The organism is Sphingobacterium sp. SYP-B4668, from assembly GCF_027627455.1.
Lineage (GTDB): Bacteria > Bacteroidota > Bacteroidia > Sphingobacteriales > Sphingobacteriaceae > Sphingobacterium.
Map to the genome: position 1 here is coordinate 3,517,959 of NZ_CP115483.1, position 57,671 is coordinate 3,575,629.

Here is a 57,671-nt window from a genome sequence, read left to right on the forward strand (position 1 = left end):
TGTTTCGCATTAGCTTTGATTTCTTTCTGCTTTTTCTTCTGCTCGTAAATGAATTTACTGTAGTCAATTATCTTACAAACCGGAGGAACAGCATTTGGCGAAATCTCCACTAAATCAAGTTCCAATTCATCAGCCAATTCTAGAGCTTTACGTGTAGGAAAAACTCCCTGCTCCACATTCTCTCCTACCAAGCGCACTTCGGGCACACGGATAAGTTCGTTAATGCGGTGATCTGGTTCTTTCTTTCTCATTGGTGGACGAGGTCCACTGGGTCTTTTTAATGCCAAATGTTTAAAAATTAAACGGTTATTTCTTTAATTAATACTTCTCTAAACTCTTGTGGTGTCATGATACCTACGTCTCCTGACCCGTGCTTACGAACAGAAACTGTGCCATTTTCGGCTTCTTTCTCCCCTACGATTAACATATAGGGTAATTTTTTCACCTCGGCGTCACGAATCTTCCGTCCAACCTTCTCATCACGAAGGTCAATCAGACCGCGAATATCGGAATTATTTAACGATTCTAAAAGTTTTTGTGCATATTCTTCATATTTTTCTGACACAGGCAAGACGATAAATTGCTCAGGAGCAAGCCATAATGGAAAGCGTCCAGCACAATGCTCAATCAATACGGCCACAAAACGCTCCAATGAACCAAAAGGTGCTCGGTGGATCATGACAGGTCTATGCTTCGCATTATCGCTACCTGTATATTCCAATTCAAAGCGCTCAGGCAAGTTATAATCTACCTGGATGGTCCCCAATTGCCACTTACGTCCTAACGCATCCTTCACCATAAAGTCCAGCTTTGGACCATAAAATGCTGCTTCTCCGTACTCCACAACTGATGGAAGCCCTTTCTCTTCTGCTGCTTCGATAATAGCACGCTCAGCCAAAGCCCAGTTTTCATCCGACCCAATATACTTCGTTCTATTCTCAGGATCACGTAAAGACACTTGTGCTGTAAAGTTTTCGAAACCTAAGGCTCCAAATACATAGAGGACCAAGTCAATAACCTTCTTGAACTCCTCCTTTACTTGATCAGGACGACAAAATAAATGTGCATCGTCCTGTGTAAATCCACGAACGCGAGTCAACCCATGTAATTCACCAGACTGCTCATATCTGTATACTGTTCCAAACTCCGCAAATCGGACAGGTAAATCCTTGTACGAGCGAGGTTTCGTTTTATAAATCTCACAGTGATGCGGACAGTTCATCGGCTTTAAAAAAAATTCTTCTCCTTCTACAGGAGTTTTTATCGGTTGAAAAGCATCTTCACCATATTTCTCGTAATGACCTGAAGTCACATACAACTGCTTGTGTCCAATATGTGGTGTAACCACCGGTTCGTAGCCAGCTTTCAGCTGTGCCCTCTGCAAGAAGTCCATTAACTTTTGACGCAATGCGGCACCCTTAGGCAACCACAAAGGCAAACCCATCCCAACCTTTTCAGAGAAAGCAAATAGCTCTAATTCCTTCCCTAATTTACGATGATCTCTCTTTTTTGCCTCTTCTATAAATTTTAGATAATCAGCTAATTCAGATGCTTTAGGAAAAGTAACACCATAGATACGCGTCAACTGCTTTCTAGACTCGTCTCCACGCCAGTATGCTCCAGCAACATTGGTTAGCTTAATCGCTTTTACAAATCCTGTATTCGGAATATGAGGTCCGCGACACAAGTCTGTAAAATCACCCTGCGAATAAAACGTGATTTTGCCATCTTCTAAATCCTTGATCAAATCAAGTTTATACTCGTCTGCTTTTTCGGTAAAATAGGCCAAAGCGTCTGCTTTAGAAACAGCCTTACGCTCGAACACTTCCTTACGTTTAGCCAGCTCTAGCATCTTATCTTCAATCTGTTTAAATTCATCCGAAGAGAACTCTCTATCACCAAAATCCACATCATAGTAAAATCCGGTTTCTATAGCTGGACCAATCCCCAATTTAACCCCTGGATATAACGCTTCTAGGGCTTCAGCCATTAAATGTGCTGAAGAATGCCAAAAGGTAGATTTACCTTTCTCATCGTTCCAAGTCAGTAATTTAAGAGTGGAATCCTGTTCAATGGGACGGGAAGCATCCCATACTTCGCCATTAACTTCGGCGGCTAATACATTTCTGGCTAACCCCTCAGAAATGGACAACGCTACTTGAGCGGCTGATGTTCCTTTTTCATATTCTCTAACGGAACCATCAGGTAATGTAATTTTAATCATTTACAAGCATGATTATATGTTTAATAAAATGTAGAAGTTGACAGGACAACATATACGACTATGTAGTTTCACCCCAACACCCTTCAATGAATTATCACAAAGATACCTAAACTTCAGCAACAAAAAAAGTCTTTCGACCAAAAGCCAATTACCTTAACAATCGGATCATCTAGATACGCTAGGCCTTAGCCTCCTTCACTTTCATGCTCACCTTTTTTTCGTTCTTCGTCGTTCCACGCATTCTGTAGGGTACGATTATCATTTAACATGTCATCCAATATTTCACTCTCGAGCTCCCGTATAGTTTCCTGCACGATCTGAATATATTCTGACCCTTCATTTCTCGCTCTCGCTAATTTATAAAGTGATTTATCCTCCAATTTTGAAAATTTTTGTGCGGCCCTAAACACAGAATATTTCCGATAACCAAGATCCGTCATCACATCCACCCCCATACGGAGTGCGATATCGGTGCCGACACGATACACACGATCCACATCACTCTCAATCAGATCATACGCGATATTTCGAGTATTCGCGATAGCGACAATCTTAAGGTGGCTGAAATGCTTCTTAACCATATTCACCAATTTCATGTGATCCTCGTCATTATCGAACGCACTGACGATTACCTTCGCATTTGCTGCACCGGCCGACTTCAATAAATCTATCCGTGTAGGGTCACCGTAATACACGTTAAAACCGTATTTACGAAGCATATCTACGCGATCTCCATTATAATCCAAAATGGTAGTCTCTACTTTATTCAAGTGCAAAAATCTGGCAACTATGGTCCCTACCTGACCAAATCCAGCAATAATAACCTTGTTATTTTCATTTACTTCATCAAAGTCATCGTCCTTCTCTTCAACTGGATTAGCAAGTCTATCAATCTTAGGCAGTAAAAATCGATCAGCTATCAAAAGTAATACGGGTGAAATTGCCATACTTACAGCAACGACAGCCACCATGATATTGATTGTTTCCGCGCTAAGTAACTTCAACTGGCCGAGGATACTGAACAATACAAAAGCAAACTCCCCCATCTGCGCTAACGAAACCGCAAAAATAATGCGTTGGTCCAGCTTCAATTTGAAAACAACCGCAAGAAAATAAAGTACCATAATCTTGGCCAACATAAATATCGTGACCCAAAGAGAAATAGCATGGGCTTCCTGCCATACAAAATACACATTGATTGAGGCTCCTACAGAGATGAAAAATATTCCAAGCAACAACCCCTTGAAAGGTTCAAGATCACTTTCCAGCTCATGCTTGAACTCACTATTGGCTAATACTACACCTGCAAGAAAAGCTCCTAAAGCTGGACTAAGGCCCACCTTCTGCATAATAAATGCGATTAGCACAACCAACAGTAACGCCCCTACCAAAAACAATTCACGCATTCCAGTGCGCGTCACAACGCGCAATATAGGACCTACGATATACTTCCCTATAAAGACAACCGCGGCCACCGCTCCAATCAAAGATACAGCCTTTGCTAAACCACTAATATCTGTCAACCAAGTATCCTCATGCGTGACCACTCCAGCATCTATGGCCAAGAGAGGCAAAATGGCTAAAATAGGTATTACAGCGATATCTTGAAATAATAGTACAGAAAACGAACTCTTACCAGCCACAGTTTGCAACCATCCTTTCTCACCAAGAGATTGCATAACAATTGCTGTGGAAGAAAGTGCTAACGTCATCCCCAAAACTATCCCCTCTTTGAATGTGAATCCCATCATAACACAAATAGCCCCAATAATCACTGCCGATAATAGCACCTGCAACCCTCCCATACCTAATATAGGTATCCGCAATTTCCATAACGTTGAGGGATCCAGCTCTAATCCAATCAAAAATAACATCATAACAACGCCAAACTCCGCAACATGCATAACATCCTTGGCGCCACTGCCTACCCACTGCAATACCGAAGGCCCAATAATCACACCGGCGATAAGGTACCCCAACACCGACCCCAACCCTAAACGTTTAGCAATAGGGACAAAGACAATAGCCGAACCCAAATAGGCAATGATTTGGAATAAAAAAGTTGAATCCATTAGCGATGATCGGATAAGTAGTTTGAATAAAGCATTTCTTTTAGAAGAGAGAGATCATACAGGCCAAGTTGTAACAACCGAATATGTTCTACAGCTCGCTCAATATCCCCCTTCAACGTATCTATATCATGTGTAAAGGCTCCATCTATCACATACGGTGGAAGGTATTCCATCTGACACAATAGAGCAGTCTGCTTATAGGGCAGCAAGAAATCGGGCAATGGATGTCCATGATGTCCATCGGTTTGATAGGATGCAATGGTAGCACCTGTTGTGACCATGTTAAAGATTAATTTTCCTTTTAGCGCCACCCCTTTTATTCCATATGCCCAATCGTGCAAAAGTACCAGATCAATCCATTGCTTGATAATTGGTGGGGCAGAGTACCAATAAATAGGATGCAACCAAATGATAATATCGTGACGCTCCAAAGCCGCTTGTTCCACCTTCACAGGGATGTCAAAATCCGGATAGAGTTCGTACAAATCTCGAACGGAAACTCCATCCAGCTCCCGCAAACGCTTAACCAATCTTTTATTGACAACCGATTGTTCTAATGTAGGATGTGCAAATAGCACCAAGACCTTCAGCATAAATGACACAAATTGTTTGATACAAAAGTGTAAAAATTTACGCTTTAATCATGGTTAGAAAATAAATAAAGCTTCATGACTTAAACATATCAATTTTGTCCCCCTAAAGGCACCTTTTATTTCGATATTCTTCTCGATATTAAAATATACCCTGATTTTACGACATTTTTCTCCCCGCTTTTATAAGCGCTCACCGTATAGAAATAAGTCATATCTTCAACACCTTCGGCCTGCCAATCATTTCGGTAATCTCCAGAGGAAAACACTTCCTTGCCCGCCCTTGTCCAGACAGTCAGTGAAATTCGGTCATAATAACCGGTCCCCATAACGACAAATTCATCGTTCATTCCATCGTCATTCGGTGTAAAGACATTGGGGACAAAAAAGCCCGAAACAGTTATGTTCACTACAGCTTCGTTCGTCCAATTACCCAATACATCCCTAACTTGATAGACAAAACTGTCCTTGCCTGAAAACCGATCTTGGGGGCGGTAAATTACATGCCCATTCTCTAACCGTAACATGCCATCCTTAGGCCCAGCGACGATTCGGATGGAATGAATATCCAGTTCGGCATCCCCATCCGACTTATCATTATTCAGTATCGGGATGGACAAATCGGACCCCACCTGACCTACAATGTAATCATCATAGGCCGTAGGTGTTCTCTTAATGACCTTTATAGTCACTAGCGTCGGAGCGACTTGCCCCCCCTTTTCATCTTTTACAGTATAAGTCAACTCGTCTACGCCATCGAAATCCGCTTCAGGTTGATAAACCAGGTTACCATTTACATCAAACCAAGCTTCTCCATATTTTGGAAGCCTTTCAAGTTTCAATGTAGACAGCACTACAGCCGCGCCATCAAACTTATCATTGAAGAGCACATCTACTGTCGCCTTTACTCGCTGTTTGGTCACTACTAAATCGGAGACCCCCATAGGAAGGCTAGAAATAGCTTCGGCCCACCTCATACCACTGTGCACAGCAATATTGTTACACCCCACACTACACTCCTGCTCTGCGCCCTGAGGGGCCTTTATGCGAACGTCTTCAGAAGTGGCATCAGGATCAATTACATCGGCGCTGCGCACAATTGTAGCCCTTGCCACTATCCGATCTGAAGCAGGGGCACCCTGGGGCACTATAGCCTTTATTTCAAGCAACAAATCCTGGTTACTCAACAAGTCCAACAAACAACTGTAGTAATTTCCCGTTCCTGACGCACGTCCACTATCGTATTGGTAGCCTCCACCAGTCAAGCCTACAATTTCAAATCCTACAGGAAGTAAAAAGTCAAATGTCGCATGCCCAACCTTCGAGGGTCCATTGTTTCTCACCTTGACCATATAAGTGACCTCATCTCCCGCGGCCGCAAATCCAACTAGATGGTCAATAGAGACAATTTCCAGATCGGCCACCTTTACAGTCAGCGATATATCTACGATATAAGTCGACTGTATAGCGTAAGACCAAGTATCCATTGATTTCTCATTACCAAAGCTATAATTGCCATAATCTGTGTTCGTATTACGATTAGCTGTTTGATTTCTATACGTGCCCCATATGTGTCCATTCACACGACTGCTCACCCCGGAAAGGTTTATAGATGGTTTACTATTTTCAGACTCCTTCCCCAACTGTAAGTCTCGATCATCCCAATACACTAAATCTGACTCCACCTCATCCATATCTATTGCCAACCGTTCTAAAAGGATCCCATTTGGATTAATCTCCATATCAAGATATGGAAAATGCACTTCCCCCTCTAGAAGCGAAATTTTCACGCTCACATCCTGTTGCTCACTCGGTGGGAGTCGATTTCCTTCGTCATCTTTTCCATCCCAATATATTTCGTTAAAACCTGAAGTCGCCCGATAGGTATAAACCACAATTGGTTTTCCCTCTTCTCCTAGTCTCTCTACGGAGACACGATACATCCCTGCGTGATTTGTATAAAAACGTAGATATGCCCCTTTAGCGCCAATATACCCCACAGTACCTTCTGCCCCTACAATGCTCACTCGTTCGATAACTGGCCGCGGTCGTTGATTTATAAGCCAAGTACGATGATCGGGCATAGCTCCAATAGCTTCTGCAGGCATATCAAAATTGGGCTTCACGTACCAGATTTTATGCGTAACTACTCCACCCCCATCTGCTTCTCTCGGGTCATGAACCACTGGGCTACCAACTTGTGGCACATAATCCAAACTCTTGTAAAGCGCTCCGCCTTTCAAATTCAAAAACCCACTATTATTGACAAACGAGGTAAATGCAATGCCATTGCTTCCATTTGCATCGACACGGTAGGTGTAACCATCATTTGTCAACACATAATATCTGCCATAGAAAGCTCCCGCCTGATTGGCCATCTGTCCGCTATTTAGATGTAAGTTTAAAACATTAGTATAAACTCTTCCGCCGACCCATGCATTGTCTTCCCGATTTCGAACGGAAACATCCCACGCAGCTATACAAGCATCCCCCGTCTGCATCCAGTTATCATCTGCTGCTATTGCAGGTATATTGGGATCACCATATCTTTCAGTATGCTCACCTATGGGTGAAATAAATTCGACCTTCCACACACCTGTCTCCATGACTTGAACTTCAAACGGTGTATAGCCTAACCTTGGCCCATCGAGCTCAGCGTTACGTGTTCCATCGCCACGGTTCATGATTCGCCCAACATTGCTACGATTGCTAAGATACTGCTTACCTGAAGGACTTGTAAGTCGTATTCTACCATCGTCAATATTTTGTGCACTGGAAGCGGTCGCAATTATCTCCCCCTCTACGGCATAAACATAGTGGGTTCCTAACGTAAAAAAAGGAAAACTGGAACTTCCCTGCTCCTTTTCATTTCGTGAGATTAAGTACGCGCGATTGCCTTTCACCCCATTGGGGTAAAGATCCTTTGACCCATCTGCCCACAAAAATATAGGCCAAAGGGTCATAAGCACGTGCAAAAACAATGGAAAATATCCTTTGCTTTTCATATACAGGTAGATTTTAGTAATGGGTACTAACTAGGTTAAATATAAGATTTAATAAATTAAGTTAATCATGAAAAAATATTATATTCTCTAATTAACCGTATCTATCTGTCTATCATTTGTAAATATTTTCATCACTCTCACATAGCAATTCAAGAGAGGCGGATAAGTAGGAAAAAATCCCTACCTTTGCAGTCTTAATTGAAAAAGATGTCACGACAAGTTCCCGAAGACGGCCGACTTCTACCGTTAATGGAAGAATTTTACACAATCCAAGGAGAAGGATATCACACTGGAAAAGCAGCTTATTTCATACGTTTAGGTGGTTGTGATGTAGGATGCCATTGGTGTGATGTAAAAGAAAGCTGGGATGCGGATATTCACCCCCTGACAACGTCAGATACCATTGTGGAGCACGCACAAGCTCATCCTGCCAGGACAGTAGTAGTAACTGGCGGCGAACCTCTTATTTACAACCTAGACTATCTGACCCAGCAACTTAAGGAACAAGGAATTAGCACATTTCTTGAAACATCGGGAGCTTATCCTCTAACTGGAGATTGGGATTGGATATGCCTTTCTCCAAAAAAATTCAAAGCCCCCCGTCCGGATGTACTGGCGGCAGCTGGCGAACTCAAAGTCATCATTTTTAACAACAGTGATTTTAAATGGGCGGAAGAGCATGCGGCACTTGTGGGAAGCTCTTGCAAACTCTACCTCCAACCGGAATGGTCTAAGGTAGCAGAGGTTACCCCTCTCATTGTGGAATACGTAAAGAAAAATCCTCGATGGGAAATTTCGCTCCAAACTCACAAATACCTCAACATTCCATAATCTTCTTTTTTATTTAAATAAAAGCACATTGGAGCTTCATTTATTTGGACACGCTTTGTCTTCAAACAGATTTTTTTATTTCTTAGAAAAATTGTAGCTCCACTATTACGAAGAGCGGGACTTCCTTCTCAATAACAAGGAGCTATAATCTTCAGATTTCAACACAAAAAAAAGCCCTTCGATAAAATATCGAAGGGCTTTTTATAGCTTTTTACAGCTTATGCTTTATCTTCCACAGGAATCACAGAAACATAAGATTTATTATTTGCTTTTTTACGGAAAACAACTTTTCCATCTACTAAAGCAAATAACGTATGATCTCTACCGATACCTACGTTTAAATCTGGGTTGTGCTGAGTACCACGTTGGCGAACGATAATGTTACCAGCGATTGCTTCCTGACCACCGAAAATTTTAACGCCTAGACGTTTGCTATGTGACTCACGACCGTTCTTCGAACTACCCGCTCCTTTTTTATGTGCCATTTTTTATCTTAATTTAAGACGATTGTCTGATTAAAAATTCAATTATAATGTAATACCAGTAATCTGGATTTTAGTGAACTGCTGACGGTGTCCGTTTTTCTTTTTATAACCCTTACGGCGTTTTTTCTTGAAAACAATCACTTTATCACCTTTCAAATGAGACAAAATTTTAGCTGAAACCTTAGCGCCTTCTACACTTGGAGTACCAATTGAGAATTTACCACCATTTTCTGCTAACAATACATTGTCAAATTCAATACTAGCGCCTTCATCTCCTTGTAAACGGTGCACAAAAAGATATTGGTCTTTTGCAACCTTGAATTGCTGTCCTGCTATATTTACTATTGCGTACATTGTTAATAAATTAATTTACTTGTTTCTATTTAATGAACCGCAAAATTATAAACTTTTTATCAATATTCAAAATACTATTCGTAATTTTTCACTACCACACACCGACCCGATTTACAGGGGCTATATATTTTTTTGCAGAAGGCTGAATATTAAACGCTTGATAAAATGACTCCATATTATACAACGGGCCATTGACCCTAAATTCTTCCGGGCTATGCGGGTCGGTCTTCAACCTTAGGAGCATAGTTTCATCGCGAGTCTTGATTCGCCAAACTTGAGCAAAGCTCAGAAAAAAACGTTGGTCAGGAGTAAATCCATCAATCCTATCATTTGCCTTCCCTTGCGTGGTCAATTTAAATGCATCATAAGCTATACTAAGCCCACCTATGTCAGCCAAATTTTCACCCAAGGTCAATTCCCCGTTTACATGTTGATTGTCCAATAGTGTAAACCCATCATATAAATCCACTACCTTTTTAGCTTTCAGGTTGAATTGCCTCGCGTCCACAGCGGTCCACCAATCGCTCAAATTCCCTTCCTTATCGTACTGTCTGCCTTGATCGTCAAATCCGTGGGTCATCTCATGTCCAATGACCGCCCCTATTGCTCCGTAATTGATTGCGTCATCGGCATTAAAGTCAAAAAAGGGAAACTGCAGTATCCCCGCCGGAAACACAATTTCATTATAGGGTGGATTATAGTAGGCATTGACAGTCGGTGGCGTCATCAACCACTCGGCTTTATCTACCGGTTTTCCCATTTTATTCACCATTTCCTTATAGGCATGACGCGAAGCAGATTGAAGATTCGCGTAATAGGTATCTCGACCAATAACCACATCATCATAATTTTTCCACTTATCTGGATATCCAATCTTTTTAGTAAAGGCTTCTAACTTCTCGACTGCCTTCTTTTTAGTTTCGGGGGTCATCCAATCCAATTGTCCTATGCGCAACTTATATGTTTTTTGCAAATTGTCAACCAATACCATCATCCTTTCTTTCGCCTCTGCCTTAAAATATTTCTCGGCATATAATTTACCAAGCAATTCGCCTAGATTATCATCAACCGCATTCACCATCAATTTCCACCGTTCTTTCTGCGATTGTTGACCATTCAGGGTGCGACCATAAAAATCAAATCTCGCCCTCCTAAAATCCTTTGACAGCGCACTAGCCGCCCCATTCAAAACATCCAACTTCAACTTCTTTTTCCAGATATCAAGCGACTCAGAGATAAGCATATGATCTAGTGCCATATAATATTTGGGCTGTTGAACCAAAATCGTATCGGTCGTCACTAGTAGTTTCTCCAAGATATCTTTCCAATTCAAGTTAATCGTCTTTGTTTGGAATTCAGCAATAGAATATTTATTATAGTTCTTAATAGGGTCACGAAGTTCAACAGGGCTAAGATGTGACTTAGCTATTGTGGTCTCTAATTGGATAATTTGGTCAGCAGACTCTTTTGCCAACACCCCCTCCCCATTTAAGGTAAAAAGCTGGACTATATAATCACGATAAGCCGAGCGTATTTTTTTTGACTTTTCATCATTTTCTAAATAGTAACCTGCATCGGGTAAATTTAGCCCCCCTTGAATGAAAGTTAACGCGTTTTTTGTAGATATCCGATCATCTGAGGCTATATAGAAATGAAATAAATCTCCATGCCCTTCCTTAAATCCACCAGCACAGAAAGCGATAAGTTCCTGCACATTCTTTAGGGCATCAATTTTTTCAATCTGGGATTTTATAGGCGTTATTCCCAATTTTTCGATTGTCAGGGTATCCATACCGCTAGCATAAAAATCTCCCACCTTCTGTTCATCAGATTTATCCTTGTAACGCTCTTTTGCCGCCTCAATAAGAATTCCGTGTAGTTTGGTCGTGTTTTCATCCTGCAAGAGATAGAACGACCCCCAACCAGTCTCGGAAGCGGGAATATCCGTTTCTTTTAACCATTTCCCGTTTGCATACCGGAAGAAATCGTCACCAGGGCTAATAGTAGTATCCATACCACTTAAATCCAAAAAAGAAATCCGCGCATCCGAAGAAGAATCGTTGCTATTGGACTGACAGCTCCCTAGCACAACAAGTGCAGGTAGCATTGCCCACCATGTATATTTTGTCATCATAATTAGTGATTTGATAAATTAAAGTTAGTGATTATTAACGATTTGCTTAACAAGTAGACTTTCCGCCATAGTCAAAATGCGATAAAGTGGATAAAAGTTTTGCAATTCCGCTAGAAGATGCTATTTTTGTGACTCCAAAACGGAGAGGTGTCAGAGTGGTCGATCGAGCACGCTTGGAAAGCGTGTGTACTTAACGGTACCGCGGGTTCGAATCCCGCCCTCTCCGCAGGAAAGAAACTCCTTCAAATAATATTAAAGGGGTTTTATTAAAGGGGTTTCTTTTTATTTTAATAACCATATTATACCCTCCTACAAATAATGATAAAATATAGAATCGATTGCAGGCAATGTACTGAGGTTGTTTAATATCTAAAAACCTCCCTTATACTATGCTCCGCATAACCTGCGCTCGCCGTCATTCCCTTACCTCCAATGCATGTCCGGATATGGATCCTATCATCGATATCGTATTCTAATATATGATCTTTGTGCTGCGAATAAAATCCGGCCCAACTGGTTGCAATCTTTCGAACGTCAAATGAAACAATCCGTTCTGCTTCCTGCAGCATTAACTCGTTGATATAAGAATCTAAAGAAAATCCTAAGTGGTCGAAATTTGTCCCAGCAGCATATTCGTGTGAATCTCCAATAATGATACTGCCGTCGGGCGCCATCTTAAACAAGATATGAATTCCGTATTTACGAAGTTCTTCGTAATAGGCCGGGGTCTTCAGCTTTTCAAATGACGGGCAGTTGTCCTCAAAACTCTCATATCTACGTATCGTCAAGCCAGTCAATATATTTCCTTCAAGGCCAATGTTTTTGAGTGGCACAGTTCGCATCATCTGCAACTTACTGATCGCCTGACCACTGGTCTCAAACAGCTCCTTAAAAAGTAATTTAAACTCATATCCATTACAGACCACAGCTTTGTCCGCCTCAAAGCGCCGGCCATTACTCACGACGACTTCTACTCCAGCATCTTTGCTCGTACAATCTATGACCGGAGAGTCGTAAAACAAGCTATATCCTTTAAATTTAAATTTCAAATACTCTTGAAGTCGGCGGATCATGACTCCTGGCTCGACACTGACTTCCTGCCCAAAAAATAAAGCTTCTTTGGCATAAGAGCCCCTCACTGCTGTATACTTTTGCTGGATCTGCGCAGCCGTCAACAGCTCTTGCTTATAACCTACTTGATCATAATGATGCTTCAACTCATGTAGCAGCTGGACTTCGTCGTCATCCGAAGCGATGTAAACACTTCCATTTTGGCGCACCGAAATATCGAATTCACGCTGGATGGCACTGTATATCTCCAATCCTCTCACACCATATTCAAACCATTGTCCGGACATGCCCGAAGGCACCACCTGACCAAAATTCCGAATGGTAGACCCGACCGGAAAGTTGTCTTTCTCTAACTGCAGGACTTCTTTGCCCAATTTTAACGCATGGTAGGCATGGAAAGTACCGAGTATCCCTCCGCCAATGATTACCAAGTCATATTTGTGTTGTTTCATTTTTTTATTTAATTATTTGTTGTGGATTTTAGGCTCCAGAGGCCTGCAATTGTCCTCTTGAATCCAGTGCATCCGAAGGCCTGACTGTGTTTCTATTACGTCTTGATATCGTTTTATTTACAAAATACATCAGGGAAGCAACAGCACATACAGCCCCTAGTATAGATATGATATACACCAACTGACTAAAATAAATAGCCCAGCTTATGTTAATAGGTCCGGTTTCTTTAAGCATTAAAAGAGAAAAACTCCCTAAATAACCAATGGAGTCTGCTAAATACATCACAAATCCGACATTCCCTTTCACATTGAAATTAGCGATCATACGTTCAAAGAAAATAGCATTGTAAGGGATGTAGGCCATATAGAGCCCCAGTCCCACCAAGGTCATCCAAGTAACACCGTCAATCATATTTCTATCGAAACTATATGTCGCAATGCCACAGGTAACAAATCCAATTAAGATCATAACATGTATCCATGAAAATGCCCTTAAGTTGTCCTTCACCAAAATCAACAGACTCATCAGTGCTAGAATTACGACAGCAATAATTGCGTCGACTTTCGTATAAATATGGTTGTCCTTCACGTGTAGATGCTGCCAAATCTCGACTTCAAAATTATCACGCACATCCCGCAGCACCGTCAACATGACGTATATGAATATCGTTATTATAATTCCTGGCAAAAACTGTATCATAAAGCTTCTCCGCTGGATTCGATTCATAGGGATTCGTAGGGTCCTCAATCGCTGATCTTCTGCACTTGGCGGTGGGATCATCTCAAGACATAAGACACTGATTAAAAACGGCACGAGGAACACCAATCCTGTAAAAAAGGGCATCCAAAACTCACTGATATGAAAAACATCAATCAATGTTCGACCTACTGTCTTTACAAAACCTGATGCAAATATCAAACTAACGGACATTACTGCGCCCATGAACTCGGTACCCTTTCTCCCCTCTAGATAACTAAAAACTAGTCCCCAGACCATCCCAAGAGGAAATCCATTGATGACCAGGCACACCATATTATAGGGTGCCGGAATAACGGCAAAGCCCAGCAGTCCCAACCATGATATCCCGATTAAAACGAGGAGATACTTGGCCCTACTCTGACTTTTGGACTCTGATATAAACCGAATACCATAAAACTTGCTACACATATACCCAACCATCTGCAACATCACCAACCAGACCTTATAGTCAATTCCCCAAAGCTCCGATTCCTCAAAAACACCTGCTGCAAAGGATTTGCGGAAGGCGTACATACTCGTATAGCAGCAGAACGCTGCTAGCGCTGCAAAAATTGAAACTTGCGCACAGCGCCAACCTGCAGCCTTAGTCCGTAATGAAACCAACGATATCATCTTCGGGCGCTTAGCGAATGATGGTTAACACATCTTCGATGTGATCCACGATATGCGTGGGGCCATAGGTGGCAAGCTCGTCCCTGGTAAAGGCTCCGGTGGTCACTCCTATTATGTATTTACACTGCGCACGATGTCCTTCGTTGATATCGACCTCGGTATCCCCTACCTTAGCTACCTCGCTAGCATCGGTAATACCCAATTGGCGCATCATCTTCTCTATCATGTAGGGATATGGCCGCCCCGCCTCTACCTCATCGCTGGCAACCAATATATCTATCTTGTCATTCCAGTCCAACCGATCAACAATCAACTGCGCGATATCCCGCGAAAATCCCGTATCAAGACCAATGAACACTCCCCTCTCTCGAAGCAATCCGAATGTACCCTCTACACCGTCTAAGGGAACAATATCGGTAGATTCACGGTAGAATGTGAGCATCTCCTCCACAAAAGAAGTATGAATACGATCGATCAACGCTGGGGTAATTGCATCACTGTCACGTTCCAGTTTTTCCAATATCATACGAATCGCGACCGGCTTCTGATATCCCATTATCGGGCTGACATCTTCAAGCCGCGCCTGATAACCATACAACTGCATAGCGTTTACAAACGCGGCTCCTACATAATTTTCATCTTTAACCGTCGTGCCGGCCATATCGAATACAACTAACTTAATGGACATCTTTCTTTTTTTTAAGGTTTCATTACACTTATAGCCCCCACTATTTCTATTGAAATAGAAGTTTCTACATTTCAAAAATAAAACCCTAACATTAAGTTAACAGCAAGCAAATATTAAGCATTTGTAAACAAATGAAAAAGATAAACAGCAACAACTAAAAACCAAAAATCAGTTAGTTATTAAGTATTTAAAGATAAAAAACGTTTTAGATATTCTTAAAAAAAGTTAAATAAATCTATAAAAGTTAATAAAAATTAAACAAAAAAAAGCATCGTTCATCCTGTGAACGATGCTTTTTGCATTCCGTATTAGATATTTAGTCCTTCACGCTGAAACAATACACATTGCCTGCAAAATCGGCAATATATACATGCCTATCATCGAGGGCAGTCTCCGCGAGAATAGGTGCGCCAACATTGACCTTATCGAGTAGCTTCCCTTCCAAATTCAACACGTACAGATAGCCATCCGAAGCGCCAAAAAATAGCTTCTGTCCCTGCTGCACAACTCCAGATTCGACGGTACCGACCAACTTATGCAAATCCGGTGTCGTATAAGAAGAGGTGTAGATCAATGCTTCTCCTGTTTCAAAAACCCAACGCTCTTCAAACGTATTTTTGTCATAACTCTTCACTCCACCCAGAGAGCTGGGCATAATCAGCTGATTGCCGCTCAGTAATGGAGCAGCCATCACCTTGAAATCATCTTCGTATATTCTTTTGCGGATGACTTGTCCCGACTTCTCATTCAACAAAAATAGTCCATTCAGTCCAGCAACATATAGTCCGTTATCGTCAGCGCTCGCTCCGCTGCTCCTGAACCTCACGCCATCGTCATTCTTCTTCCAACGCAGTTGGCCCGTTTTGCGGTCGTGTACAAATAAGGCATTCCAGTTGGCCCCGGTTATAAGATGGTCTGCTGTAGCTAGCATTTCGCCTGGCATCCCCTCGCCTCCATTCCAATCCTTATTTTGCCATAAAAGCTCTCCATCCACCACACGTAGAGCAGATAAATAATTGCCAGCGCCTGTGTAGTAATAACCATCGCGCACGACACCAGCGGTGACATAAGCTGGCAACTTACCTCCGCTAAGCGCTTTACTCCAGATGAGCTTACCGTCAGTCTCATTAAGTGCATATACCACTCCTCCTACATCTGTAGCCAAGACGACTCCGTCACTATAACGCAATTTTTGTTTGACTGAATTCTTCGTTTTAAATTCCCAAAGAACCTGACCATCAGCCTTAGCTAAAGCGGCTATCTTTCCCTTCTCACTGCCGCTATCATCTATAGTCGCGACAAACACACGGTTCCCTTGCACTAATGGAGATACTTTCCAGATATTCGCTCCTATATTGGTAGACCAAGATAGACGAAGATTAGCTTCTGGCGATGCCTGGGCTTTAAATTGACTTTTCTTCAATGCTTGATGGCCGTCCTTGTAGTTGACTTCCAATATAAGCTCAAAGTCACGCTTTACATCCGAGGACACGGCTGCTGTACCTCTCCAGTTCCAATCGCTCGCTTGAGACATTTCACAGACCTCCGTCCACTTTCCTTTTCCATCAAAAAGTATAGCCTTCACTGACGCTACTTCCCGCTCACTGTCGTAGATATTTGCACTGATATTTAGCTTTTTATTCTCGATAAGACATATGTCACTATTCTTTGGGTAGATCAATTCGATATGATCATTCAAATTGGGGTACTTAGGTGCCACCTGTCTAACACCATTCTTATCGACATCAATCACCATAAACTGGCCCACAGAATGATCGATTCCACCTTTATTGGGTGCATTTGTCGAAATGACCAATACATCTGATGATTGTCCAAATACGTAATTATTATGCCAATGGCCATACAAATATGCTTTTAGATTGTACTGTCTCAAATCAATGGACTGCGTCTTACCTTTCATGATGAAATCTTTACCTACAATCAGATCATGATTGATAAAGATCAGTGGTTTGTCCTTCTCCTTTAAAGCGAGGTCTTTTTTGAGCCAAGAGATTACCTGATCTTGTGTATAACGGGGAGCATAGTCCCCACTCGGCATTGGTGTCACCACGAAATGGACAGGCCCTGCATTAAATGAATAATAAACTGGTCCAAAAAGATCTTCAAATAATTTCTCCCCATATTCACCTTTGACCAAATCATGATTTCCAACGGTGTAGTAAGTAGATCGCCCCATCAAATCCGAATTGACCTGCCGTGCATGGAATTGCATACCTGGTTCATAACAGATATCACCTGTATGCATAATCAGAGAAGCCTCCTGATGCTGGGCATAATTGCGAATATTATCAATCCAACTTCCGTACAAAGGCGTCTCGGTATCAGTCACTTGAATAAAACGTAGAAAGTCTGGTCGCTGGCTTTCGTCCTTGACCATACCAAAATCGAAAACTTCCTGTTTATGATCTATTTTTAGATAATGTGTGGTGCTGCTTTTGTATCCAGAGGGTACGGTCACAAATAAAAACCGGGCATCTGGATTGGTCGGGATACTAAATTGCCCTTTGGCATCTGTCTGCACGACCTCATACCCGTCAGAAACAACAACACCTGGCAAGCCGACCTCCTGGGAGTCGATCTTCTTGTTGCCATTGCCATCGAGGTATACTTGCCCTTTATGCTGTGCGAAGGCACTGTTACAAAGCAGTAATGCACCGAAAAATAGCAGTCTTTTCATATATAAGTTTAATATTTATTAACAATGTATATCAAAATACAGGTATTGGGAGAATTTAAAAACAATAATCCTATCGTATCCAAAAAGATACTTAAATAGGAAATGGCCTGACATCATGAGCGTCCGGCCATTTCCAACAAAATAATCTTCGTGACTACCAGTAAATGGTCTGGACCAGATGACTTCCATCTAAGACCAATTCGCTATTAGCTACAGGATAGTAATAGTGCTTAGGGTTATCAAATCTTCTAACTTTATCTCGTGCGGCTGTAAACATGATATGACCGCTATTCCCGTTCTGCAGATAGATGGATGTATTATTACCATTATCATCTTTCAGATAGTATAGCGAGATAGCCTTTAATTCCTCAGGGGTGAGGTGCTTAATGGGGTCGGTAGCTTTAGAGGACTCCAGAATGGCAATATCGACTTTACCGTCACCGGTCACATCCATGAGCCCTAGTGCTTTGACATATATCCCCTGTTGAAGATCGGCAAGATGCTCCCCAACTTCCCATCTAAATACATCAGATTGACGTTGTCCTTCACATGCTAGTTCGACACGTCGCTCCCTCCGTATTTCTAAAATCAACCCGAGATTACTTCCGGTCGCATTGTTATAGTAGGCCTGTAAAGTTGCATCAACAGCAGTACCCAACTCCATCTTTGGCATGCCTACACGTCCGCGCAATAGATTGACAGACTTATCCAAATCGGCTTGACTGATCAAAGTCCCAAGCTCTGCCTTGGCTTCGGCAAAGATCAGGAGTATCTCCGCATATCGAAATACAAAAGCATCCGTGTATGCAGACTCCCATGCGATCATGTCTGAGACTTCGGGATAAAATTTGATCTGATTGTACCCTCCGAGAGTCGGCTTCAGACGGTGGGGAGCAGCGGTACCAACAGCTTGAAAACCAGGTTTCATAAACGTTTGTGCGAAACGCGGATCACGATTCACAAACACCTCATCAATATTTTTGGTCTTAAAATTCGGTTGATCGGTAAATCGACTTCCATCCTTCATCAGATAGCTCTCCATCAAATTCTGACTTAACGCCCACTCGTAATCCAGCACGGTATGTGCATTGCGCATCCTACCTAAGTCTTTGTCGTAGTCAATAAATAAGATTGTCTCTGGATTGGCCTGAAGATTCTGACTGATAAATAATTCGCGATAGGCTCTATCTACACCACCGGCTGTACTAATTTGAAATCCACCTTCCTTTATTATTTTCTCGGATGCAGATACCGCTTTCTCTAAAAACCCATTAGCACTTGCTTTCAGGCCTAAATAATCGTGATATTTACGGTAGGTGCCCTCTTGCAGTGCAAATTGAGCCAATTGTGCTAATGCAGCCCATTTTGTAACAGTAGACTTATGTCCCGCTGCTTTTACATGCTCGACCGCATACTCCAGATCCGCCATGATAGAATCGACGACCAATGCACGGCTATCCTGCTTCTTATGCAAAAGCTCGGTATCCGATGTTTCCATAGTACCACTATACCACGGGACATCGCTGTACTTATTGACTTTGTCGATATAAAAACGAGCCCTGAAAAATTTCGCAATACCTACATAATGATTGACATCTTCCGCTTTCGCACCTTTCACCCGGCCATAGTTCTCCAGAAAGAAATTGATATTCCGAAGGGTCGTCCAACTCCATACCTTGGCATTTTGCGAAGTGACTCCACCTCCCATTATCTCTAAAATCTCACTCCCGGAATTGTGATGAGCCAAATTATCCGATCCGAGATCGGCAATAGGAGCGCTTAGTAATGAGTAGAAGCTATTCGTGTATGTCTGCAGATCTTCCACGTTGTTGAAAAAAACTTCAGGCGAAATAGTGGTCGTCGGATACCGATCCATAAAGTCATCATTACAGCCGGTCATGATAGCCACTAAACCTAGTACAGCTATACCGGCTTTCCATTTTCTATTTATATTTTGCATGATCATGTTCATGTTCATCATATTAAAAATTAAAATTCAACCCAAACGAATAAGTCCTTTGAAACGGATACGCTGTCCGATCACCGACGATCTCAGGATCCAAGTAATCCATCAATTTGGTAAACTCAAATAGATTCTCCCCACTGGCAAATATCCGAATACGGTCGATGCCCCATCTGTCGGTCATCAATTTAGGAAGTGTGTAACCCACGGTGATATTCTTCACTCTTAGATAGCCTGCATTCTGCATATACTTGGTCTGTGTCGCGGCCAATTCGACACCGCTTTGCTCGGCGACATATGATTTGGGTCTTGGCAGATAGGCATTGGGATTTTCAGGAGTCCAATGATCCAAATTAAACTTGGTCAGACTGGCCCATGGCTGTGCATATATACCCCAGAAATAGTGGTCACCGCCAGGAGGATAATAATTTCTTTTGCCTACCCCTTGTAAGAAGACACGAAGATCTATCCCATTCCACGAGGAGTTCAGATCAAGGCCATACGTATACCGTTGCTCCGAATTGCCGATTACTTTGTAATCTCCATGATTCTCCAATGTCCAATCTCCTTTGTCAATCTTTTTGTCATCGTTGATATCTGCAAATTTCAGATCGCCGGGCTCTAAGCCTCTTGTACCAGGATAGGAGGTCACACTATTTTGATTGGCATGCGCTGCTATCTCTTCAGCTGACTGGAAGAAGCCTAAAGTCGTCAAACCCCACATTTCCCCAATCCGTCGTCCCACATAGTAATCATTCAGGTTATTCTTCGGATTATCGAATTTGGTAATGTATGCACGACTGTCTGCTAGATTAAATCGAGCTGCGAATGAAAAGGGCTTACTCGCGACCATAAAATCTTTATTGTAACCAAGTGTCAACTCCCAACCATTGGTCTTTAGGTCGGCTGCATTTGCAAGTGGGACCGCAGTACCCAATACAATAGGTAATGTCCTTCCTGGGGTCAACATGTCTTTCGTATCGCGTCTATAGATATCAAAGGATCCAAAAAACTGGTTGCTAAAGAGACCGACATCCACTCCCAAATTAGACTGGGTGATGGTCTCCCAAGTCAATGTAGGGGACACTAATCCCGGACTCATCACAAAAGCAGGTAGTTCTCCATCTAGAATAGACCCCGTCCCCATGGGCATCTTAGCAAGATATGGATAATAGTTATCCTTCAGATCTTGATTGGCTAGTGAACCGTAAGATCCCCTCAGCTTTAAATTAGACACAGTAGCTTTGAGCCGTTGGAAGAAATTCTCCTGCGAAACTACCCAAGCTCCAGAAACAGATGGATTGAACGCAAAACGGTCTTTCTTAGGGAATCGAGAAGAACCATCATACCTCAAATTCGATTCAAAAATATACTTATCTTTATAGGAATAATTTAACCTCGCAAACGCACCTCTCACGGCCCATGCATAATCATCTGCAGTTGGCCGAATCAAATCTCCGGTGGCAAGTCCTATTGTCGGTAAAGAATTGGAGATTAATTTGCTCCCCGCAGCAGAGAAGTATTCATAAATCCGCTCTTCTTGGTTAAAACCGAGCATAACGGAGAAATAATGATCATTCAGTGTTTTTTGAAACTGGGAATAAATATTATACACATTATACCGGGTCTCTTCACTGCCACTAGAGGCATAACTGTTAAAGTTTTGACGTCTTACTTCACCTGGACCAATACTATATTCTAACGGCAATTGATAAAAGTGGGATTTACCAGACGTTCTCCTGAATGTAGCATCTCCATTTAACGTCCAGACATCTTTGATCAGATCAATCTTAGCACCAAAACTACTCTGAAAATCATTCACACGTTTGATACTGCGCCCCCCCTCTGCAACAGCTCCGATCATACTCACCCCAGTCTCTGTATAAGATCCATCGGGATTGTACACCGTATTGAGTGAAGGCTGACGATTCACATTGTGCCAATAGAGATACCCTTGATCAATAGCCGATGGCTGATCGTATTTGTCATTCGTATAGGTAGTATTATTGGATAGTGTAAACCAATCCGTGATTTTATAATCTCCCTTTGCCCTGAAATTGTACCGATCATACGTATCTGGACTGATACGAAGCATTCCATTCTGCCTGTGATATTCACCGGAAAGATAAAAGGATGATTTTTCGCTCTTTTGAGAAATGCTGATATTATTGGTATACGAAGGCTGTATATCCTTATATACCTCTTTGAACCAGTCAGTAGATCCTAAGTAGATATAAGCATTCGGATTCAGAGGGTCTACTATAACCCGAGGTAAGGATGGATCGGCACTCAGCTGTTTGCCATACTCCAGCATCTTTTCGTCGTAAAGGCTATACCAAGGAGCCGACATGATATTTCGATATTTCATGACTTGATAAGGATCATCCTCAATCTCTACGGATCTGGTGATTGCTTTTGCTGCAAATATGGAATTGGCAGCAATCTTAATATCCTGGCTTGTCCCGGATTTGGTGGTCACCAACACAACTCCAAAAGCTGCTCTACTACCGTAGATAGCTGCTGAGGCCGCATCTTTCAATACGGTCACGCTAGCGATGTCCATCGGATTCATCCGATTCAACTCGTCATTGGTCGCGGGTATTCCATCTATCACGATCAGTGGACCTCCACCTGACAAAGACGTGTATCCCCGTACATTGATACCTGGCGAACTGTTGGCTCGACCGGATGTAGGGGTAATATTGAGGTTCGCCATAGCCCCTTGTAAACCTGTCCCTACATTGGTGATAGGCCGGCTTTCCAAGAACTTCTCACTGATCTGATCAACTGCACCAGATAGATTGACCCGTTTTTGCGTACCATATCCAACAACAATAACCTCATCCAGATGAGACTCCTCGACGTCCATCCGTACGTTGATGACAGTCTGAGTGCCCACCACTATCTCTTGATCTTTATAACCGATGAAGCGAAATAGCAATATGGATTTTTCCGGAGCCCGGATGGCATAGCGGCCATTGGCATCTGTCTTAGTAGAAAGACCTGATACGCCCAGTACAGATACAGTCACCCCCGGCATTACCCCAGAAGAATCCCGTACGACTCCAGTAATCTCTATATCGGTCTTCTTCCGCTCTTTGATAACAATGGTACCGCCTAGAATTTCAAAGGCAAGGTTTTGCCCGCGCAATGCACGGTTCAAGACATGGCGTACATCAAGATTAGATACTGATATATCTACGCGCGCAGCTTGATCCAATAGTTGTTCGTCGTAAAAGAAACGCAATTTGGTCTGCTTGGATATCTCTGTGAGGACGTTTTCAATCTTTGCATTTTTCATCGACAGGTTGACTTCCTGTCCATATCCCGATGCCCTGACTCCCAATGTCGACACCAGAATCAGAATACAAATTAACTTCATAATGAGTAGGACTTTAGCGACAAGGGCATAAGGTTGACTTCTCCGATCACCTTGTTCTTTTAATGGAGAAAAATAATTCATAACTTTGAATTGTTAAAGGTTAATTATTCAATGGAATTCGCGTTTCAATAAAAATTGCCTTTGTTCAACAGGGGGTGCGTCAACACCCCTTTTTTGTTGCTTCCAGCTAGTGGTATGATTTTGTTAAGTTTCTTTCATATAACTAAGGTTTAAGGTTAATAATATTATTATCTCACAGTGACTTCTCGTCCATTGATTTCAAATTTACGCTGCGTAGCGGCTGTTAATACCCCTAACACCTCAGAAAGCTTATGGCCTCTCCCGATAGCCCCCTTATAAGTCGAAGACTCTGTCAGCAATTCTGAATTCACAAAGTCCACATTATACCATCGTGCCACTTGCTCTATGATATCCCGCAAATTGCTACCATCAAAGTAAAACTCATCTCGTTGCCAAGCGGTATTCTTTAAAAGGTTGGTTTGTGAGATATTAATTTCGCTTCCCCTAATCAGAGCTTCCTCACCTGGTAACAGAAATCTCTCAGCTTGCTCTTTAATAATTTTAACCTTACCTTCTACTAAAGATGTACTGATGGTGTCAGAATAAGCATTTACGTTAAAACTAGTACCTAGCACCTCGATGGTACTGCCTTTAACAGTGATTCTGAATGGCCGTTTATTATCCTTGGTAACCTCAAAATAAGCTTCTCCGTTCAATTCTACCCTACGTTCCTCATGCCCAAATCGTTCGGGAAACGATAGTGTAGATAAGGAGTTCATCCACACCACGGTACCATCCTCCAAATCCAACCTATATTTACCAGCCTTAGGAACCTCAATAGTTAATAGTTCCGAGGTACTGCCTTCGCTTTCCATTAAGACCAGCTCGTTCTGGATAATCTCCTTTCTCTTTCCATTCGCATAGATCACACATGCGGAAGCTGCCCCTGGCATAATGTCGTTCCTATGTATACCGGTAGAATCAATGACTATAGCAGCAAGCTCAGTAGTTACACCCTCCTTATCTTTATTTAAATATAACACCATTATCCCTCCAAAAACAATAAAGACCAGTACCGCTACCGCAATCTTCAACCATGGAAATAGTCTAGCAGTGGAAGCGACAATAGGCCGTGTATCAATACACCCCATTATCCCCTCCTTTACTTGCTGTAATGCTACTTTAAGATGACCTTCTTCTAAATACTCTTCATCAAAAGAATAAAACCACGCCTGCACCTGATCTTCTTCTTCCGAGGTACATTCGCCACGTAAGTATTTTTCTAAAAGCAGCTTTGCCTGTTTATTTTCGTCCATATATTCCTATAACCTTCTAGAGGCATGAGAAGTACCGAAAAAAAATAAAAAAAATAAAAAAAGCTATTTTACAAGGAGACGTAGCCGAGAGATGGCCAGAGAAATGTTGTTTTTAACTGTTTGTTCAGATATAGAAAGTTGAGCAGCGATTTCCTTGATCGACATATCTTCTACTCGACTTAATTTAAATACGGATTGCATCGTCAACGGCATACTATCTACCTCATGTGCCAATAAAGTCTCCAACTCTTTTGCCATCAATTCCTCTTCACTCGTAGAACAAAATGGTTCCGGGTAATGGCCCACCACAAGCCTCTCCATACATTTGCTCCGTTTATCATTTCTCACCAACCAATCGATAACCTCATATTTAGATGCCCGGAATAAATATGGATACAACGATTCACCAACCTCAATTTTAGTTCGCTTATTCCATACAGAAAGAAATACTTCTTGCAGAATATCTTGTGAATCGGATACTGAACCCGTCCTTTTAAAAATAAAACGGAACAAAACATCTGAGTACCGATCAAACAATACTGAAAAAGCCAAAGTATTGTCCCTATTGAGCTCCACAAACAATTCTTTATCCGAATATGTATTCAATGACATCCTGTTCCCCTTTTAAGTTTTTTTGAAGAGATATAAATATTCACCTCAGCAAAAATATAATTGATATGTTAATCTAGCATTAATTAGGTGTTTTTACAAAAAAAAACTAAAAATTTATATGCACAATACACCTTACCTACATTCTGAGCTATTGTTTAAATGTAACAAATGGACATCAAACTATTATTCAGCATTTATAAACAAGGATACTGTTCAATTTGGTCTTCAATGTTAACATAAATATAACACTTATGTCCTTTTTATATAAAAAGAATATTAAAGGTACATAGATAGCAAGAAATCGCCACTTGACAAAGTTTATTAATATTAAACCATAAAAATATCTTTCACAATGTTATACAGGATACTAACTTAGATTACGAACACGTTAATCAGACGAACTATTACGATGTATTAATCTAGAATATTACTTCTAAATACAACTTCAGGTTGTAGGAAGTATCAAAAACACAAAGTAACTTAGATGACGGTTGAACTTACTAAACATAAGTGGTACAAAACGCCCCCCTTTTTACTCGGTGAAGAAGGGGGCGTTTTATTAAAATAGAGGTGCTGGTAATGAACAAGGAAATCCACACGCTTAATAAAATACGCTAGTAAAAACCCCTGCTTTCAGGGAAAAGAATGTAGCTCCGTTTGCATTAAATTTGTTGCGACACACCTATGGATCCTCAATTGAGGTTTCCAACGGAAAATTCATGTCAGATTCAAAAATTTAAAACAAATAATTAAAAAATGGAGAACACAACGCACAGCCAATTTAATCTTTCATCAGAAGCACAAGTAGTCGAAAAGGGAAAAACAATTTCAATTATATCGTATCTGACGTTAATAGGTTTAGTGATCGCACTAGTAATGAATAAAGATAAAAAGAATAATTTTGCACAATTCCATATCCGTCAAAGTCTTGGAATTGTAATCGTTGGAATTGTATCCGGGCTATTCCGTTTTATACCTGTAGTAGGCTCTAGCATTTCTATGTTTGCAGGTTTTCTAGTATTCATCTTGTGGATAGTAGGTGTTTTATCGGCATTCAACGGTCAGAAAAAACCAATTATGCTTATCGGCGCCTCGTTTCAAAAATGGTTCCAACAAATTTAATCAAATCAAACTTGGCAAGATCTTATCCTTCTTGCCAAGCTAAAAAGAAATTTGACAGAAATCAACCAACTGCCATCAAACTCCTACACTCGCCCTTGACAGTCGTCCCTCCCGATTAAATAGACACTCAAAATCCACAATATAAAGCAAATATCTGTATCAGCAATTCACATCTCTAGACTGCTGATCAACTTAATTCCGTACTTTTGTCCAGCATTTAATATTAACCGCCGTGGCCAAGACGACAATAAATACCTTCCTTCTTCGGAAAATACTCATCTACAGTATAGTTCTATCCTTTTTATTTCTTAGCGCCATATTTATCTTCCAATATAGTCAGTACAAACGAGTCGAACAACGGCTCAGCGCCGCCTACGCATCAGGACAAACTCAATCTGTAGCATTATATAGCCTTTTCTCCACCTATAATGAAGCGGAAAATCTTTTTCGCATGTACACTGTTGATTTTAAGAAAGAAACGTATCAAGCCTATAAAGATAAGTTGGACACAATAAAATATTATGTAGACTCTCTTTCGGCTTTACCTATTGAAAATAATCCACTTCACAACGCTGTGTCCAATGTCCAATTAAAAGGCAGTCTGGCCATGGAATTTGCTACACTCAAAAAAAATGTGGACAACCTCATCTTCTTCGCGAAAGACTCTTTACCTGAGATAGGAAGTAATTCAGACCGTTATGTCCCAAAATCCAGCATCACTATTGCGGATTCGGTAGTCAGCAATATCTTACAAGATTCCGTCAAAAAGATTGTAAAAAAAGATACTGTCGTCAAAAAGAAAGACAATCTCTTTAAAAGAATATTTAACGCTAAAAACGACACCATAGTTGCCAACACCTTAGATCAGCAGTTTAATGTCAATCAGATTGACGTAATGTACCGCAATATAAAAAATGTACTGCAACAGAATGACTACATCTACAGCAATAACATCCGAAATCTAAGGGAAATGTTTTTAAAGGTCCAACAGAAAGAGCGGGAATTGATACTATCAAACAATGCCTTACTCAATAATCTAAAAAACGGCATTGATAGGCTTAAAGAATTGGAAATGGATTCCATTAGAAAAGCCGAAGAAATAGATTTTAGTCTTTACCGAAAAAATTCCCAGCAATTTGGATACCAACTTATAGCCGCGCTATCCATCATGTTTTTAATGATTATTTTTATCATCTACTATCAATCTAACGCCGTCCTCTATGAGAAAAGATTATTTAGAGAGAAAGAGTATGTTGCCAAGATTGCGGAAGAGAAAACATCCGTACTCGCAAATATTAGCCATGAGATACGTACGCCAGTCAACTCATTATTAGGCGTAATCGATATCATGAAAAAAAATAATCAAACGGGCAAAGTAGATGAGGATTTGATAAATTCTGCAAGTTATGAGATAACGGTAATCAACAGTACCATAAATGACATATTGAATCTAAGCAAGTTAGAGGTCGGTTCTTTAAAGATAGTCTACGATTATTTTTCTCCACATCGACTCTTACATGACCTGATAGGTTTACATGGGTACCAAGCGAAAAGTAAAGGACTATCCTTTACTAACCAAATCACAATCGATCCAAAGCTTAAAATATACAGCAATGCCTTTAGAATAAAACAAATTGCCTCCAATTTTATAAGTAATGCAATAAAGTATACAAAAAAGGGAAATGTAAACTTGTCGGCCAGCATCAAACAAATTAAGGACAAGCACTCATTGTTTATAGAAGTATCTGATACAGGTATAGGAATTTCCGATGATAACAAAAGTTTAGTATTCAGAAAATATTACGTCGCAGATACAGAAAACAAAGTTAGTGGATTCGGATTAGGCCTATACATATCCAAATTACTATCCGAACAATTAAATGCCGACATCTCGTTCAAAAGTAGACCCGATACGGGAACAACATTTACACTAACTATTCCATATGATAAACAGTTACTGTCCGAAAAAGAAATCGAAACCCATACTATAGAAGATTTGCCGAAAAATCTAAATATCGTTATCATTGATGACAGTCGAATCAATATTCTGTACTTGCAACAGTTTTTTGGTAATAATAAGAATATACACACCTTTAATAACGGTAGGGAGGGATTAGACTTTATTCTGTCCAATCAAGTCGACATCGTGATTACGGACCTCATCATGCCTGAAGTAAGTGGTTGGGATATATTGGCGAAAATCAAAGGGCAACAAATCCTTCAACACGTCAAAGTTATTGCTTTTACTGCTGAGAAAATGCTTCTTGAAGATGACCATAGAAACAAAAAAAACTATTCCTTCGATGGTGTACTTTCGAAACCTTTAAATGAAAATGAGCTCGTAAGTGCCATTTTAAAAGGAATCGAAGCTGGTTAACAGAAATTCCTGTCTATTTTCTAAATCTTATGAATGGCTATTATATTGGACGCTATTTTCACACCAAAATATAGCATCCGTATTGGGCACTGCTAAGTAGTACTACTCTGGAATAGTAATATCATTTTAATATCATTTTAATATCATAAAGAATACGATTCTCATATTTTCTTTATTTTAATGTTTGACTGGACCTGTAAAACAATTACCTTAGCCATTATTTATAATGATTCTAAATAATTAAAATACTATGTGTCAGACTATCATATTAAGTGAAAAAGGAGTAACCCATATCAGTTTATGTCGCAAATGTTCTTTATACTACATTTGGCAGTCGTCATTTGTATTGACCTTCAACAAAGGTCAATTTGAATCGTTCGTACTTTCTATTCTCAACAAAGCGGATGACAATTGTTATTACATCTTCCCAGATGGCGAGGGTCGGATTACCATAGAGACCCCCTGTCCCGAAATTGTGTTTAATTTCAACACAGAGGAATGGGATGACTTTAAGAATGCATTAAATGAATCCTATTATTTTCAACAGTTTTACAACATGATCGGATAATACTATCGTATTAAGTCCTGGGCCTCTCTACTTCTTTCCCTCATCTCTCTCGAGAGTACCCAGGCACAAATTCACAGTCCTTCCGTACAATAAATACGGAAGGACAAATATCCTTTATCTTTACATCAAAAGTTGATGGCACATCTTATGATTTCAAAACGACCTATTAGTAGAAGTATCGCATTCATTTTTGCTACAATTAAGAGAATTAAACATTTCAAAACCGTAAATAATTCCGGGATAACACGGTGCTGAAACAACTCCGACCGAACGATCACAGAAGCTGCTTTCTCTAGGAAAGCAGCTTTTCGAAAGCTCTACGCGCCCCGCCCCTGAAATAGACTTCTCCGCAATAACGATACTCTAACTTATCCAGAATACGCAACATACCCACATTGTCATAATTGGTATCCACTCGAATGCTAAAGACAGATTCTGCTCGGGCTATCTGCTCTATTTCGCTCATTACGAATGTTGCTCCCCCCTTTGTTTTAATGTCCTGAGCCACCGCCAATCGATGTATCACTGCATAATCTTGATTACTTAACCACGTCCCCTCAATAATTTCATAGGCAGGTTCGACATCAAATATAATGGCAACATAAGCTATAATTTGTTCATCTAGCAACAAAACATATCCATATGCTTTATTAATATCATTTTCGATAACTTCAAGATTGGGATAGCCATCTTGCCATTGAGCACTACCATCTGCTTTACGCAATTGAATAGCCTGCTGTAATATCTCCCAAATTCTTTGCTTATCCCCAGTACATGCTTTTCTCAATAAAAAATCGTTTATCATTTCCATTTCACTTAATATTCATAAAAATACAATTTTGATTGAAAACTAACCATTAGTAAGCAAAACTGCTGTCTATAAATCTCGATTTTCTTGCTCTAAAAACTTTTACGTCAATGATTTGATTTTTTATGACTTATAATTCGAAAAATAACATGATTTTTATACTTTGCCAAAGCAGTAATGCTGCAGATAAAATTAATATGAAGCGCACGTTATTCAAGTTAAAGTCCAACTCAGTTATCACACTCCTTATACTTGCATTATATCCAATATATGGCTTTGGACAATCCGCCTTGGAAGATGTTGCAAAGCAGTACAGTAGTGCTACATTCGAAAGTAGTGAAAAAGTCATGCTAGCAGGAAAGTATGCTCAAGCCCTTTTTTTCAACAATAGGCAAGATGAAGCCTATGAGCTGTTGACCTACAACATTGCTATCGCAAAAAGAAAAAAAGATGGTCAATATGCTGCCTATCTCTCCGCCATAGCCGCAATGAATAGTCTTATCTTGGATGAAGGTGAAAAATCTCAGCAATATATTCAACAAGCGAAGCACTATGTGACACTGACAGACAACATGTCTATAAAGGGATATGTCAATTATTGTATCGGATGGTTACAAGTGCGAGATGGTCAAGAAGCTCGAGCTGTGCAAAGTTTCCAACATGCATTGAACGATTTGGAGCGAGCGCCTATTTCAGAGACGACGCTTTCCAGAAAAGTAGCCGTTTATAAGGAACTCTGCGCCATATATTCCAATTGGAAAGAATTTCCTTTGCAACAAAAATATGCGGAACTGAGCCTAGATGTAGCGAAGAGTAGAAAAGACCCAATGGCCCTTTTCGATGCCTACATGCTGATGGGATACATGCACGAACGACAGTACAGAGAAAATAAATCGGATAAAAACATATTACAAGGAGCTGAGCGTTACTATCTCGAAGCCATACGTACGTACGAGTCCAACAGCAACAAAATGGTAATACCGTCAGACCTTTCATTTGTCGCCGTCAACCTAGCCAACCTTTATATGGAATTCTTTCCAGATAGCCACAAATCTAAAGCACTGAAATATGCCCAAATGGCCATGGATATCGGAAAAGAAACCCACCAATACGACCATGTGGCATCCGCGTATGGAATCCTCTCCGAATATAGTCTTAAAGAAAATGACCAAGATCAAGCCAAGACATATTTGCTGGCCTCACTATCGGCTATCATGAATCAACCAATAGTAGACCAAGGTCTATCGATGAATCTCTTCCAAAAGCTCTCCGAAATTTATGAGGATGAGGAGGATTACAAACAAGCTATCCACTATTACAAACAATATCTACGTGTATTTGAAGAGGTATATAATTCAGAGAAAATGCTCCAAGGAAAACGTTTGGAAGAACAATTCGAGAAAGAAAGGCAGAAACAACTGATGAAGCAGCTCCAATTAGAGGGTGAAAAAAAACAACAGCAACTTTCTCTGATGCAAGCCCTTTCAGGTCAACAGACCCAGCTATTGGAGAATATGAGACTAAACGAAAAAAACCAACAACAACAGCTTGAATTCGTTCAATTGGAGGCAGAAAAAAAGGGCCAGGAGCTGAAGCTTTCCCGACTCGAAACACTCAAGCGAGCCAACGAGCTTTTTGCTTCCAAGCAACAATTAGATTATAAATCTAAAATCAATACATTCTACTTTTTAACAATTTGTGCCACGCTAATTAGTGCAATACTCCTATTCTATGCATATAGACAACGCTCGAAAACATTGAAACAAAAAGAAAGCCTCCATGAGCTGGAAATGGAACAAGAAAAACAAAACAGTAAAATATCAAATCTGACGGCCATGCTAGAAGGCCAAGAAAACGAACGATCAAGGCTAGCGAGAGACCTACACGATGGTTTGGGTGGACTTCTTTCAGGAACGAAAATATGCCTATCCAATGTCAACCACCGCACGAATCCAAAAGAAATCCAAATACAACTTGACAAATCACTTAATCAGATAGACTTTGCTGTTCACGAATTAAGGAGGGTAGCACACAACTTAATGCCTGAATTGCTACTGAAATATGGCCTTCAAGAGACCATCCAAGAATATGTCAACAGAATGTCAAGCGAAAGACTAGAAGTCTCAGCACAATTTGTAAATCTCAAAACCGAATTGCCACATGACAAACAAATTCTTGTATATAGGATTATACAAGAATTGGTCAACAATGCTTTGAAACATGCGAATGCTCACCAAATTATAGTTCAACTGGCTGAAAATGACCAACACATTTTCGTCACTGTGGAAGACGATGGAGATGGGTTTGCCACTGAAATCTTGGATCAAAAAAAATCAGCAGGCATACATAATGTAAAAACACGACTGTCTTTATTAAATGGGCAATTAAATATCCAAACACAAGAAAAAGTGGGAACCACGATAGAATTCGATTTCCCTGTAGATGCTAAAATATAAGATATGATTAAGATAATGATTACCGACGACCACCCAATGGTGGTCGAAGGTCTAAAAAATGCACTGACAATCGAGGAAGATTTCGAAATAATAGACTGTTTCACAGACGGAGCTTCAACTTTCGAAGGCTTAGTCCACACGACACCTGACATCTTGATTTTAGATATCAACCTTCCTGACATCAATAGTGTCGAACATGTTGCTAAATTAAAGGCACTACACCCCGACATGAAAATTATAGCCTTAAGTGTACATAATGAATATGCCGTAATCAATAGTATTCTATCCGAGGGAGCATCGGGATATATTCAGAAAAATGCTGCAGGTCACGAAATTATTGCAGGTATCCATCAAGTCTATCTGGGCAAAAAATTCTTATGCTCCCAAACGCGACAAGTAATCGAAAAAAAGACGAGTGACGAACTGAGAAGTGTGCCTAAAATAACGAGAAGAGAAAAGGAAATATTGCAAGCGGCCGCTAAAGGATTGACAACACCTCAAATAGCAGATTTACTTTTTATAAGTCCACACACGGTTGAAAGTCATCGTAAAAATCTTATCGAGAAATTTAAAGTAAAAAACTTGACTTCAGTCATTAAGCTAGCACTTGAGTACGGATTGGTTAGGGAATAGCCGCCGCTCTAGATCAAAATCACTGGTTTGGGGGATATATTATTGGATTCAGCCCAATTAACTTTGTTATAACTAAATAATAGGTAGTAAATCGTTAATTAACAAAAAATGAAAAAAATTATTTCCAAAACCTTCGTTATCCTTCCCCTCCTCATCATGATTGCTTGCGGGACGAAAAAAGATCCAATTCAATACAATAACGACCTGATGACTGTAATTAATGGCAGCGAAAAACACATTACCGATATGAATACTGCAATGCAGTCTAATAATTACGAACAAGCAGAAAAAGTGCAAAAGGAGTGGTATGATTCGGTAAGCAAAGACATCAAAAAAGTCGAAGATATTGGCGATTTCAATGGAGATGCCAATTTGCAGAATGCAATATTAACTGGATTAAAAGGCTATAAGAAAATCGTAGAAGACGATTACCCAAAATTGATTGAACTACGTAAAAATAAAGTAGAGAATCCAGCCAATGAAGAAAAACTATTAAATAATATCAATCAAGCATTTGAAGTAATGGCAAATGGAGTGAATAAGGCCTCCAGTAAGTTTGAAAAAGATTATGCAAAATAGACAAGCCTAATAATTATTCAAGAGGTTTTTAAAAAGCATTTATTCAAATAAAAAGCCTAACACCGGGGAGATGTTAGGCTTTTTTTAACCAATTATTAACCTAAATTATGAATATATTATCAATCAATATACGTGCCAAAATTTATAATATTATCATTTCCAATATATGAGTTGGGCTTCCGTAGTAAAATTTCCCAAAACCTTTTACCCACATATACTTCCTAGAATAACCATCAACCAAACTAAGTCTATATAACTTTAAAAAACAGCTATTTCTATTTTACCTGTTTATAGAGCAAATAGAAAATCGAGCTGATACAAGCTAAAATAACTATTCCAAAAAATGTCAACATAACCATCATATTTTTTATTTTTTTTGCAAAAATAGCAATATATGAACATGAAAGTTAATAAACCCGCGCTGAAACCTGTAGGATTTAAACTACAATACCGATTTATACAAACTAAAACAATAAAAACAACTACAAAAACCGATATTTTATCATCTTACAGTCCCTCTCCTCCCTTTTGTCATTACACTCGGCCTGTCATCTGACTATACTAATTACGAGTTGGAATTGAGAAAATAAGTGTTCGAAACATAAAAAAATAATGGCCCCGAATCGGGACCATTTCATCATCACAATGCTTTGACAGAGCTATTATAAAAATCATAGAGCTGACCTATATCACCGGAACAAAGAATTGGCATGGCTTGTCGTATATGCTCTTCCTTCCATGAGCACCAATTCATCTCCAACAACTTCTCTATATCCTCATCGTAAAATCTTTGCTTGATACACCTAGCTGGATTACCTCCAACAATACAATAAGGCGCCACGTCCTTAGTGACCAATGCCCGACTTCCAATCACAGCCCCGTCACCTATGGTTATGCCCGGCATAATCATGGCCTCACTACCAATCCACACATCATTTCCCACAACTGTGTTACCTGCAGTTAAAAATCCATTTTCACTTTCTTCAAAACAGGGGGTATCGGACATATAAAAAAATGGGAAACTAGAAATCCAGTCGTAACGATGGCCTTGATTGCCTGCCATAATAAAACTTGCTCCGCTTCCTATAGAACAAAAATCCCCAATAATCAATTTGTCCACATCATTACGGTCCGGAAACAAGTAACGAGCGCAATCATCAAATGAATGCCCATGATAGTACCCCGAATAATATGAATATCTACCTACAATAATATTAGGATTGGTAACTTGGTTTTGGAGTGTAATGCCTTTGAAAGGACTTTCGAAAAAATTATTCATGTTTAACTAGACTTAAATATATAACAAACAAAGCCTTCTCCATTAGGTCAGAAGAGAAGGCCACTAAACCCATCAGGTATTTAATATTATATCAAGCTAGCTATACTGCTATTTCCATACTCCAAAAATAACAACAAATATACTGATATGCAAACCCTTAGAAAGTTCCATCCCGCGATAAGATTAGCACCAAATAGGACGACTTAAATACCTTTACAGCGCGTAAACAACAAACATATACAATCATCCATATATACAATTATCAGTCAACAATGGTGGAAGAATGGGCGAGTGCCGTTGAAAAAAACATCTCATTTTAATTAATGACAATAAAATGTTAATAATTAAAATCAAAAACATGAACTTTGCTTAACAGTGTTAAATCATTTATTATATAAAATCAATGGGTAGTAAAGAGCGGATACAGCGTTTGAAAGAGGATAATAGAAATAGAATCCTCGAAGCCTCCCTTCAAATTGTGAAAGAAGAGGGATGGCAGGCGTTGAGTATGCGCAAAATTGCTGATATCATCGAATACACCGCCCCGATGATTTATGAATATTTCGCCAATAAAGAGGCTATTTTAACAGAGCTTGCCAATCAGGGATACCTACTACTATCCAAAAAAGTAAAGGAAGCAAAATCTGGAGAACATATTGCTGAAAAACAACTTGAAGCTATGTGGTTTGGATATTGGGATTTCGCTTTTGAAGAACGTGAACTCTATCAACTGATGTTTGGCGTGGGTACGGCATGCTGCGGATTTGAAAAAACCTATAAATGCGCAGAATCCCATGGCAAACTAATTAGCGATGTGATTCGGGAAATAATGAAACATCAAAAGCCCACAGAAGATTTAATTTGCAGAAAATATTTCACCTATTGGTCGATTATACATGGATTGATTTCTATCAACCTGGTGAATCAAGGAAATGGAGACATTACTAATCAGGAGGTGCTCAAGGATGCCATATATGGAATCACGAGGTCACTAACCGACTGATTTTTTTTGAATAAAATAAAACATAGTTATATTATTTAACACCGTTAAATTACCCCAAACTACACACATATATATAATAATTATTACTAAATGAAAACATCTCCCCTTAATGATTTTACTAAAATTCTAGGCCTAGAATTTAACACTGTTAAATATTTTAATCATGTTAAAATACTTTATTTTTTTTCAGCGGTATTGTTGTATGGATGCTCCACAGGCACCAGTAAACCGGTAACCCCACCACCTCCTAGTCTACCAATAATGACCATCAATGCCAGTGACCAGAATGTATATCAAGAATATCCAGCTGCCATCGAGGCATCGGCGAATATCGAAATCAGGCCCCAGGTAGATGGTACCCTTGAACATATCTACATAGATGAAGGCGCAAGAGTCAACAAAGGACAATTGCTTTTCAAAATAAACGACCGTCCCTATCAAGAGCAATTGAATCAAGCAAAAGCCAACTTAGAGGCCGCTCAAGCGACCTTGGATAATGCGGAATTGGAAGTCGATAAAAAAACACGTTTAGTAAATAATAAAGTCCTAACCGAATTTCAGCTGCAAACTGCGATTAGCAATAGAAATGCAGCCAAGGCTAGCGTACAACAGGCTCTATCAGCAGTAGAATCGGCTAAAATAAATGTGGGGTATACCGCCATTAGAGCATCAGTCGATGGATATATCGGACGTTTGCAGAGAAAACAAGGAAGCTTGGTCGGCACAGCCGACCAACAAGCGCTCACAGAGCTCTCCAATGTAAAGGATTTGCACGTCTATTTTTCACTAAGTGAAAATGATTTCATAGCCTTCAAGAATAATGTCCAAGGAAACACGCTGGAGCAAAAACTAAAAAACTTACCTCCAGTATCATTAATATTATCAGACCAAAGTATCTACGAACATACAGGAAAAATTGATATGGTCGATGGTCAATTTGATAAAAATACCGGAGCCATAACATTGCGCGCTACATTTCCAAATCCAGAGGGTATACTTAGAAGTGGTAATACCGGAAAAATTAGAATCGAAAAAAAATATAATCAAACATTGCTTGTACCCCAAATGGCAACCCTAGAAATGCAGGATAAAATCTTTGTTTACACCGTCGATAGTAAAAACAAAGTTAGCCAGCAACCTATAGAAGTCCTTGGAAAAAGTGGAGCAAATTATTTGATAAAAAGCGGTGTAAGCCAAGGGGATAAAATCGTTCAAAAAGGAATCGATTTACTACAAGATGGACAAGTCATTACACCACAACCCTTAGCGCAAGATAGCATTAAATAATCACTATAACATTTAAAAACAATGCTCCAAAAATTTATAGAAAAACCTGTACTGGCTACTGTTATATCCATATTACTGGTCATACTCGGTATTATTGGGATTTTGAAACTCCCTTTACAGCAATTTCCCGACATTGCTCCTCCTGCAGTACAAGTGACAGCCCTGTATCCAGGCGCTAACGCCGAGACAGTACTCCGAGCGGTGGCTCCTTCTTTAGAAGAATCCATAAATGGGGTAGAAAACATGAGCTACATGAGCTCGACCGCCAGCAATGATGGATCATTGATGATAACCGTATATTTTAAACTAGGAACTGACCCTGACCAAGCAGCAGTAAATGTGCAAAATAGAGTTTCACAAGCTACGAGTCAACTTCCTACAGAGGTCATACAAGCAGGAATCACGACAGCAAAGCAGCAAAACAGCCTAATCATGGTGCTGGATCTGTATACAGAAGACGAAAGCAAATACGACCAAACATTTATCACCAACTATGCTCAAATTAATATAATACCCGAACTTAAACGTATCCCAGGAGTCGGACAAGCACTTCCTTTCGGTGGAAGTAAAGACTATTCTATGCGGGTATGGTTGGACCCAAATCAAATGGCAAGTTACAAACTGACTCCAGCAGAAGTGATGGCCGCCATTCAGGATAAAAACGTGGAGGCAGCACCAGGGAAATTTGGAGAGAGCAGTAAAGAGGCGTTCGAATTTGTTATTAAATACAAAGGAAAATTAAACCAACCTAGCGATTATGAAAACATAATCATCCGTTCAAATGTTGATGGGTCGATTCTCAGGCTTAAAGATGTAGCTCGCATTGAACTGGGATCTTATACCTATGCCAGTCACACTCGTATAGATGGAAAAGCTGGCTTGAATATTGGCGTTATGCAACTAGCAGGCTCGAATGCGAATGAAATTCAAATTGCCATTCAAGAATTCATGGAAAAAGCCTCCCTTAACTTTCCAAAAGGAGTCAAGTACCTCGTCCTTTACAATACTAAAGATGCATTAGATCAATCCATAGATCAAGTCAAACATACCCTTATTGAAGCTTTCCTTTTAGTCTTTTTAGTGGTTTTTCTCTTTCTCCAAGATTTTAGATCAACCTTGATACCCGCTATTGCAGTTCCGGTAGCTATCATTGGAACTTTCTTTTTTATGCAGCTTTTTGGCTTTTCAATCAATTTACTTACCTTATTTGCTTTGGTGCTGGCCATTGGCATTGTAGTGGATGATGCAATTGTGGTGGTGGAAGCAGTACATTCCAAAATGCAACACGCTCATCTACCTCCAAAATTAGCCACCACATCCGCCATGAGCGAGATTACAGGTGCAATAATCTCCATTACATTGGTCATGTCAGCCGTCTTTCTCCCTATTGGTTTTATGGAAGGATCCACGGGTGTATTTTATCGTCAATTTGCATTTACTTTAGCCATTGCCATTGTTATTTCAGCCATCAATGCATTGACACTGAGTCCTGCCCTCTGCGCTCTATTTCTTAAACCATCACATCATTCGGCCAATGAGGTAAAAAAAATAAGTTTTAAAGAAAAATTCTTCACAGGATTCAATGTCGGTTTTGATAGACTGACCAAAAATTACGTAGGTAGTCTCGGATTTCTCGTTCGACATAAATGGGTAGCCCTATCTGCCCTAGCTGTAATCCTCGTTTTGACACTGGTAATGATTCGCAAAACACCTACTGGATTTATTCCATCTGAAGACCAGGGTTTTATTGCCATATCACTTTCCATGCCGGCCGGTGCTTCACTTGACCGAACTTCCGAAGCGCTACGAGAGGCTGAAAAACAATTGCAAACAGCACCCTTCACAAAGACGTTAAATGTGTTGGCAGGTTTCAACATCTTGACCCAATCTACTAGCCCTTCTGCAGGTGTTGCTTTCATATTACTCAAATCCCATAAAGAGCGCGGCGATATCAAAGATATTAATGCTATCATGAGTGATGTTAATCAAAAACTAGCGAACATAAAAGGAGCAAATTTCTTTGTATTTACTTTCCCTACAGTCCCAGGATTTAGTAATGTTGACGGCTTAGATATGGTATTACAAGATCGCACTGGAGGTCAATTGAACAAATTCAGTGAAATAGGACAAGGCTTTATTGGACAATTAATGCGACGTCCCGAAATTCTAATGGCCTTTACTACATTCAAAGCAGACTATCCACAATATGAACTTCAGGTAGATGACATTAAGGCCGAACAACTAGGGGTCAATACAAAAGATATTCTACAGACGATGCAAGCGTATTTCGGCAGTGCACAAGCCTCAGATTTCAATAGGTTTGGAAAGTATTATCGTGTTATGGTCCAAGCAGATATCCCAAATCGTACCGAGCCTTCATCCATGGATGGTATCTATGTAAAAAATCGAAGCGGCGATATGGTCCCAATCAATACACTCGTTAAATTGGAACGAGTCTATGGCCCCGAGACCGCTTCACGTTATAATCTTTTCAATTCAATAGGAATAAATGCTATTCCTAAACCAGGATTTAGTTCCGGTGATGCCATTCGAGCTGTAGAGGAAGTAGCCAGCCAACATCTCCCTACAGGTTATACTTATGAATTTTCAGGAATGACCAAAGAGGAAATTGTATCAGGAGGTCAATCCACACTCATCTTTATCTTGTGTCTTATTTTCGTGTATTTCCTCTTAGCAGCACAATACGAAAGTTATATTATACCCCTAGCAGTCATTCTTTCCATTCCCACAGGAATATTTGGTGTATTCGCCGCAATCGGACTGACCGGTATTTCCAATAATATCTATGTACAAGTCGCCTTAGTCATGCTGATAGGTTTATTGGCTAAGAACGCCATCTTAATTGTAGAATTTGCAATTCAAGGCCGTAAGCGTGGAGACACCATTGCACATGCTGCCCTCGAAGCTGCCAAATTAAGATTACGCCCAATCATCATGACCTCTCTTGCATTCATTGTTGGTATGATACCCATGATGGGAGCGGTAGGTCCATCCGCCCAAGGGAATCACTCCATCAGTATCGCAGCTGCAGGAGGCATGTTATCTGGTGTTGTATTAGGGCTATTCATCATTCCGATACTCTTCATTATCTTTCAATATCTACATGAAAGCTTATCAGGGGGACCCGCTATGAAAAATGAAAATCAGGTCGTTTCAACGGAAACACGTACACCAGCAATCGCACAAGTTCACAATAATGCATAAATAGAGAGGGGCAAAAAAATCACACTCATGAATATAAAAATCAACATCGTTATCCTGTTATTTCTATCCACAATAGTCGTATTGTCTTGTCAAACCAAAAGGATAGAAAACAGCTTGCATCCCCCCTTTCCTGAACAATATAGAGGGAATGAAAAGATGGATTCTGCTACCAATCTAGCAGATGTTCCATGGCAGGACTTTTTTCACGACACTATTTTAAAGGAGCTCATCGATACGGCAATCCGTCAAAACATGGATATGCAGCTCGCTGTCAAAAATATTGAAGCATCACAATTGATGATACGACAAGCAAAAGCTGCATATTTACCAAGTTTGCAACTTCAAGTCAACGCCAATAGCACCAATCCCTCAAACAATAGCTTGAATGGCCTTAGTCTTGGCGAATTTTTGAAACAAAATCATATCGAAGACTATAATGCCGCGCTATCACTTTCCTGGGAAGCCGATATATGGGGTAAGATACGCAATCAAAATGCAGCAGCACTTGCCCGTTATCTCCAGACAGCTGAAGCTAAAAAAGCAGTCCAGACACAACTAGTTGCTCAGGTTGCCCAAGGCTACTACCAGTTGCTCATGCTTTACCAACTTCATGAGATCGCTATCCAGAATCTGAACCTCAGCGACAGCACCCTTCGCATAGTTCAACATCAGTATGACGTTGGAGATATTAGCCTATTGGCTGTAGAACAAGTGACAGCACAAAAATTAGCGGCGGCCGCATTAATTCCCGATTTTGAACAACAGATTCAGATTCAAGAAAATGCAATCAGCATCCTTAGTGGGAAGCTACCCCAGAAAATACAAATCCAAGAAAAGCTAAATAATGTCGTATTACCTGACCAAATGCATGCCGGGATTCCCGCGCAACTGTTAGGTAGAAGACCAGACGTCAAACAGGCCGAATTAGCTGTGACGGAGGCACTCGCTTATCAGCAATCCGCAAGAGCCAAAATGTATCCTTCACTGGTGATCAGTGCAGAAGCTGGTGTAAATGCATTCAAAGCAAGTAATTGGTTCAACATTCCTGCCTCCTTATTTGGGGCTGTGACTGGGAGTCTTACCCAACCGCTACTACAACGTAGACAACTCAAAACGCAGTACGAACTTGCTGTTATTGAACAAGAGAAAAGTATTGTTGTATTCAGGCAATCAGTCATCAATGCGGTGGGTGAGGTTTCGGATGCATTGATATCCATTGAGAAGCTCAAAGAAAAGCACCACATTGCGCTAGGTCGAACAAAGAGACTGCAGCGAGCCACACAACACGCTGATCTCCTATTTGAAACAGGAATGGCAACTTACCTTGAAGTCATCAGCGCTCAAAGTAATGTCCTCCAGAGCGAATTGGAACTCGCACAACTCAAAAAAGCCGAACTTGTGGCAGTCGTGAATCTATATCGCTCACTCGGAGGTGGCTGGTCCAACAAACAGTAATTAGACCATTTTTACACAACTATAACATATGGGGTCTTCTCTAGAGAGGCCCCATTTTTATTCCCATATCGCTGATTTCCATTAAATATTAGAACTATTCTTTGTAAAAAAGAGTGATACTAATGTCCTCCTGGGATACGACCAACAACCTACCTAGACCTAAAGGGAAAATAATTATTTAATTAGGCATAAACTTATTAAGAATAAAATGTAAATTAGTAAACAACAACCAACTTCAACCTTACTTTGATTAAGAACTATGTTTACAAAAAGTTTAGATTCTTCCAATCATCATCACAATGTTTCATATGGGGCATTCGACCGATCCATGGATTGGTACGAATACTATCAGATAGCAAAGTCAGCTGGGGATACGCTACTACAAGAATCTATCGTAAAGGGTCATATCAAAGACAGTTCACAGGATGATGCCGAGACCAATTTTGCAGCTCTTTTTATCAATGTGTTTTATCATTGGGGGATTGCTTTTAAAATTGGATTTAGCAATGTTACACAAAGCAGTTCTGGCTCCACTCGCATAAAACGTAAAGTTCTAAATAAGACCACGCAGGATTTGGTCTATTTAGCTGAAAGTGCTGGATTATTCAGTAGTGAAGATGACTCTTCGAAAGTAAAAGCAAATCATGATGTATTTCGAAAGGCACTCTTATTATTAGAAGATATTATTCGTTGGAATGAAAGATATCCATACCACACAGTTTCGTCTATTATTTCCAAACTTCAATCCAAAATTCCTTTTTTGATTACCTGCGGATTGAATTTTATCATCATTATCAAACCTCTTTTTGATTTTCTTGAAACCGAAATTACCAATATCATGCAGGTATAGATAATCGTAGATAACAATATTTCTAGATATTTACCTATGATAAGCTTACTCTAAAAAGATGTCTTTTTTGCTTCATCCTTATACTAGGACTATGCTAGTTTACGTTATATAACTAATTGAGTTATTTGTCCGATCAAGTATAACTGGTGCAAATAATATAGAATAAAAAAGACGGCCCGGACTTCAAAAGCCCGGGCTATTTATATGGCCGTTTGTGATAAGTTTTACCCTAAAAAGGCTTTTTCCAAAACTAAAGGTGTAATGTATTCACCTTCTTTGTAGACACGCATATTACCGCCGGAAATCTCATCAATTAACAAGATTTTATTCGTCTCTTTGTCTCTACCAAATTCAAGTTTGATATCATACAATTCCAATCCCTTTGTCGCTAACTCATCTCTAATTATGTCGCAGATTTTCTTTGTCTGCCCAACCAATATTTGATATTCCTCCTTTGTAAGAATACCTAACATAGTCAATGCGTCTTCAGAGATTGTAGGATCGCCACGTTCGTCGTCCTTAATGGTGACTTCCACAAATGCATCCAAAGCCTGCCCTTCTTGACAATACATTCCGTAACGTCTTAAAAAACTACCTACGGCACGATATCGACAAATCACTTCCAAGCCCTTGCCAAACACCTGCGCATCCCGTACCGTCATACTGACATTATCTAAATCAGCATCGATATAATGTGTCTCTCCACCAAGGCTATTGATTAATTCAAAAAAGTGCTTGGTCATCCTAAGCCCGGATTTCCCAGCCCCTTCAATCGTTAAGCCAACAGTATTAGCGCCTGGGTCGAACACCCCGTTTTCGCCCGTTACATCATCTTTAAATTGCAAAAGGACTTCGTAATTCCCTAGTTTATAAACATTTTTTGTCTTACCTGTATACAGTAGTTCCATGGGTATGTGTTATATGTATTATTAATTACTTTAGTATAGTTGCTCGCGAATAACATTCTATTTCGAACTCGATGATATCGTATCTAGGGATACTTAATCCTAGCCACCGATTCAATTTGGATATTAAGCAGTATAAGGATTGCCCAAGAACCATCATTTTTCAATATTCTGCTCAAACTTAAATAAATTTGCTTTTATATGCAATTATAGCTATATAGTCTGCGAAAGAATCTTGACCACTATACTGGATCCTATACGACAAATGCTCCAGTAGTATACTTAAAAAAATAAAATTGACAGCAGTCCAACAAATTTGGCACGAATGCTGTATCTTGTTTTAGTAAAAAAAGATTTTCCTTTGAAATAAGAAAAATCTACTTTAGCTTGCTAGGATAAAGTAAATTACAGATAATAAAATATTAACCGCTGTTGTACACTATGAGATTGAAATACTTTGCATTCATTATATGCTCTTTTACACTTGCATCCTGCAACGACAAAACTACTACAACTCAAAAAACAACAGATCATCGAGCGAACTCGTTAGACAGCATCTCCAAAACAAAGGAAAAAGAGAAACTAAAACCCCTAACAGCTAACGACATACAATTAGAAAAAGACTTTTCATACGATAAGCACACTCTGGAAGATCGCTATCCTTATAAGGATACAACAAGGGAATTTCAATGGGAAAAAATTAAGGAAAAGATTGCGTACGTTGAAAATTTTCAGACGCTAGGCGGCTCCTATGCAGTACTTCAGAATTATAAAAATAGAAATCGTGAAGCTCCGGTCGTGAAAAACTTTAGACGTAATGCCTATACTAGGGTATCAGATACCCTTGGAGTGGAGCGCTACCAATCGGCCCCACTTTATGAGGAGGGAGAAACCAAACAGCCTATTCTTTATGGAAGAGATGGCTCCCTTGTCAAATTATTAAGTAGTGATACCTTGGCTATGGTCAAAGTTGAGGGCGTATCCTTTGACGGAAACTGGGACGTGCCCAAGCGCTATGTAAAAGCAATTGGGGATACTATCAAATGGAATCATATCGTTGTCGTTGATGTAAAAAATCAGAATATATGTACGTTGGAGGGAACAGGTAAGAACTGGAAAATCAGGAGCATGAACCCAGCTACTTCAGGCCGCCACAAACCTCCACACGCTCAAGAAACACCCACTGGGCTATTTTTGATTCAAGAGCAAAAATCTAAAATGTTCTATTACGGTGACGGCACCACGGTAATAGAAGGATTTGCACCGTATGCAAGCCGCTTCACAAATGGAGCATACATACACGGGGTACCCATCAATAATCCAAAGGGAAGCATTATTGAATTTAGCTCTACACTGGGCACTACGCCACGCTCACATATGTGTGTAAGGAATGCTTCCTCACATGCAAAATTTATATACGATTGGGCAAAACCATTCCGAGCTTTAGTGATTGTAATAGATTAACGTTTTTTAACAGTCTGGTAATCATATTATTGCTACTTTTGTAGTGGAAAATAGTGATTTTAGATATGGTTAGATTAATGTATATTTTCTCTTTAATATTATTTACTTCTTCAAATCCTTTGATAACAAGTAAAAAAATAGAAAAAAAAACAATTGCAAATAACGCAAAAAAGAATGTTTCCCCTATAGAAGAGATGTATCACCAGATGCATCTTGATTCTATTCTCAAATTCGAAGCTTTTGAACAGGCTCTCCAAGGTCGCAATCTGCTTTCTCTTGATAATAAGGATACCATTACGGTAATAGACTTTAGTCTGCCCTCTACTGAAAAGAGATTGTATGTATTAGACCTAAAGAATAAAAAGCTACTATTTCATAGCTTGGTTTCCCACGGTCGTAACAGTGGTCAGAAATTCGCTACAAGTTTTTCAAATAGAACCAACTCCTATCAGAGTTCTCTTGGTTTTTACGAAACTGAGGCTACCTATCAAGGCGGTAATGGATATTCACTAGTACTTAATGGACTTGAAGCGGGCATTAATGATCGAGCGAAATCCAGAGCCGTTGTTATGCATGGTGCTGACTATTGTAGTGAGAAGATTATATCAGCTACAGGGCGACTAGGAAGGAGCTATGGGTGTCCAGCATTACCCAGAGAACTAAATAAACCCATCATTAATACGATAAAGAATGGGACTTTGCTCTATATATATGCTAATGACAAGAAGTACGCGGCCCAAAGTCATATACTCAATGTAGACCGCTCCCTCTTAGCTCAAAAAGATATTGATGATAATAATCATGAGCGTTTAAACTAAATAAGAGAGCTAAAAGAAGCACTATTATTTATATGGAGTATTATCGGGCAAAATTCATAGCCTACATTATAAAATTTGTTAGCACTACCGCATAGTGCTAACAAATTGAGGTATTATTGCTACGTAGTTTGCTAAAGATTTACCTTTAGTAAAAAATACGACAACCCTATTAAGCCAAAAACAAGCTGTATACAGCTATCAAAATCCCAAATTATCAGACTATTCTGAAACCGCTTTTATTGCATATGCACATCGGCGTGCTCCAGACACGATATGACTCAGCCTTTCCACATGCACCTGAGCGCCAAGAAGTGTACGAAAAATATTGAGTTCACTCTCACAAAACCCCTGGCATTCGGAAGCTGCTGCACAAATAGGACAATGATTCTCCACAAGCAGATAGCTACCATCGTCTTCTTTTTTATACTCCGCCATATACCCTTCTCTCTTTCTGATAGCCGTGAGTATCCCAATCTTTTCTTCCAGCTCCCTCGTCCCCACTAGTTCATTAGTGTAACGTTCGAAAACTTCCACACCATTCGCTTTCACGATTTTTTGCAATGCCTTATCCCCCAAGGTATCACGAATGGTACGAATCAGATGTACGGTCAACTCTGCATGGCAGTCTGGAAATCTCGAATGCCCTTTACCGGTCAATGACCATATTTGCTGGGGGCGCCCACGTCCCTTAGCTTCTGCGGTGCACTCCACTAGCCCTTCATTTGCCAATTTTAAAAGATGAAACCGGGCTCCCTCATTCGTTACGCCCATTTCTTGCGCTAATCGAGATAAAGGAAGAGCTCCCTTGGTCTTGAGAATCCAAAGTGATTTTTCATTATCCGGCAGATTATTATCCATAATAAACAAAGTAATTATTTGGTTTAATACACAAAGTTAATACCTTTGTCATACATTCACAAAAATACTAAAATTATGGCTTATCAATTAGCAGTATTGCCCTACTCATATGATGCACTCGAACCCTTCATAGACAAGGCTACCATGGAAATCCATCACGACAGACATCATCAAGCATATGTCGACAATCTCAACAAAGCTATTACTGATACGGATGCCGAAAGTCTAAAACTAGTAACTTTATTGGAAAATATCAGCAATTACCCTGCCTCCATTCGCAACAATGCTGGTGGACACTACAACCACGACTTGTTTTGGAAAATTCTTTCAGCAACACCCGAAAAAACACCCACCGGCACACTTCAAGATGCTCTTATCGCCACATGGGGTTCACTAGATGCGTTCAAGAATCAATTTGAACAATTGGCATTGACGCGCTTTGGTTCAGGTTGGGTATGGTTGTATGTCAAATACAATGGAAGTCTAGCAATCTGTTCTACCCCCAATCAGGATAACCCTATTATGGATATCAATAGTACCGATCGCGGATTTCCAATTTTAGGATTAGATGTATGGGAACACGCTTATTATTTGCAATATCAGAATAAACGTGCTGCATATATCAGCTCTTTTTGGGAAGTATTGGATTGGAAAGCAGTAGAATCCAATTATCATGTACATCAAAGAAAGTAAATATGAACGATTTCATTGTTAATAAGGTTCAATTATCAGGGATTATAGGATTAGACCTTCAGGACTATGCCCCCACAGATACCTTTATAGATATTGATTTAAAAGATATGCTTTATAAGGGACTTATGCTTAGAGAAAAGGAATTCAAAGAAGCTTTGAGCAAATTTGATACGTTCTCATTTCGAGACAAAATGGTATCTATATATTGCTCCTCAGAAGCCATCGTCCCACAGTGGGCGTATATGCTAATCACACAGAAGTTATCACCCTATAGCATAAGCATACAATTTGGCGACCCCAAATCACATTACGAGAATATCTGGATCCAAAATATTAGAAAACAGGACTTCGGCTACTTAAGCGGTAAAAAAGTAAGTATCAAAAATGACATTCAAGTACCCGAAAACATATTTATTGTCATCACGCAAAAACTGTTACCAATAGTATCTACTCTTCTATATGGAGAAGTAGGTATGCCCAAAGTCATCTACAAAAATTAGCTTTACAACATGAATGTACTAATCTTTAATGGAGCTCTGGAACGCCGTCCCAACTCTACTTCAAGCAAAATAACTCAGTTTCTACAACAAAAAATACAGGAACATGATGCCCATTCAACCGTATTCAATCTGGCAGGATCTGCCATACCTCTATTTGATTTTACGCTTTCTAAAACCCCCATTGCTGTAGAGGTAATGGCCCAACAGTTTAGAGAAGCCGATGCACACATCTGGTTGACACCTTTGTATCATGGCAGCATGACAGGAGTAATGAAAAACTGTTTGGATTGGCTAGAAATTTCAGCAAAGGAACCCATTCCTTATTTACAGGACAAAATGATTGGCATGGTGTCTTGGGCTGATGGTGGACATGCTTTGCAAGCTATCAATGCGCTGGATATCGTAGCAAAATCACTTCGTGCATGGCCACTCCCCTTCAGTGTCCCGATTGCAAAATCTCTACTCTTTGAAACAGACAATTCAGATCGAATATCAATGGTATATCAGCAAAAACTAGGGATGCTGGTCGATATGGTGACCTTTAAGAAAATAGGAAGGCAGGAGATAAGTTTTCAGTAGCATAAGAATCTAAGCTTTAACATAATCTTAACATTTCCCTCATACTATCTCGAATGCAGCCCCGTTATAATAGTGTATAAAATGACTTTTCATAATTTAGGTTAATAATTGGTAAATCCTCATTCATCGCCCGGTGTTTGAGGATTTTTATTTACTACCTTTTACACTAGAGCAATTGGTACAATGCATGAATAGTAGCATCGCGTAGTATACACTTCCCTGTTATCACAGACTCTCCTTGTACTCCTCGACTCATCCCTATTTCTAATACTTGAAATTTTTCCCAGTCTATTCCTTCCCTGTTGGGCATCAATATCGGTAACGCCTTATCCAATTTTGCATAGAGATAACCATAATATGGTGATGCTGCCCTTTTATCCTCCATTATCATTTGTGGTCCGGTATTCAGAGCTATCAAATCTCCGCTTACACTTTTTTTGAACTTATAGAACATCTTTTCAGGTAGATAACCTGCTATATGAGGCGACGCCTTAACAACTAAATTGAGGTGAGGCACCTCAACTTCCCGACGTTCCATTTTTTCGGTCATTTCAAAGTTTTCGTCCAAATCGTAAGTCACTATGGTATCAATCTGTTTCACCAAATCACTTTTCCATTGGACATCAACATATCCACCGTAATATTTTGCAAGCGAATCAGCATTGACATCGTACTTAAGCAATGTTTCGCTATAACCTTTAAACAAAGGTCTGAGATCTGCGTTCAACCAACCGTACAGCACCGAAGTCGTGTCCAATTGTCTTGCAGTCGCATCTCGGACTCCTATAATAGATGGAGAGATTACGTCACCTTCGAAGTCGATTCGCCCATTGCGGAATGTCACGGCTAATCGGGTTTGATCCACCATATTGAGATAGGTAATGTCGGATTTTCCATTTTTAAAGCCGTCCAACGATAGCGACGACACTTCTACCAATGCTTTTTCATTACCTGCCAACCAATTTGCCATTATCTCCCAATGTAACTTCTGGTCTACTCCCAAAGAAAGAACAAATTGCTGCTCATCGAACAAAACTGCAAATCTGCTATCCTCGGATAAACCGTATTGAAGCTTTTGTCCTTGGATTAGGGTATCATTGCTTTTGGAAAACCGTTGCTTAATATATTGGGTAAACTGTTTGGAATTTCCAATCGACTGAACACTAAAAAAACGATGAGGCATCTCTTCCAAGGAAAAAAGGAAAACATTCGCTGGAAAATCCCATCCGGACTGGGCAATGCCTAACCCAGCACTATCCGATTCAATTGAGCGCCGTCCCTTATAATAGGTTCCAGGATTCAACATTGCATTTCGAGCAATAGCACCAAGCATACCATCTATTGATACTTCAATCACGGCATGGCTTTGAGCATGTACCAATCCATGTTTTGAATCCGACTCCCGATAGCTTAAATACGCCCAACAGCCCAACACTAAAATGCCAATCACGGTCAACATCCACATTAAAATCCTTTTCATGATGTTCTTTTTTTAAATAATGATGAGCGACCACTCCATGCAGTAATCGCTCATCATCAAATTGATCTTGATTGCATTATTCCAAATCCTTGCGATGACGATTAATCAAATCTAACAAGACCCCCAATGCATTACGTCCCGTATTTGGAAATTCGACAGACACCTCTGCCGATACTTTATTCCCCTTTATTCCTTTCGAAACGATTGAAAAGTCACCATATTGTCCCAACTCATCCACTGTCATTTTCATAGATGGAACGATAGGAATCTCCAAATCCTTCAACAACGTAGGTACTGTATTAGCGTTGAATACCATCGTCATATTATTTTGTTTTAACATCTTACTATGAGCTGGATTAGGCTGACGATGAATGCGGTTGGCCTTGATATCCTGCATTTCTACTAAGTCATTCCCAATAAATACAATACCATCATTAATCAAAAAATACACTTTAATATCATTACCTCCCTTTTCCTTGGCTTCATAAACACCATCGTGATTAATCACTAATTCCTCCTTTACTCCAAGCTTAAGCAAACGTTCAAATATGCGGGTATCTTCTGAAGAAAACATCCACAAAAACTGAGGCAAAGTCTCCGTCTTCGTCTTTTCAACCTCAGTCATATTATAGTCGTCATCATATTCATAGTCCTTATACTTAACCACTTGTTTAGAAATACCATTGACCACAAACAAATTATCTCCACTAAACACTTTAGCAATTGCTTTTTCGTCAAGAGCAATATCAAACAATAGCGTTCCCAATGAAATAATGTCGCTATAATTCGGTAATAACGAAGCATAATAACGTTCTGTAAATTTGGGCATAAACTTAAGGTATCCTTCTGTGTTAACATTAAAAGACAAGAAACCAACGACATCCTTGTCTACAAACTTCAGGAATTTAGGATTGATTTTGCGTTTATAAATCGCCTTGTAATCTGCAAGAATTTCTTTGTCCACGTCCATATCTCCAACTATCTTCAGCTTATTTTTATCGACAATCAAGTCCATAGAAATCTCACCAAAACCAAATCTAAATTGGGGATCATATCCAGTTGCCATTCGGACGAGATAGGTAGGGAAATAATCATTGTATAACCCCTCTAAGCTTCTCACCCAAAGATTGGCTATTGCGTTCGGTTTCAAATTATTGGAATAGCCCTTCGCGGAAAACCCCTTGTCGCCACGGGTTGCTATCAAGTCACTTAGTTCTTTATTGACCCATTCACTTACCAAAGCATTCTTAATCGAATCATCGTGTACAATCATTTGATAATAGTAATCATCCGCAGTATCGACTTCTACAGCATCCAAATCCGGTCCATCAATTTCTATTGAAGGATAATCTTCTACATCCACCACGACCGGTGGCGCATCTATCTCCGCACCCTTCGAAATTGAATCAATAATGGGAGGTTCGAGTATCTCGATCTCTTCCACGGTATCTATTACTTCATCTTCCTCATACTCGTCGTAGTAAGCACTGTCTATTGCCTCTGCAGCATCTACTGCAGTATCGTACATACCATTTAAGCCCCGACTTTGTAAGCCATAATGATCAGCGACCGAATCACGTTCGAAAAAAACATCGGTGATTAGACCCGTCATGATGTAAACCCCTTGCTGATCCCAGCTCATGCGCGTAGAGCGATCAGCAGAATAGATAGTCTGCAAACCGTCTACTGTTTGGATTTTCTTATGAGCAGGAATCAAAGATTTAAACTTTTGCTCGTCCGACAAGGGGATTAATGCTCCGATGTAATTAATGCTGTCGGTCTTTCGGTTAAATACATACCCCTTTCCAGTCAGGTCTAATCCGATATCTTCAATTTTATTAATGCCATTTAGTTCATTTTTACTCAACTTATCAAAGAAACCCAATTTTTGGAGGGTCGCATTAAATTCCTGCGCCTCCACTAGGTTAAAAAAGCGCTTGCAGTCAAAAGTGACTACAATGTTTGCATCTGTTGGCACTTTACGAATCAAGTCCTGAGCATAAGAATTAAGTGCCGCTACGCACCCCAGGAATGCCGTCAATACATATTTGATATTCATATATAATTTTATTAGGATATTATTTTTGTAGTAAAATCTTAGTTAATTCAATTGAATACGATTGCTCAAGTTTACCTGACCGTTGACTAGCCCAATGACGCCAGCCTTCAGCATAACCGCTTTTTTATTAGAAGAGAGTTTCGCTAGGTTATTATCTTGTTTCTTGACTGGCTCAGAAAAACGGTAAATGCTGGTAAAATAGGCATCATTAAATAATTTTTGGTTTTCAGCATTCAGCTTTCCGAATTCCTTCTTTCCTTCTGGCGAAAATTTGTACTGACGTTCAAAAATCTTTGTCCCTGGACTATATGCATAACTTGTATTGCCAGATATCTTGATTTTAAAATGCTCCGAAAGTGTTTTTGTGAATGCATTTAGAGCTTTGACATCATTAAAATCACATTTAATAGAGACGATATAATTATTAAGATCTAATTGAGAGACAACATTCGAGATACCATTAGTCTGCTTTAACAGTCGAACGACAGCGTTTACTTCATTCTGAATAGTCGTTTTCGACGGCACTTTAATACCATTCACCTGATCGAGCATCATTAATGATGCAACTTTCGTCTTACTCTTACTCATGTTAAGAGTAGCCTTTATTTGACCAGACCCATTGGTTTTCAAATCAATTTCCTCCACGATATCCAAACATCCAGTTAGTATCGTGCAACTAAGAAAAAGTGCTGTAACATAAAATATTTTTCTAAACATAGTCCTATATTTTCGTTTAAAAGTATTCAAAATATTAAAATTATCGGCTAAATTACTTAAAAAAATTTCCAAAAAGTCAGTTCTGCCCGCTCTCCAAACCATTTTACTGAACAATTGTTCTTTAGATAGAGGCCACCGTGCTCACAGACATCACACTATGGATATACACTATTTACTAGAAGAAAAAGGAGGCCCCGTCTGGGCATTGGCTATTCACGATGGGCATGATATTGCAGATGAGCTTGTTCCGTTAATAAATCTCTCCGAAGTAGAAAGATTAAGAGAAGAAGATCCTTTTACAGGTATGTTGACCGATATAGGCACAAACAGGTTGGTGGTAAAAACATCTCGATTTCAAGTCGATCTGAATAGAGCCTTGCAGGATGCCATCTATCTTCACCCCGAGCAAGCTTGGGGGCTTAAAGTGTGGAAACATCTACCTTCCAAAGCTATAATCGAACGCATCCAGCACAGCTATCGCTATATTCAACGCCTGATATCTCTACTCATAGAAGATACCATCCACCGATACGGATATTTTATTGTCTACGACATACACAGCTACAACAGTAAGCGCGAAGGTCCAAATGAGATTATCGACACCGCACTTAATCCACAAATCAATATCGGCACCATCCACAACAGCTCGATATGGCATCCCGTCATTGACGCATTTAAGCAGTTTATTTCCAGCAAGCAATTCGCTGGTAGGAATATTGATATCCGGGAGAACGTGAAGTTTTCAGGGGGATACCTTTCTAAATGGATCAATAGCAAATACGGCGCCCATGGATGCGTACTTTCCATAGAGTTTAGAAAGGATTTCATGGATGAATGGAGCGGCGTGCCCAATCCTCAGGCTATTGAATTGTTTCGCCAATTATTAGCATCCTCTTTACAACACACAAATTTAAATCAGTCCGTTATATATGGAGTATAGCAAAGAAATAGCCAAAGCCATCACCTCCATAAAACAGAAGGAGCCAGCTCATATTCAATTTTCCAAAGACAGCAAATTAGTCCTCAAACGCATTACACCGTTGCTATTGGTTTATCGCATTCCTACCTTGGGTAAAGATCAGATGCTATCTGCCCTTGCCAAGTCCGAAGCTTGTTATCTAGTTGGCAAAGAATCTGAATTGGATTTTACCAAGATCGTTTCACCGATAGTACGTCAACTGATTGATGAATACGGTGCTTGTCAATTAATCGAACTGTGGCAAGAAGATGATATGGAAACAGATGTTGCCATCCATATAGCTCAAAAAACAGCATTGGCTATTGCAGACAAATTTATCAAGGACTTAAAATCCAACGACCTTCAACTTCCACTCAGCATAGCACTCAAAAAGGATTCGAAACTTCCAAAACCATTCGATGCCAAGCCTCTGGTTAATCCATTGATGGATGAGTTCAAACAGCTACTCTATATGGGAATCGCTATCAAACCACAGTACATTGAGCTAAAGACTGGTAAACCCTATCCCCTTATCCTAAGAAGTTACCGCGATACGTTCACACGAAGTCTTCGCAAAAGCTTTTTGGAGTTTGTACGCCTGCACACCTCATTAAAGGTCTCTCAATTCAGAATGCTGAGCACGACCGAACTGCAACCCTTGGTCTGGGAGATAGACAAAAGCTTAGCTTCAGAAAGTCAGCGATTTGATTTCCTACTGTTGGTAAGCCCCCTCAATACCCAAGAAGCTTGGTTACAGTTTAAAAAAGATAAATTTCTCAAAACCCCCAAATTTAGATACAGACCTATGCCAATAGATCCGGAGTTAGTCAAACGAAATCTATACAATCTACGCATAGAGGATCTAGACGATCCCACAATAGCGTATCTCTTCAGGGACAAACGAAAGGAACTAGATGCGATGATGACAATGCTGATTGATAGAGGAAATGAAGGTTTTATGCATGGCAGCCTACAAGTATTTGGCAATGTCAATGACCACCTTTTGGAGACTGCAAAGGCTATCCTAATCGTCTATGAAAACAACCAGCAACGATCACCACATAACAATGAATTTTTAAACGCAACCGAATTTGCTAAACTCGCAAAAGACGAGCTTCACTATTTAAGACAACAACTTCCTTCACTAGAGACCGGTGTACGAATCCGTGAAGATATATCAGGCATAATGGTCAATCGCGGAGTGCTCAATATCAGCAAACACTACGAAATCGAACGGTCTAGAGCCGTTGCTCTCATCCAACATGAGGTGGGCACACATATCGTCACCTATTTCAACGGCAAATCTCAACCTTTCAAACTCTTCAGCCTCGGTGTTCCCGGATATGAGCAACTGCAAGAAGGGCTCGCAGTATTTGCTGAATACATGGTCGGCGAACTTACCCGTGATCGACTTCGTATCATAGCAGCTAGGGTTATTGCCGTACACCATATGCTAGCCGGACATAAATTTCCAGACACATTCTTTCTATTGGTCGATCAATATAGTTTCAACGAAGAGACAGCATTCCACATCACTACCCGTGTATATCGAGGTGGTGGGCTCACCAAAGATGCCCTCTACCTCAAGGGATTATTGGGCATTATACAATATATTCGAGAGGGACGCGATCTAGCCTCTCTCCTTATCGGCAAAATCAGAGAAGACTATATCCCTATTGTAGAAGAATTGACACTCCGAGGACTCATACTTCCACCCGTACTTCGGCCGCGTTACCTATCTGAGCCTTATCTGCACAGCATTGATCAGATAAAAAAAGGAGGCAACATTTTCAATCTTTCAAATTCTTAACGCACAAATCTGCTATATGAACATCGCATTTATTATCAATCAGACACACAAAGAAGCTGCTAGCTTTACAACTACATTATTGGCCTTGCGAGCGCTGCAACGCGGTCACTCCATTTACTATATTGGACTGGCTGATTTTGTCTATCTTGATGAGACCAAGGTCGCCGCACATGCACGTGCAGTTCATCACCTCGACACAATTGATGACACACAGCAGCTACTCGATGTACTACGTGATACACCAAAGAAAAGAATACTGGTGCAGGAATTTGATATCATGTGGTTGCGATTTGACCCCGTACTCGATATGATCGGGCGTCCTTGGGCAGCTTCAATGGGTTTACAGTTTGCCGAAATGGCACAAAAATTAGGAGTACAAGTACTGAATGACCCGCGCGCACTCGTAGATGCCGAAAACAAATTATACCTAGAGAATTTTCCAGAAGAGATTCGTCCCCGTACCATCGTAACCCGAAGCTATGATGATGTTAAGCAATTTTTGGAACAGCAAGGTCAACAAATTATCCTTAAGCCACTTAAGGGTTCGGGCGGTAAAAATGTCTTCTTAGTAAATCAACACGAAATCAAAAACCTCAAACAAATTGTAGAGGTGATATGCCGAGATGGCTACCTTATTGCCCAAGAATATCTCCCTGCCGCTCAACAAGGAGATATTCGTTTCTTCCTTCTCAATGGTCGGCCAATTGTAGTAGATGGAAAATATGCTAGTGTCAATCGCGTACAACCCTCAGGAGAAATCCGCAGCAACATCCACCAAGGTGCTAAAGCCCAAGCAGCCATCATTACACCCGAAATTCTACAGCTTGTGGAAAAGGTAGCTCTCAAATTAAAAAACGATGGCATGTATTTCGTGGGTCTAGATATTGTTGGAGATAAGATAATGGAAATCAACGTATTTAGTCCTGGAGCCCTTCCACAAGCATCAGAGCTGAATGGTGTTGACTATACGACCGCGATTTTGGAGGACCTCGAAAGATTAGGCAAATAGCTGACGATTTACTATAAAGCTATTTTATCTTTAATCTTGACCGCTTGGGTTCGGTTCTTCACTTCTAATTTGAGATATAGATTACTGACATGATATTTTACCGTATTCAGAGATATGAAGAGTTTATCTGCCAGGCTTTGGTTGGACAATCCCTCCCATATGCCAAGAAGTACATCTGTCTCCCTTTCCGTAAGTTGATAATTTGATTTCAACGTTTCGATAATGTTACGGTCAGGATCAGTCGGTTTCACTTCTTTAGGTTGGGTGGTGGTCAATTCTTTGAGTTGGTATAGATAGCGATTAATCTCCAATCTATACTGCTCATTTTCAGCTTGCAACGACCGCGCTTTAAAAATAATAGCAAAGCTAATACTAATGATTTCAAATGCACTAACCAATCTAAAAGTATCCATATCAAAAAAAGACAACCATGCTTGGTTAAAATTTTGATTAAGGACAAACCCAACGCCAAAGAGAACGATAACCCCAAATGTAAGAACCAAAAATCGAGCATAAACATCTTTCTTAAATTGCCTAACAGCAATTCCAATAGCGATAGACGCTGCACTTAAACTTGAAATATTGATCAGCGCTACAAATCCTCCCCACTCAAATATCAAGAACAATATGAGACCTATAAAAGCAAGAGCTATTACAGGCGCAATGTATTTCCAATAGCTCTTGAAAGCATGCTTCAGATCCAAGAAATAATAAGCAAATACACAAGCTAAAGTGGCCGTGAAAGGAACCATGTACACTAATAGATTTTCTAAGACCAACCTTCCTGAAGACAAATAGTGGAACATGCCGTCCTCGTAGAAAAATTCGACAAAAACGCCCACCTGAAGCAAGCTATAGGCAATAAAACGTCGGTCTTTGAAAATCAGAAAAAAAACTAAATTAAAGATG

General features: G+C 40.0%; 44 protein-coding genes and 1 tRNA gene (2 of these 45 cut by a window edge). 21 read left to right on the forward strand and 24 right to left on the reverse strand.

The annotated features are described in order from the left end of the window. The 5 genes from infC to OQ289_RS14555 form a co-directional block, all read right to left on the reverse strand. Window positions 1-251: the 5' portion of a translation initiation factor IF-3 gene (gene infC, locus OQ289_RS14535; protein ID WP_033562952.1), read on the reverse strand. It extends 283 nt beyond the left edge of the window; 251 of the gene's 534 nt are visible here — the first part of the coding sequence; the start codon lies at window positions 249-251; its stop codon lies off the left edge, out of view. Between the two features lie 47 nt (window positions 252-298). Further along, window positions 299-2,224 (reverse strand): threonine--tRNA ligase, encoded by a 1,926-nt coding sequence (thrS, locus tag OQ289_RS14540; protein WP_270087585.1) that lies wholly within the window; start codon window positions 2,222-2,224, stop codon window positions 299-301. A gap of 185 nt (window positions 2,225-2,409) precedes the next feature. After that, window positions 2,410-4,296, reverse strand: coding sequence for a monovalent cation:proton antiporter-2 (CPA2) family protein (locus OQ289_RS14545; RefSeq protein ID WP_270087586.1), 1,887 nt, complete (start codon window positions 4,294-4,296; stop codon window positions 2,410-2,412). After that, a complete protein-coding gene (locus OQ289_RS14550) occupies window positions 4,296-4,889 on the reverse strand; it encodes an NAD(P)H-dependent oxidoreductase (RefSeq protein ID WP_270087587.1) in 594 nt (197 codons plus the stop codon). Before OQ289_RS14550 ends, OQ289_RS14545 begins: the two co-directional genes overlap by 1 nt. 116 nt (window positions 4,890-5,005) lie before the next feature. Continuing rightward, a complete protein-coding gene (locus tag OQ289_RS14555; RefSeq protein ID WP_270087588.1) occupies window positions 5,006-7,891 on the reverse strand; it encodes an Ig-like domain-containing protein in 2,886 nt (961 codons plus the stop codon). Window positions 7,892-8,098: 207 nt separating this feature from the next. Between OQ289_RS14555 and OQ289_RS14560 the strand changes: the two genes are divergently transcribed. Continuing rightward, complete coding sequence (locus OQ289_RS14560; RefSeq protein ID WP_270087589.1) at window positions 8,099-8,722, forward strand: 7-carboxy-7-deazaguanine synthase QueE; 624 nt, start codon at window positions 8,099-8,101, stop codon at window positions 8,720-8,722. 218 nt (window positions 8,723-8,940) lie between these two features. Here the strand turns inward: OQ289_RS14560 and rpmA are convergent, their stop codons facing one another. The 3 genes from rpmA to OQ289_RS14575 form a co-directional block, all read right to left on the reverse strand. Beyond that, on the reverse strand, window positions 8,941-9,207 hold the full coding sequence (rpmA, locus tag OQ289_RS14565; protein ID WP_033562958.1) for a 50S ribosomal protein L27: 267 nt from the start codon (window positions 9,205-9,207) through the stop codon (window positions 8,941-8,943). A gap of 42 nt (window positions 9,208-9,249) precedes the next feature. Further along, complete coding sequence (rplU, locus tag OQ289_RS14570; protein ID WP_033562959.1) at window positions 9,250-9,561, reverse strand: 50S ribosomal protein L21; 312 nt, start codon at window positions 9,559-9,561, stop codon at window positions 9,250-9,252. Window positions 9,562-9,652: 91 nt separating this feature from the next. Next, window positions 9,653-11,695 (reverse strand): M13 family metallopeptidase, encoded by a 2,043-nt coding sequence (locus OQ289_RS14575; RefSeq protein ID WP_270087590.1) that lies wholly within the window; start codon window positions 11,693-11,695, stop codon window positions 9,653-9,655. Window positions 11,696-11,836: 141 nt separating this feature from the next. Here OQ289_RS14575 and OQ289_RS14580 point away from each other — a divergent pair. Continuing rightward, window positions 11,837-11,921, forward strand: a tRNA-Ser gene (locus OQ289_RS14580). Window positions 11,922-12,057: 136 nt separating this feature from the next. Here the strand turns inward: OQ289_RS14580 and OQ289_RS14585 are convergent. The 8 genes from OQ289_RS14585 to OQ289_RS14620 all read right to left on the reverse strand — a co-directional run bounded on the left by OQ289_RS14585 (window position 12,058) and on the right by OQ289_RS14620 (window position 25,270). After that, the gene (locus OQ289_RS14585) at window positions 12,058-13,218 is read right to left on the reverse strand and encodes a TIGR03364 family FAD-dependent oxidoreductase (RefSeq protein WP_270087591.1); all 1,161 of its coding nucleotides are present in this window, start codon (window positions 13,216-13,218) and stop codon (window positions 12,058-12,060) included. Between the two features lie 28 nt (window positions 13,219-13,246). Further along, the gene (locus OQ289_RS14590) at window positions 13,247-14,590 is read right to left on the reverse strand and encodes a DUF5690 family protein (protein WP_270087592.1); all 1,344 of its coding nucleotides are present in this window, start codon (window positions 14,588-14,590) and stop codon (window positions 13,247-13,249) included. Window positions 14,591-14,600: 10 nt separating this feature from the next. Continuing rightward, entirely contained in the window at window positions 14,601-15,278 is a 678-nt protein-coding gene (locus OQ289_RS14595) for an HAD hydrolase-like protein (protein WP_270087593.1), read from the reverse strand. 316 nt (window positions 15,279-15,594) lie between these two features. Continuing rightward, the gene (locus OQ289_RS14600; protein WP_270087594.1) at window positions 15,595-17,976 is read right to left on the reverse strand and encodes an outer membrane protein assembly factor BamB family protein; all 2,382 of its coding nucleotides are present in this window, start codon (window positions 17,974-17,976) and stop codon (window positions 15,595-15,597) included. Window positions 17,977-18,130: 154 nt separating this feature from the next. After that, entirely contained in the window at window positions 18,131-19,948 is a 1,818-nt protein-coding gene (locus OQ289_RS14605; protein WP_270087595.1) for a RagB/SusD family nutrient uptake outer membrane protein, read from the reverse strand. Window positions 19,949-19,958: 10 nt separating this feature from the next. Further along, window positions 19,959-23,402 carry a TonB-dependent receptor gene (locus OQ289_RS14610; RefSeq protein WP_270087596.1) on the reverse strand — a complete coding sequence of 1,148 codons (3,444 nt, stop codon included), beginning with the start codon at window positions 23,400-23,402 and terminating at the stop codon, window positions 19,959-19,961. A 167-nt stretch (window positions 23,403-23,569) separates the two neighbouring features. Further along, on the reverse strand, window positions 23,570-24,658 hold the full coding sequence (locus OQ289_RS14615) for a FecR family protein (RefSeq protein ID WP_270087597.1): 1,089 nt from the start codon (window positions 24,656-24,658) through the stop codon (window positions 23,570-23,572). A gap of 63 nt (window positions 24,659-24,721) precedes the next feature. Beyond that, the gene (locus OQ289_RS14620) at window positions 24,722-25,270 is read right to left on the reverse strand and encodes an RNA polymerase sigma factor (RefSeq protein ID WP_270087598.1); all 549 of its coding nucleotides are present in this window, start codon (window positions 25,268-25,270) and stop codon (window positions 24,722-24,724) included. Window positions 25,271-26,026: 756 nt separating this feature from the next. Between OQ289_RS14620 and OQ289_RS14625 the strand changes: the two genes are divergently transcribed. From OQ289_RS14625 to OQ289_RS14635, 3 genes are all read left to right on the forward strand, one after another. Then, the gene (locus tag OQ289_RS14625) at window positions 26,027-26,392 is read left to right on the forward strand and encodes a DUF4870 domain-containing protein (protein WP_270087599.1); all 366 of its coding nucleotides are present in this window, start codon (window positions 26,027-26,029) and stop codon (window positions 26,390-26,392) included. Window positions 26,393-26,624: 232 nt separating this feature from the next. Further along, the gene (locus tag OQ289_RS14630; RefSeq protein ID WP_270087600.1) at window positions 26,625-28,769 is read left to right on the forward strand and encodes an ATP-binding response regulator; all 2,145 of its coding nucleotides are present in this window, start codon (window positions 26,625-26,627) and stop codon (window positions 28,767-28,769) included. Between the two features lie 250 nt (window positions 28,770-29,019). Next, entirely contained in the window at window positions 29,020-29,337 is a 318-nt protein-coding gene (locus OQ289_RS14635) for a DUF6686 family protein (RefSeq protein WP_270087601.1), read from the forward strand. A 292-nt stretch (window positions 29,338-29,629) separates the two neighbouring features. Here OQ289_RS14635 and OQ289_RS14640 read toward each other — a convergent pair whose 3' ends face one another. After that, on the reverse strand, window positions 29,630-30,148 hold the full coding sequence (locus OQ289_RS14640) for a GNAT family N-acetyltransferase (protein ID WP_270087602.1): 519 nt from the start codon (window positions 30,146-30,148) through the stop codon (window positions 29,630-29,632). A 194-nt stretch (window positions 30,149-30,342) separates the two neighbouring features. Between OQ289_RS14640 and OQ289_RS14645 the strand changes: the two genes are divergently transcribed. The 3 genes from OQ289_RS14645 to OQ289_RS14655 all read left to right on the forward strand — a co-directional run bounded on the left by OQ289_RS14645 (window position 30,343) and on the right by OQ289_RS14655 (window position 33,813). Then, complete coding sequence (locus OQ289_RS14645; protein ID WP_270087603.1) at window positions 30,343-32,601, forward strand: ATP-binding protein; 2,259 nt, start codon at window positions 30,343-30,345, stop codon at window positions 32,599-32,601. Window positions 32,602-32,604: 3 nt separating this feature from the next. Then, a complete protein-coding gene (locus OQ289_RS14650) occupies window positions 32,605-33,234 on the forward strand; it encodes a response regulator (protein ID WP_270087604.1) in 630 nt (209 codons plus the stop codon). 108 nt (window positions 33,235-33,342) lie between these two features. Beyond that, a complete protein-coding gene (locus OQ289_RS14655) occupies window positions 33,343-33,813 on the forward strand; it encodes an LIC11966 family surface protein (protein WP_270087605.1) in 471 nt (156 codons plus the stop codon). A 640-nt stretch (window positions 33,814-34,453) separates the two neighbouring features. Here the strand turns inward: OQ289_RS14655 and catB are convergent. After that, complete coding sequence (gene catB / locus OQ289_RS14660) at window positions 34,454-35,092, reverse strand: type B chloramphenicol O-acetyltransferase (protein WP_270087606.1); 639 nt, start codon at window positions 35,090-35,092, stop codon at window positions 34,454-34,456. Window positions 35,093-35,495: 403 nt separating this feature from the next. Here catB and OQ289_RS14665 point away from each other — a divergent pair, with 403 nt between their 5' ends. From OQ289_RS14665 to OQ289_RS14685, 5 genes are all read left to right on the forward strand, one after another. Continuing rightward, a complete protein-coding gene (locus tag OQ289_RS14665; RefSeq protein ID WP_270087607.1) occupies window positions 35,496-36,095 on the forward strand; it encodes a TetR/AcrR family transcriptional regulator in 600 nt (199 codons plus the stop codon). 90 nt (window positions 36,096-36,185) lie between these two features. Beyond that, window positions 36,186-37,382, forward strand: a complete 1,197-nt coding sequence (locus OQ289_RS14670; RefSeq protein ID WP_270087608.1) for an efflux RND transporter periplasmic adaptor subunit — start codon at window positions 36,186-36,188, stop codon at window positions 37,380-37,382. Window positions 37,383-37,403: 21 nt separating this feature from the next. Then, complete coding sequence (locus OQ289_RS14675) at window positions 37,404-40,607, forward strand: efflux RND transporter permease subunit (RefSeq protein ID WP_270087609.1); 3,204 nt, start codon at window positions 37,404-37,406, stop codon at window positions 40,605-40,607. Window positions 40,608-40,634: 27 nt separating this feature from the next. Continuing rightward, window positions 40,635-42,062: an efflux transporter outer membrane subunit gene (locus tag OQ289_RS14680; protein WP_270087610.1), complete on the forward strand. Its 1,428-nt coding sequence runs from the start codon at window positions 40,635-40,637 to the stop codon at window positions 42,060-42,062. A gap of 259 nt (window positions 42,063-42,321) precedes the next feature. Continuing rightward, complete coding sequence (locus OQ289_RS14685; protein ID WP_270087611.1) at window positions 42,322-42,912, forward strand: hypothetical protein; 591 nt, start codon at window positions 42,322-42,324, stop codon at window positions 42,910-42,912. A gap of 224 nt (window positions 42,913-43,136) precedes the next feature. Here OQ289_RS14685 and OQ289_RS14690 read toward each other — a convergent pair whose 3' ends face one another. Continuing rightward, window positions 43,137-43,820, reverse strand: a complete 684-nt coding sequence (locus OQ289_RS14690; protein ID WP_270087612.1) for a phosphoribosylaminoimidazolesuccinocarboxamide synthase — start codon at window positions 43,818-43,820, stop codon at window positions 43,137-43,139. 438 nt (window positions 43,821-44,258) lie between these two features. Between OQ289_RS14690 and OQ289_RS14695 the strand changes: the two genes are divergently transcribed. Next, the gene (locus OQ289_RS14695) at window positions 44,259-45,281 is read left to right on the forward strand and encodes a L,D-transpeptidase (RefSeq protein ID WP_270087613.1); all 1,023 of its coding nucleotides are present in this window, start codon (window positions 44,259-44,261) and stop codon (window positions 45,279-45,281) included. A 65-nt stretch (window positions 45,282-45,346) separates the two neighbouring features. Further along, entirely contained in the window at window positions 45,347-46,099 is a 753-nt protein-coding gene (locus OQ289_RS14700; RefSeq protein WP_033562976.1) for a murein L,D-transpeptidase catalytic domain family protein, read from the forward strand. A gap of 219 nt (window positions 46,100-46,318) precedes the next feature. On the opposite strand, the gene OQ289_RS14705 is transcribed toward OQ289_RS14700, so the two are convergent. After that, a complete protein-coding gene (locus OQ289_RS14705) occupies window positions 46,319-46,957 on the reverse strand; it encodes a helix-turn-helix transcriptional regulator (protein ID WP_270087614.1) in 639 nt (212 codons plus the stop codon). Window positions 46,958-47,032: 75 nt separating this feature from the next. On the opposite strand from OQ289_RS14705, the gene OQ289_RS14710 reads away from it, so the two are divergent. From OQ289_RS14710 to OQ289_RS14720, 3 genes are read left to right on the forward strand one after another with little or no spacing between them, the layout of a single operon-like run. Beyond that, window positions 47,033-47,650, forward strand: a complete 618-nt coding sequence (locus tag OQ289_RS14710; RefSeq protein ID WP_270087615.1) for a superoxide dismutase — start codon at window positions 47,033-47,035, stop codon at window positions 47,648-47,650. Between the two features lie 2 nt (window positions 47,651-47,652). Continuing rightward, complete coding sequence (locus tag OQ289_RS14715; protein WP_270087616.1) at window positions 47,653-48,150, forward strand: DUF2480 family protein; 498 nt, start codon at window positions 47,653-47,655, stop codon at window positions 48,148-48,150. A 9-nt stretch (window positions 48,151-48,159) separates the two neighbouring features. Next, window positions 48,160-48,729, forward strand: a complete 570-nt coding sequence (locus tag OQ289_RS14720; RefSeq protein ID WP_270087617.1) for an NADPH-dependent FMN reductase — start codon at window positions 48,160-48,162, stop codon at window positions 48,727-48,729. Window positions 48,730-48,895: 166 nt separating this feature from the next. On the opposite strand, the gene OQ289_RS14725 is transcribed toward OQ289_RS14720, so the two are convergent. The 3 genes from OQ289_RS14725 to OQ289_RS14735 all read right to left on the reverse strand — a co-directional run bounded on the left by OQ289_RS14725 (window position 48,896) and on the right by OQ289_RS14735 (window position 52,985). Then, window positions 48,896-50,209: an acyl carrier protein gene (locus tag OQ289_RS14725; protein WP_270087618.1), complete on the reverse strand. Its 1,314-nt coding sequence runs from the start codon at window positions 50,207-50,209 to the stop codon at window positions 48,896-48,898. 76 nt (window positions 50,210-50,285) lie between these two features. Next, window positions 50,286-52,268: a hypothetical protein gene (locus OQ289_RS14730; protein ID WP_270087619.1), complete on the reverse strand. Its 1,983-nt coding sequence runs from the start codon at window positions 52,266-52,268 to the stop codon at window positions 50,286-50,288. Window positions 52,269-52,310: 42 nt separating this feature from the next. Beyond that, window positions 52,311-52,985, reverse strand: a complete 675-nt coding sequence (locus tag OQ289_RS14735) for a hypothetical protein (protein WP_270087620.1) — start codon at window positions 52,983-52,985, stop codon at window positions 52,311-52,313. Window positions 52,986-53,142: 157 nt separating this feature from the next. Between OQ289_RS14735 and OQ289_RS14740 the strand changes: the two genes are divergently transcribed. The 3 genes from OQ289_RS14740 to OQ289_RS14750 are packed head-to-tail and all read left to right on the forward strand — an operon-like array spanning window position 53,143 to window position 56,762. Next, window positions 53,143-53,925: an N-formylglutamate amidohydrolase gene (locus tag OQ289_RS14740; RefSeq protein WP_270087621.1), complete on the forward strand. Its 783-nt coding sequence runs from the start codon at window positions 53,143-53,145 to the stop codon at window positions 53,923-53,925. After that, the gene (locus OQ289_RS14745; RefSeq protein ID WP_270087622.1) at window positions 53,915-55,753 is read left to right on the forward strand and encodes a flavohemoglobin expression-modulating QEGLA motif protein; all 1,839 of its coding nucleotides are present in this window, start codon (window positions 53,915-53,917) and stop codon (window positions 55,751-55,753) included. The genes OQ289_RS14740 and OQ289_RS14745 overlap by 11 nt, the downstream gene beginning before the upstream one ends. 16 nt (window positions 55,754-55,769) lie before the next feature. After that, window positions 55,770-56,762 (forward strand): glutathione synthase, encoded by a 993-nt coding sequence (locus OQ289_RS14750; RefSeq protein WP_270087623.1) that lies wholly within the window; start codon window positions 55,770-55,772, stop codon window positions 56,760-56,762. Between the two features lie 11 nt (window positions 56,763-56,773). On the opposite strand, the gene OQ289_RS14755 is transcribed toward OQ289_RS14750, so the two are convergent. Continuing rightward, a protein-coding gene (locus tag OQ289_RS14755; protein WP_270087624.1) for a LuxR C-terminal-related transcriptional regulator crosses the window boundary here: on the reverse strand, window positions 56,774-57,671 show its 3' portion. 515 nt of this gene lie beyond the right edge of the window; the window shows 898 of its 1,413 coding nt (coding positions 516-1,413); its start codon lies beyond the right edge, outside the window; it ends in the stop codon at window positions 56,774-56,776.

What these genes read in the sequence shown, in the direction of transcription:
- OQ289_RS14715 (WP_270087616.1), top strand. Translation starts at nt 47,653, where the DNA reads ATGAACGATTTCATTGTTAATAAGGTTCAATTATCAGGGATTATAGGA.
- OQ289_RS14560 (WP_270087589.1), top strand. Translation starts at nt 8,099, where the DNA reads ATGTCACGACAAGTTCCCGAAGACGGCCGACTTCTACCGTTAATGGAA.
- OQ289_RS14615 (WP_270087597.1), bottom strand. Translation starts at nt 24,658, where the DNA reads ATGGACGAAAATAAACAGGCAAAGCTGCTTTTAGAAAAATACTTACGT.
- OQ289_RS14645 (WP_270087603.1), top strand. Translation starts at nt 30,343, where the DNA reads ATGAAGCGCACGTTATTCAAGTTAAAGTCCAACTCAGTTATCACACTC.
- OQ289_RS14735 (WP_270087620.1), bottom strand. Translation starts at nt 52,985, where the DNA reads ATGTTTAGAAAAATATTTTATGTTACAGCACTTTTTCTTAGTTGCACG.
- OQ289_RS14720 (WP_270087617.1), top strand. Translation starts at nt 48,160, where the DNA reads ATGAATGTACTAATCTTTAATGGAGCTCTGGAACGCCGTCCCAACTCT.
- thrS (WP_270087585.1), bottom strand. Translation starts at nt 2,224, where the DNA reads ATGATTAAAATTACATTACCTGATGGTTCCGTTAGAGAATATGAAAAA.
- OQ289_RS14575 (WP_270087590.1), bottom strand. Translation starts at nt 11,695, where the DNA reads ATGATGACAAAATATACATGGTGGGCAATGCTACCTGCACTTGTTGTG.
- OQ289_RS14635 (WP_270087601.1), top strand. Translation starts at nt 29,020, where the DNA reads ATGTGTCAGACTATCATATTAAGTGAAAAAGGAGTAACCCATATCAGT.
- OQ289_RS14590 (WP_270087592.1), bottom strand. Translation starts at nt 14,590, where the DNA reads ATGATATCGTTGGTTTCATTACGGACTAAGGCTGCAGGTTGGCGCTGT.
- rplU (WP_033562959.1), bottom strand. Translation starts at nt 9,561, where the DNA reads ATGTACGCAATAGTAAATATAGCAGGACAGCAATTCAAGGTTGCAAAA.
- OQ289_RS14600 (WP_270087594.1), bottom strand. Translation starts at nt 17,976, where the DNA reads ATGAAAAGACTGCTATTTTTCGGTGCATTACTGCTTTGTAACAGTGCC.
- OQ289_RS14650 (WP_270087604.1), top strand. Translation starts at nt 32,605, where the DNA reads ATGATTAAGATAATGATTACCGACGACCACCCAATGGTGGTCGAAGGT.
- OQ289_RS14740 (WP_270087621.1), top strand. Translation starts at nt 53,143, where the DNA reads ATGGATATACACTATTTACTAGAAGAAAAAGGAGGCCCCGTCTGGGCA.
- OQ289_RS14625 (WP_270087599.1), top strand. Translation starts at nt 26,027, where the DNA reads ATGGAGAACACAACGCACAGCCAATTTAATCTTTCATCAGAAGCACAA.
- OQ289_RS14745 (WP_270087622.1), top strand. Translation starts at nt 53,915, where the DNA reads ATGGAGTATAGCAAAGAAATAGCCAAAGCCATCACCTCCATAAAACAG.
- OQ289_RS14710 (WP_270087615.1), top strand. Translation starts at nt 47,033, where the DNA reads ATGGCTTATCAATTAGCAGTATTGCCCTACTCATATGATGCACTCGAA.
- OQ289_RS14545 (WP_270087586.1), bottom strand. Translation starts at nt 4,296, where the DNA reads ATGGATTCAACTTTTTTATTCCAAATCATTGCCTATTTGGGTTCGGCT.
- OQ289_RS14665 (WP_270087607.1), top strand. Translation starts at nt 35,496, where the DNA reads ATGGGTAGTAAAGAGCGGATACAGCGTTTGAAAGAGGATAATAGAAAT.
- OQ289_RS14605 (WP_270087595.1), bottom strand. Translation starts at nt 19,948, where the DNA reads ATGAACATGATCATGCAAAATATAAATAGAAAATGGAAAGCCGGTATA.
- OQ289_RS14675 (WP_270087609.1), top strand. Translation starts at nt 37,404, where the DNA reads ATGCTCCAAAAATTTATAGAAAAACCTGTACTGGCTACTGTTATATCC.
- OQ289_RS14680 (WP_270087610.1), top strand. Translation starts at nt 40,635, where the DNA reads ATGAATATAAAAATCAACATCGTTATCCTGTTATTTCTATCCACAATA.
- OQ289_RS14640 (WP_270087602.1), bottom strand. Translation starts at nt 30,148, where the DNA reads ATGGAAATGATAAACGATTTTTTATTGAGAAAAGCATGTACTGGGGAT.
- OQ289_RS14655 (WP_270087605.1), top strand. Translation starts at nt 33,343, where the DNA reads ATGAAAAAAATTATTTCCAAAACCTTCGTTATCCTTCCCCTCCTCATC.
- OQ289_RS14595 (WP_270087593.1), bottom strand. Translation starts at nt 15,278, where the DNA reads ATGTCCATTAAGTTAGTTGTATTCGATATGGCCGGCACGACGGTTAAA.
- OQ289_RS14610 (WP_270087596.1), bottom strand. Translation starts at nt 23,402, where the DNA reads ATGAATTATTTTTCTCCATTAAAAGAACAAGGTGATCGGAGAAGTCAA.
- OQ289_RS14695 (WP_270087613.1), top strand. Translation starts at nt 44,259, where the DNA reads ATGAGATTGAAATACTTTGCATTCATTATATGCTCTTTTACACTTGCA.
- rpmA (WP_033562958.1), bottom strand. Translation starts at nt 9,207, where the DNA reads ATGGCACATAAAAAAGGAGCGGGTAGTTCGAAGAACGGTCGTGAGTCA.
- OQ289_RS14555 (WP_270087588.1), bottom strand. Translation starts at nt 7,891, where the DNA reads ATGAAAAGCAAAGGATATTTTCCATTGTTTTTGCACGTGCTTATGACC.
- catB (WP_270087606.1), bottom strand. Translation starts at nt 35,092, where the DNA reads ATGAATAATTTTTTCGAAAGTCCTTTCAAAGGCATTACACTCCAAAAC.
- OQ289_RS14750 (WP_270087623.1), top strand. Translation starts at nt 55,770, where the DNA reads ATGAACATCGCATTTATTATCAATCAGACACACAAAGAAGCTGCTAGC.
- OQ289_RS14705 (WP_270087614.1), bottom strand. Translation starts at nt 46,957, where the DNA reads ATGGATAATAATCTGCCGGATAATGAAAAATCACTTTGGATTCTCAAG.
- OQ289_RS14550 (WP_270087587.1), bottom strand. Translation starts at nt 4,889, where the DNA reads ATGCTGAAGGTCTTGGTGCTATTTGCACATCCTACATTAGAACAATCG.
- OQ289_RS14730 (WP_270087619.1), bottom strand. Translation starts at nt 52,268, where the DNA reads ATGAATATCAAATATGTATTGACGGCATTCCTGGGGTGCGTAGCGGCA.
- OQ289_RS14585 (WP_270087591.1), bottom strand. Translation starts at nt 13,218, where the DNA reads ATGAAACAACACAAATATGACTTGGTAATCATTGGCGGAGGGATACTC.
- OQ289_RS14620 (WP_270087598.1), bottom strand. Translation starts at nt 25,270, where the DNA reads ATGTCATTGAATACATATTCGGATAAAGAATTGTTTGTGGAGCTCAAT.
- OQ289_RS14690 (WP_270087612.1), bottom strand. Translation starts at nt 43,820, where the DNA reads ATGGAACTACTGTATACAGGTAAGACAAAAAATGTTTATAAACTAGGG.
- OQ289_RS14700 (WP_033562976.1), top strand. Translation starts at nt 45,347, where the DNA reads ATGGTTAGATTAATGTATATTTTCTCTTTAATATTATTTACTTCTTCA.
- OQ289_RS14725 (WP_270087618.1), bottom strand. Translation starts at nt 50,209, where the DNA reads ATGAAAAGGATTTTAATGTGGATGTTGACCGTGATTGGCATTTTAGTG.
- OQ289_RS14685 (WP_270087611.1), top strand. Translation starts at nt 42,322, where the DNA reads ATGTTTACAAAAAGTTTAGATTCTTCCAATCATCATCACAATGTTTCA.
- OQ289_RS14670 (WP_270087608.1), top strand. Translation starts at nt 36,186, where the DNA reads ATGAAAACATCTCCCCTTAATGATTTTACTAAAATTCTAGGCCTAGAA.